We start from the raw sequence: 57671 nt of genomic DNA, 5'->3' as shown, positions 1-57671 counted from the left end.
TACAGACGCCATCCTGCGCGCGTGCACTCATACGCGCAGTGCCGAGATTGTGCGTCGACGGATAAGGCGGCACACGGTATACCGTCTTTGCGCCTGCCGCCTCATAGACTGCAGTACCCTGCCTGAACCCGTGCTCGCGCATCGCCTGGTCGTTGCGATGATCATCGAAATGCACGTTGGCAACGGGCAAACCGAACTTGTCCTTGACGTGATGGTTGAGTGTCACACGATTGTTCGCACGCGGCATGTCCTCGCCAACGATCCACATACCCGCCGTGTATGGATACGCGTCCATCGCGCTCGTAAAGTCGGCTCCCCACGCGCCGGGATTCAGAAAGGCAGCGTAGAACGGTAAGCCGAGCGAAATCGTCTCCATGTGGTAGCCCCCAGCGAAACCGCGCTTCGGATCGAAGCGCGCTTCGTCTTCGATGATGCCCGCCATCGTCGTACCCTTGTACATTTCGACCTTTTTGTCGAAGACAGCGTACACCGAGCCGGTCGTGTGGCGCATGTAGTTGCGCCCCATCTGGTCTGAAGAGTTGGCGAGGCCGTTCGGATAGCGGCTCGATGCGGATGCAAGCAGCAACCGCGGTGTTTCGATCGAATTCCCGGCGACGGCGACTACACGCGCCTTTTGCCGCTGCAGCCTTCCTTTCGCATCGAAATACAGGACCGCGTTGACCTTGCCGTGCGCGTCGTGCTCGATGTGCGCGACATGGGAGTTCGGACGTAGCTCCATACGGCCAGTGGACTGCGCTCTCGGTATCTCGGTATAGAGCGTCGACCATTTCGCACTGAATCGACATCCCTGAAAGCAGAAGCCGCGTTGATAACAGTGACTGCGGTCGTCGCGATTTACACTGTTGATTGCCATGCGCCCCGTACTGCATTCGCGATAGCCGACCTTCGATGCCCCCGCAAACATCACTTTGAAGTTGTTGTTGCCAGGAAGTCCCGGCAAGCCGTTGGTACGTGTCACGCCCATCTTCTTCTCCGCGCGGTCGTAGTATGGATCGAGATCCGCGCGGGTGACGGGCCAGTCGAGCAGCGTTGCACCGTCGATCGCACCATAGGTCGTTCTCGCCTTGAATTCGTGCGGCTGAATGCGCAAGCTTGCGCCGGCCCAGTGTGTCGTCGTGCCGCCGACAGTCTTGCAGATCCATGCCGGCAGCGCCGGAAAGTCCCTGGCAACTCGCCATGTCCCGGATGTCGTGCGCGGGTCCAGCCATGAAAGGAGCTTGAACGCGTCCCATTCCTCGGTCTTGAAGTCGGCCTGCGTATTATGGGCACCTGCCTCTAGCACGACGACGTCGATGCCCTTCTGTGCGAGTTCGTTCGCAAGCGTGCCGCCACCCGCGCCCGAGCCAATGACGACGACGACATGACTGTCGTCGTTAGAAAAGCGCTTGCTGCCCTGAGTCGTTGCCATATTCCCTCCCCTCGTTGTCACGCCGCCGGGACAGGACCACTGTCCTGCTCCGACGGGTTGGGCAGCCACGCAAGATCGTTGAATCCCTTGAACAGATAGCCGCCGTCGCCTTCGCTAGCGCCGTACCCAAAGTGTCTATACGCGAGCGTATTGCTGTACAGCGAGACAACGGCCGTGCTGCGCACAGTCTCGAAGAACGGCGTGGTCGAAATAGCCTTGATGTCGTTGGCCTGCAACTGCGCAGGCTGCTTCGTCCAGTCACCGCCGAGCGCCTTTTTGTCGAGCACCTTTACGCCATCGGCGATTTGCTTGCGTGTGGCCTCGTCGTTTCGGACCTTCACGTCGAGATCCTTGATGACCAGCGCGTAGACGGCATCGTCCAGTGTCCTATGCGGATATATCTGTCTGACCATCGCGAGCAAGACAGCGCCTTGATGCGTGTCGAGATGCTCGAGTTCAAGCGCCCACACGCGGCTTGGCGCGAACATCGCAAGCGTGGACGACAGCGCGAGCGTACCGACGAGCACGCCACTGCCTTTCAGCAAGTCGCGGCGCGTCAGAGAAACCGGCATCCGCGTCCCGCTCGCCCCCCCAGCGCCCGGGGCGATCCATATCGTCTTACCTGTCATCATCGTCTCCTTCCATGTTGGCGCGCAGACTGTCGAGCGTCCGTACGCGCAGGCGGGTCGTGGGGCTAGCGATAGTGCCCGTGCTTTTCCAGCACTTCGATCTTGTAGCCGTCCGGATCCTCGACAAAGAAATAACGCGCGAGCAATTCACCTTCATCCGTTCTGAATTCGCGCAGCTCCTTCGGCTCGACGCCTCGTGCGCACAGCCGTTCGCGCTCCGCATGCGCGTCGGTCACTACGACAGCGATGTGTCCATAGCCGTCGCCATGGGTGTAGGGCGTGTCTCGCCCCTTGTTCCACGTAAGTTCGATCTCCGCGTCGGCCTCGTCGTTGCGCAGATAAACGAGCGAGAAGTCGTCGAAATCGAGCCGATGGCTCGGCGTCATTCCCAGCACGGTGGCGTAGAATTTCAGCGCCAGATCGAGGTCGCGCACACGGATCATCGTGTGAATGAATTTGGACATGGAACCCCGCTCAATGTGTGACGGTTGTGCCGAGCAACGTGAAAAACTGCGCGAGCCAGTTCGCGTGCGCAGTCCACGCAGGGGCCGTCACGAAGTTGCCGTCCGTGACGGCATCGGACCAGTCAAGCGGCACGTAGTGCGCCCCCGCCAGCTTGACCTCCGGTTCGCACGCCGGGTAGGCAGAAATGCGACGCCCTTCGATGACTCCGGCAGCAGCAAGCAACTGCGCGCCATGGCATACGGACGCAACCGGTTTCTTCGCCTCGGCAAAATGACGCACCCATGCAATGACGTTCGCGTTCAGCCGGAGATATTCGGGTGCGCGCCCCCCCGGAACGAGCAACGCATCGTATTGCGCGGGGTCGGTCAAATTGAAATCGGCGTTCAACGTAAAGTTGTGACCTCGCTTTTCCGTATAGGTCTGGTCACCTTCGAAATCGTGAATGGCGGTGCGGATCGTTTCTCCCGCACGCTTCTCCGGTGTGACGACATGCACCGTATGTCCAATGGCGGTCAAAGCCTGAAACGGCACCATCAGTTCATAATCCTCGACAAAATCGCCGGCGACGATAAGAATTCGCTTGGACATCTTTCATTTCCTTTCAGGTCGAGTGAAAAAAACCGAGAGAACCGTCGTCTATTTGTCGCCACCCAGGGTGGCGATATATGAGGCCAGATTATCGATATCCCGGTCGCTGAGCGGCTCGGCCATGGACTGCATGATGTGTGCAAGGCCTCCATTGCGTTGCCCGCTTTTGTATGCGTGCAACGCAGTCGCTACATAGGATGGATTCTGACCGCCAATCTTCGGAAAACCGGGCGACGTCGGAGTACGGCCATCCGCACCGTGACAGGCTATGCACAGGGCGAACTTCACCTGGCCGCCCGCGAGGTCGCCCGTCTCGGCAGCATCAGCGTGCTTCGACGTGAGCAAACCCGAATCGATCATTGCAAATATGGCGACGATGCCAACTGCACAATGCGTCGCTCGAGGGCGAGAACTGGGCTTCAATGACATAGGTGCTCTTTGTGGGTGATTTTGCGCCGGCTCATTTGCAGACCGACGTCAGCAACGTTGCCACGCCGCTCGTTCCGATCGCCGCGAATCTGTTGGGCCTGCCGTCGCGAGCTGTTAAACAGGACTGTAGCGATGGCAGCCGTCCGGCAGGTAATACAAGGCTAAATGATGACCAGGGATTACACCGACATCGCCCCTGCCTGGGTGAAACGCAGCGGGAGTTAGATCGCACACGCCGGACGCTGGGGAACCGATTCAGCGCGACGAGCGGCCTCGCTGCAGGCGGGTGCGGCCCGACGTTTCACGTCGCGGCTCATCACTCGTTCTTGATGTAGACGCGCAACTGGACGAGCGGTGGAAGGAAACCGGGCAATCTTGGCGAAAGCTGGGACGGCTTTCGGGTGTGAAGGCTGCCTGTGTTCGAGAAGACCAGACGGCAGTTCCATCCGGCAAAATCGCCTCCTCGAATCGTGCCGTGTCGCCCGGTAAGCAGCTCGGGAGGCATAGCGAAATAGCCCGACAAGGCCAGATACCCGCGCGGCGAGACAGATGGCCCGCCACTCCATGTATCAAGCCGGGCCCGCGAAGCAGTGGCAAATTCGGATCTTGCGGATCGTCTATGCCACGCCCCTGTCATTTTCCGATCGAAAATCAGATTTCCGTCACGAGTTTCTTTGCGCGCAGTATCGAGTTGGGACTCATGCTCAGTTCGTCGACCCCTAGATTCACGAACACAGGAATCATGTTTGGCCGAGACGCAGCCTCACCGCACACGCCGACACTAATATTCGCCCGCTTCGCCGCGTCGCACACCATCCTGATCGCCTGAATGACAGCTGGATGCTCCGTCCTGTAGAGCGACGCAAGGCTGGGATTCATGCGATCGACGGCCATGATGTATTGCGTAAGGTCGTTGGTCCCGATCGAGAAGAACTCGACCTCCTGCGCCAGCAAATCGGCGGTGAGAACCGCAGCCGGTGTCTCGATCATGATGCCGAGCTTTGGAACTGCAAACGGCACCCCCGCTTCGGTGAGTTCCGTGGCGATGCGCTCGATGATCGCCTTCGTACGGCGAACCTCGTCGACATCGTCGACCATCGGCAGCATCACGCAGATGTTCCCGTGCGCGGTGGCACGCAGTAGCGCTCGCAGTTGCGGCTCGAAGACTTCAGGGCTGTCGAGACACATCCGAATGCCTCGCCACCCCAGAAATGGATTCTCCTCCTTCGGGAAGCGAATGCCCGGCAACGGCTTGTCGCCGCCGGCATCGAGCGTCCGAATGATGACGGGCCACGGGTGAAAGCGCTGTGCGAGCGTGGCATAAACTTCGTATTGCTCGTCCTCCGTGGGCACTCGCTGATGGTCCATGAACAAAAGCTCGGTACGGAATAGCCCCACGCCCATCGCGCCGGCTTGCAGGGCCGAGTCGAGCTCCGACAGAGAACCCATGTTCGCGGCGATCTGTATCGTGCGTCCGTCGCGAGTGCGGGGCTCGACGTCCCGATAAGCAAGGAGCGCCGATTGCTGTTCGCGCTGCGCCTCGATGCGGCGCGATAACGCCTTTTCATGCTCGTCGGAATGGTCGAGCCAGACTTCCCCGGTCGTGCCGTCAATCGATACACGCACGACCGATCGCAGCCTTTCCTTGTCGATCGGGAGGCCCAGAACGGCCGGAATGCCATGCGAGCGCGCGATGATCGCAACATGAGACGTCGCACTGCCGGATGTGCAGACGATTCCAAGAATATTGGCGAGGTTCGCGCGCGCGAGATCCGGCGCGGACAGTTCCTCGGCGAGGATGATGCTCGGTACGTCGAGTTCCCGCAGCGACTTCTGCTGCTTGCCAAGGAGCACGGCCACGATCTCGCGCGTCAGGCCGCGAATGTCGTCGGCGCGGCTGCGAAGATACTCGTCCGTCATCGATTCGAACGCGAACGCCAGATCCTGCCCGCATTTCAGCGTAGCCGCCGCCGCGCTCCACCGCGTTGCGATGAGCTCGCGAATCGTGCCCGCATAGTCGTCGCTCCTTGCGACATCGGCGATCGCCTCGATGATCTCGTTTCCCATCGTCCCGTCGCCCGGCTCGAGCATTGCAGCCAAAGTGGACTCGAGCGTCGCGGTGAATCGCGCGGACTCGTCTGCTACCTCATGTTCCGACACGAACTGGCGATCGACCACGAGCTCGTCACGAACATACGCGAGCGCACTGCCAAATGCCAGGCCCTCACTCGCTGGAACACCTTTCAACGCGCCCGGAGAATCGGCATCGTCAGCGGATGGCGCTGCGGCCGTGTGCTCGAACGCTCGCGGAGCCGTCGCTGAACTGTCGGACCCGCGATGGCCGTCCGGCGCAGTGGCGCCCTGCACGATTGCGCTGACATTCGACAGAAATTGCGTCAACCTGTCGAGCGCTTCGCATTCGTCTTCGCCGTCCGCTCGGAGAAGTATCTGCTCGTCCTGCTTCACGCCTAGCAACATGAGCTTTACGGCGCTCTTCGCGTCCGCCCATGCATCGCCTCTCCCGATTTTCAGCGCGCTATTGAACTCCTTCGCAAGCTTGGCGAATTGCGTCGCGGGGCGTGCGTGCAGACCCTCGTGTACCTTGACAATAACCTGAGTTTCCAACATGACGATGCCTTTTCGTATTCCGTGGGTGACGACGATTGACGTCGGCGCGATTCAGGCGTCAACGATCTCGATGACGGTCCCTTTCTGCATGCTCTTGAAGAGCCGTTCATAATCGATCGTCGACGCGCAGATCTCGCCGGGGCGCTCCGCCGAATGGGCTCCATTGAACGTGATGACGACATGGCCCAGTTCGCTCACCTTGTTCCAGGCCGTCGGCCCCACGGCGGTCACGACCGCGGAAATTTCGCCGATGCGCAGCACGGAACCGATACGCGGCGCGTGGCTGTGCGCCTGCTCTACGCGGTGAAGAACCGACACCTCTGCCAGTTCGGGAGGCGCGCCATCCGAATACAAAATCAGCACGCCACCTTCGAGAAGGGACTCCACCTCTTCGCCGATACTGGAAATGATTGTCTTGTAGTAATGCATGCGTGACCTCAAGATGTTTTTAGAGAGCAAAACTGACCACCCAGGCGATCAACACCGAGATCGGCCCCATGATCTGGCGACTGATCAGTACGGCCGGCACGCCGACGCGAATCGTCTCCGGTTTCGCTTCGCCGAGTGCCATCCCGACCGGCACGAAATCACAACCGACCTGGGTGTCATACGCGAACAGCGCCGGCAGCGCCATATGCGGCGGAATCGTGCCATTGCCGATGGCCGGCCCGATGATTGCCGCGCCGATGACCTGCGCGATCACGGCGCCCGGTCCGAGTACGGGCGACAGGAACGGAAGACCGCAGATTGCAGACAGGATCACGAGTCCGACAATATTACCGGCCAGCGGCGAAAGCAGATGAGCGAGCCCGGTCCCCACCCCGGTCGAATTGATCACGCCGATCAGCATCGTCACGAACGCCATGAACGGCAGCACGTTGCGAATGACGGTATCGATCGACTTTCGCCCGCTCGTGAACAGCACGTTCACGACGCCGCCCATGCCGCGGCCAACCGACGTGATCATCCCGACGAAGCCGCCATGGCTTGCCCCGGTTCGCGGTTGCGCCGGCGACGATGTTGCGGCGGGTGAGGTGTCGCCGTTCGTCAAGGCGGCGCGATGCGCGTCGATGTTCGACGCGTCGTCGTCGACGGACCGCAAGCTGTTCAATTCGACCCCGGACACGTAGATATCTTCGGTAATGAACTGCGCAAGCGGGCCCGACTGCCCGACCGGACTCAGATTGATGGTCGGGATGCGCTTTCGCGGATATACGCCGCACCGCGCGGTTCCCCCACAATCGATGACGACAGCCGCGATTTCCGATTCGAGCGGCGGATTGCGGAAGCCGTCCACGACCGTTGCTCCGGTCAGATCGGCCAACCGCTGTGCCACCTTCGGAATATCTCCTCCGGTCACGGCTACGATCTTGTTGCGCTCCACCGTCGGTGCGATGACGAGTGGACCGCCCCAGCCGTTGGCCCCCTTTCGAACCTCAACTGCCTTGTACGTACGCGCGTCCATTTCCTTCTCCTCCAGATGATTTATCGTGTTTTATTGTGTCGAGTTCAGAGCGTCAGGCCTTCGCGCTTCGCGATCATGCGGGTGATCGCTTCGGTCAGTACTCCTTTCAGGAGATTGACGAAAAGGCCGACACCCAGGTAGAAGAGCGCGAGTTTCGGCAATGAAAACGGTGCGGCATGCGTTTCAGCGAGCTTAGTGATCCCTGCTGCCACACCAAGCCAGACGAAAAGCTCGCCGGGATTGCAGTGCGGAAACAAGCCAGTGATCGGGTGACACAAGGACACCGCGGAGTCGTAGAATGCGGGTTTGTGACGCTCTTCAAGGAAGACACCGAACGTGTAGGCCATCGGATTGGTCAGAAAGAACATCGCGAGCAATGGCAACAGCGAGTATCGCGTCACGATATTCTTCGAAAGGAAACGAGCCAATCCCTGAATCCGCTGCTCCCCCACCAGTGCGATGATCGTGTAGACCGCGGTGAGCAGCACGATCAGTGTCGGCAAAATACCCGTAACAAAGCCGACGAACGTCTTTCCGCCTGCGTTGAATACACCGATAAATGCCTCGGCGGCATGAGTAAGAAAATCCAGCGGATTCATGGTTGTCTCCTGATGAAGTTGTGATGTGCGACAGATGCGTCAATCAAAACAGTGCTGCGACCTGCGTTCTATACGGCGTTCGCCTACTCAATCACGGCACCGATAGGACGGTTAGCGTTCGCCGTTCTGCAAGCCATGTCGAGTGCGTTGTGAAGTGCGTGCCTAAGACGGGGTGCAAGCGCCAAGGTCTCCAAATGGTGTTGAAACTCGCCGATCGACCCGCCATTGAATCCGGAAAGCGCCTCGAAACGAGCGAACACAGTCAGTCCGGACATGGCCAATACTTGTCTGACAATGCAATCGTCACCGATGACGACGATCGCAACTGCGCCGCGCCCGATCCGCGGCTTGAACGTCCCCACGCCGAGAAAGCCGTCGCCCCACGTTCGCGCAGTCTTTCTGAGCGTGTCCCGGTAATAGCGCATATGGGCCCACCCGGCGATGAGCTGCAGCGCCCACGTAATCGCCAATGCCAGTAAACCGAACCGAACGAGTTCCATTGCATGTCTCCTGCCTCGCACGAACTGCGTTAACAAACGAGACGAATCCGGCAGTTATTTCACGCCGCCATTTTGAACAAATGTTTATTGAAATAATACAATTGTACATTTTTAGGTAAATACGGGAAAACGCGACACGAAACCCGCAGCAAAGATTCTTCTAACAAAAACCCGAATTGACCTCGATCGGGAACACGAGACCCGAAATGTAGTGTGACGCCTCCGAAGCCAGGAATAGAGCGGCACGCACTGCGGCGGACATGCCGTCATCTCGCCTCGGGATCGACGGCAGCGGGGTCGGCTGCAGCAGCACACCATGTGAGGTGCGGCGAAACTCGTCATATGAAGGTACCGTTGGACAGACGGCATTGACACGGATTCCGTCACCTTTCAATCGTTGCCCCATTGCTTGGGATAGCTGACAGAGTGCCGCGGCACAGGCGCTCTGCCACGGCACACACCAGGAATCCGCCTCGGCAGTTGGCGCGATATTGACGATCACACCTCGCTTGACTCGCCGATACTGCAAAGCTGCGGCATGGGCGATGTAAAACGCAGCCTTGACGCACTCGGCGTACGCGTGATCGATCTCTCGTTCGTGAATCTCGAGATCGTTTCCCGCATCCAGGCGCGCGCAGCCGTTATGGACGACGATATCGAGTCTCCCGAATTCAAGCACGGTCCGTTCAACCAGATCGACCGCACGCCGCGCCGTGAAGATTTCCGCCGGCGTACTGTCGACATTCGCTTGACCGTCTCCCGTTTCATCCACCAGTTCGAGAACGCGTGCCCGCTGCGTAAGCACCGTTGCGCCGGCGGTACGCAACGCACGGACCACCTCGTCGCCGATGGGGGATGATAGCCCCGTTACCAGCGCGATCTTGCCGTCAAGCTCCAGGTTCATGTATGGCCCCGCCTACCGTGACAGTTGCTCGCCGACGATACCGACCACATCAGCCAGCGCTTCGACGTGCGGCAAATGACCGACGTCTGCGAAGCGGTGCTGCGCAATCCGGCCAGGCAGGCCGTTCGCGTGCGTAATCGGAATGATCTTATCCGACGCCCCCCAGACGACGCGAACAGGCATCGTCAGCGACGCGATGGCTTCTCGCAGATCGATCTTCTGCCGGCCGCCTGGAAAGAACGTCTCCGCGATTGACGCAAGCGTCACACGTTTTGCCTCACTCGACAATTGCTGCTCCGCCGTCGCGATGAACGCTTCGTCGATCACATCGGGACGCGCGACCAATTCCCGCAGCCATGGCGTAAGACTGGTTCGATCAGCAGCTTGCGTCAGCCCGCGCAAGAACGCACCGTTGCATTCGGTGCCCAGCCCGGCTGGTGCGGCCAGCGTCAACGACTGCACATGCACCTGGCGCGACGCACTCAACGCGATCGCGACAGCCGCGCCGAAAGAATGCCCGACGAGATGGCAATTCGCGACATCTTCGGCCGCCAGCGTAGCGCCGATCGCGTCGACGATTTTCTCCAGCGATGCGGCAGCGGCGGCCGGCGATTTTCCATGTCCGGGCAAATCGATCGACAGGACACCGAGATTCTTCGCAAGGCCGGCGTCGCGCAATGCATTGAAGAACGGGCGCCAGCTATTCGCCTCGGCCCCGAATCCATGCAGAAACACCAGCGTCGCGGGGCCGCCTCGCTGCAGCCAGACCCGATTGAGCGCGCCTTGCTGGCTCGCGCCGGCCGGCACTTCACGTGAACCACCTTTGCCGACGGCGACGGCGCGCACGTCATTTTCGACGATCCGGCCATGCGGACCGGATCCTTGCAGGCTGCCCAGGTCGATTTCGCTTTCGCGAGCAGCCCGACGAGCGGCGGGTGTTGCGCGAATCCGGCTATCACCGATATCGCCCGACGATGCCGCGGCTGCGACGTCCGCGCGACGATGGACCGAGGGTTCAGCCGCGGCGTCAAGCTCGGCAACGCCTGATGCTGTTGCGCCGGCGTCCTGCTCGATGACGGTCTCGCCATTGGCATAGATCCATGCGATCACGGTTCCGACGGGGACCGTATCGCCGACGCTGGCGGTAATCTGCCGAACCGTGCCACTCGCCGGAGCCTCCACTTCCATCGTGGCCTTGCTGGTCTCGATGTCGAAGATCGGCTCACCCTGTTTGATCGTGTCGCCGTCCTTGACATACCAGGCGGTAATCGTGCCCTCGGTCATGTCCATATCGACGCGGGGAAGGATCACTTCGGTCGCCATCTCAGCCCCTCCGACCGACGATATGCCGAACCGCCTCGACGATGTCGGGCACCTGCGGCACGGCAGCCTTCTCGAGCTGCGGGTTGTAAGGCAGCGGACAATCCGCGCCGCCCAACCGGACGATCGGTGCGTCCAGATAATCGAAGGCGTCGCTTTCGCATACGATCGACGCGATCTCGGCACCTATGCCCAGTTGCTGAACACCTTCGTACACACATACCAGACGTGAAGTCTTGCGTACGCTGGCGATGATCGCCTCGCGGTCGATCGGCCGGATGCTGCGCAGATCGATCACTTCCACGTCGATGCCTTCCTGCTGCAGCGCGTCTGCCGCTTCCAGCGAACGCACGGTCATGATCGAAGTCGCGACGATCGTGACATCCCGCCCCTCGCGGCGAACGACGGCCTTGCCGATCGGCTCGACATAGTAGCCCTCCGGCACGATGCCCTTGCTCTTGTACAGGAGCTTGTGTTCGAAGATCATCACCGGATCGGGATCCTCGAGCGCAGCAAGCAGTAATCCCTTCGCGTCATGGGGCGTACTGGGTTGCACCACCTTCAACCCAGGAACGTGCGCGAACCAAGCCTCGAGGCTCTGGCTGTGCTGGGCTGCGGCACCTGTCCCCGAACCGGCCGGAAAGCGCATCACGACCGGCACCGAGACTTCTCCGCCCAGCATGTAACGCATCTTCGCGGCCTGGTTCACGATTTGTTCCATCGCAAGCGTTGCGAAGTCCGAAAACTGGAATTCGTAGATCGGCCGGCAGCCGGTCATGGCCGCGCCGACCGCAATGCCGGCGCCTGCCAGCTCCGCGATGGGCGTGTCCATGACACGTTCCGCACCAAAGCGCTGAAACAGGTCACCGGTCACCTGGAACGCACCGCCGTAGACTCCGATATCCTCGCCCATCAGGAACACGCGCTCGTCTCGCTCCATTGCGATGCCCATTGCCTCATGAATCGCCTGAGCGTAAGTCAGTTCGCGCTGGTCACTCATGGTCATTTCCCCCGTTCTTCGTATATACGTAGCGCGTCAACTCGGCGATGTCCGGTGCCGGGCTGTTCTGCGCGTAGTCCAGACCCGCCTTGATTTCTTCCTCGACTTCCGCGTGGATTGCTTGCACCGCTGCGGCGTCGATCAGTCCAAGTTCCACCAACTGCCTCTCGAATTTCGCAATGGGATCCCTTGCACCCCAGGACTCGATCTCTTCGCGGGTGCGATAGCGGTTCCGGTCGCTCTTGGAGTGGCCGCGAATGCGGTATGTCTCGCACTCGATGAGTGTCGGCCCCTCGCCTTTTCGCGCACGCTCGATCGCGCCTTCAGCCGCCGTCAGCACGTCGCCGAAGCTGTTGCCGTCGACAGTTACGCCGGGCATGTCATACGCAGCCGCGCGCTGCGAGATCCGACTGACGGCCGTCGAACGTTCGACCGACATCGACATGCCGTACCGGTTATTTTCACAGACGAAAATCACCGGCAGCTTCCAGATCGCGGCAAAATTCAGCGATTCATGGAACGCACCTTCATTGTTCGCGCCATCGCCGAAAAAACACACGACAACCGAGTCCTTGCGCCGCTTCTTGATCGACAGCGCCGCGCCGACCGCGATAGGCAAGCCTCCGCCCACGATACCGTTGGCGCCGAGATTTCCACGGCTCACATCCGCGATGTGCATCGAACCGCCCCGCCCCCGGCAATACCCTGTCTCCTTACCAAAGAACTCGGCGAACATGCGTTTCGGATCCGCACCTTTGCCGATACAGTGGCCGTGTCCCCGATGCGTCGACGTGATGTAGTCCTCATCGGTGAGGAGCATCGTCATCGCGATCGCGGAGGCTTCCTGCCCGATGGACAGGTGCATCGTGCCGTGAATCAGGCCGCGCATGTACGCCTGTTCCGCACTCTCCTCGAATCGACGCACAAGTTGCATCTTCTTCAGCGCGTCACGCAACGCTTGCGCGGAGACGTGCCTATAGACTTCGGGCATTCCTTCGATCTTCTCTGCAACGAATCCCATCATCCTCTCCTCAAGCGGCGGCACGCGCGCCACGGACCATCTCGTCCTGACGCTGGCGCAGTTTGACAATCGGTGCGTTCGCGTCGACCGCGGCGTTCTGGTACGTCAGCAATTCGCCCTTTCGGATTGCTTGGGTGACGACGCCGCCTTCCAGCAAGCCGCACGGAACCGCGCGCTGCGCAAGCGCGTCGTCCGCCGCGATGGCCCACGCGCGGTACGTGAATTCGCCGATCGCGTCGAGGCGGTCACCGACTTTCAGGTCTCGCTTCGCCACCGCGCAAACCTCGACCACCGGCACGGGGAGCGGCCGCATGTCGGCTTTGCCGTACAGGACGGCGCGCGCGCAGCTGAGCGGTACTTCGAGGCTCGTCAGGTGATACGGGCGATAGAACGTGTAATACGGCCCCTTGCCGAGCTTGAGGTCTGCCATGCGCTCGCGCAGGCGAGGATGGGCAAGTTCGGCAACGACGAACACCCCGGGCGCGACGCCCTTTCCGATGGTGTAATCGACTACGCCCTTTCGGTTGAGGATCCCGCCGTCCGCCACCGGACAAAGCACTTCATGCAGTTGGTCGAGCGTGGCCGCGGGACCGTGCATGCCTGCCACATCCGGAATCAGCCCGGTCGCATTTCCGATCGCCGCCATTTCGACCGCGGTCTTCGAACCGTCGACAAACTCCACCAGCATGCGCGGATTCATGTTGCGCGCCTTGGCTTCCGCCATGTAGTCGTCCGGTGTCGCGTCGATATTCAGCGGGTTGTTCTTGCCCTTACCCGCGGCGACGATCGGATAACCGAGCGCGCTGACGAAATCGATCAACTCGATCGTCGAGCTCGGCTCGTCGCCGGCGCCGAGCGTGTACACCACGCCCAGCCGCTCCGCTTCACGACGCAGGTATGCGCCAATGGTCACATCGGCTTCGACGTTCATCATCACGAGATGCTTGCCATGCTCCATGGCCAGCAGCCCGATCTGCGCGCCCACCGCCGGTTTGCCGGTCGCATCGATAACCACGTCGATTTGATCGTTGGTACAGATCGCATTCGAGTCTTGCGTGATGGCGATCGATCCGGCCTCGATCGCCTGCGAAATTCCCGAGCCAGTCTCGACGACGCGATAACCGTCGTCCGCCTGATTGGCGACTCGAACCGCTTCGCATGCGGCGTCGACACGGAGGTCCGCGATCGCGCCGATCTCGAGACCTTCCATTTGCCGGACCTGGGTCACGATGTCCGTGCCCATTTCGCCGGAGCCGATCAAGCCGATTCGGATAGGTCTGCCCGATTGGGCGCGAGCTTTGAGGTCGGCCGCCAGGCCGCTGGGAATGATGTTGAGCATCGACGATGTCTCCTGGGTAGTGACGCGCGCTTGCGCAGGCATGTGCCCTTAACCCGCGTCTGCGATCCGGATCGCCGCGACGTTCAGTGCACATTTGTTTTTTACAATAGCACTTTGTTCACAAAAGGTACAAGCAACCGAGCGGCAAAAAGAGCGCATCTAGGGTTATTCCTAGCGCATGGAAATTTGGGGACGGAAAGAGGAGGAGCCGCGCCAACGACTCGTTGACGCGAGCGACAACCCAGCGGCGGGCACTGATACAGAAATTGATGCGGCGCAGCATTACTGTCGTCGCTGCGAATGGGGGAGGTGCGAGAGCGCGCTTCTCTCGGCAGTGGGGACGAGCGCGAAGCACGGAAAGGTGGCGGGGACCTTTCCGCGCGAAGGTCAGTCCGCTAGTTTCAGCAAGTCCGCTGCGGCGTATTGATCGGTGATCAATACGGACGGTCGCAATAACCTCAGAGCGCCCCCAAGCGCCGGCACCTTGCTGACGCCGCCCGCTGCAAGCACGCGCACCGGTACTTGCTTGACGATGTCGAGCGGCACGGACATCACACGCTCGTTGATGGGATGGTCAACCAGTTGTCCGTTGGCGTCGAAAAAGTTGAAGAGCAGATCGCCCACGGCACCCGCCTTGATCACTGATTCGCGATCAGCATCGCTGATGAACCGCGATCGGTGCGCCGTTGCCTCCGGGCCAGTGCCCGCAGCGCCGAGCACGACCGCATCCAGGGATCTCGCCAGATCGAAAATATCCCGGAGGCCGCAGCGCTCGATGAGCGTGCGCCGGGTCTCCGGGCTGTCGACCACCAACGGCGCGGTCATGAGGTAGCAGTCCGCCTGATACAACGTCGCGAAACGCCAAGCGAACTCCGCCGGGTTGAAATGTCGGGCTTTCATGATGCCGCCCAGCAGTGAAACCACCGAGACGTTTTCGACGGGACGCTCACCCATGTACGACAGCGAACTGACAAGGGTGCGCCCCCAACCGACGCCGATTTTCATGTTCGACCGCACCATCGACGACACATATTCGCCAGCGGCGGCGCTCACTGGCGCGGTGGCATCCGCATCTCGCTCTGACAGCGGTACGACGATCGCTTCCGCGATCCCGAATCGCTCCTCGAGTTGCCGTTCGAGATCCACGCATTCGACCAGACGATCCCCAATCGAAATTTTTACCTCGTTTCGCTCGCGCGCAGCGGCCAGCAGGCGCACGACCGTCACCCGACCGATGCCGAGTTTCTGTGCGATCTCGTGTTGCGTCATCTCCTCCACGAAGTACATCCACGCCGCGCGTAGCCGCAGTCTGCGCGCTGGGCTTTGTTCGTCGATGGCCTCTTCTCGGTGCTTGGTTCGGGCTCTCGGCACGCTTCCTCCCCTAAATTAACGTGATCAATGACACTGAACAAATGTGCTATCTTAACTTCAAATGTTTCAATTTCGAGTCAGCCATGGAACCCAAGTCATTGACGCCATCGCACATCGTCCAGGATCTCAGTCAGGTTCGCCTTGCATTGATGGATTGTGCGCGGCAACTTCGATACGCGGCGCGAAACGTCCCTGGCTCTGGGCCCGATTCTCAGCGAACCGCAGCCCACCGCGCGAACTTGCCGCCGTTGCCGCAATTTCTTGGCTCCGTCGGCCATTTCGCGGACACACTGCTCGAAACGGCCGAAACGTATGCAGGTCATGCGATTCCCCCACTGCAGGATCATTGGAAAGCGCCCGTCAGCTTCGACGGCGGCCTGGAACGCATCATTCGCGAATCCGCGGATACAAAGCTGATCCGCCACTGCTCGGCACTTTATTACGCAGCCGCGAAGCGATTCATCCTGCACGCGGGTGCGACGGACGTCCTTATCTTCGAACACCGCATCAATGACGCATTCAGCAGCCTGCGCGGCGCGCACAACGTGTTGAAAGGCATATCGGAAATCCAGGTCGAGGCATCGCCGGATGAATTTTCCGACGATATCTGTCGCGCGTATTCCCGGCTCACGTTATCGCTTATCGACCGCCATCCGATTCGAAGCGCACGATTCGATGAATTGCCTGATGTCGTCGCGCCGTGGTGGCTGGTATCCGAGCCGAACGTATATGTTTTTCTATTACTCGGCATCACCGGGTGCGCAAGAATTGTTCAGCCTGCGGCGCTTCCGTCCGATCCCGACACGCTGCTTCGCTTCGCGGCGGATCTCGTAGGCGCGTCCGAATCGCGAATTCGAGCGGCATTGCGATCGAAAAATCCGGACGACGCGATGCAGCGCGAGTTTTCCAGAATTGTGAGCTACCTGTGAAGTCAATGCACCGGAGAAGCATCTTGGTAGACGAACACGAACCGATCGCAAGGTCCATACATCGCGTATGGTCGGCTCTCGCCAAACTGTCATCTTGCAGACTGCTTCTTCAGCAGTATTGCGACGACTACTCAAAAAATTCCGGCGTGTTGCTCGAGCTCGATGATCGACAGTTCACACAAGCGTTCGTCGCGTGGACTCAAATCCTTGAAGACAGCGAGTTTTACCTACACAAGAACGCGGCTGACTATTTTCAGTTCTGCATCGGCGCGCTGCTCGCCGAACTATTGAAATTCAAAGCCGTCCGAGACACATCGGTAACCGTCATTCCACATAAGAAACCGAGCAGCGAAATTGCAGACTGGTGGCCGACCGGATTCGCACTGACTCATTTTTGCGTTGAGCTCGTCAAAAAAGTATTACGGCAGGAATGTGGAAAAATCGTCGAACCGTCCGAAAAAATCGGACAGGTCAAGATCTGGCAATCGTATCGCGAGAATTTGCTCGAAGAGCCGATGCTGGCCATTGCATATTTCGACGACTTCATGGGCATAACGCCAAACTGGCGCACCCCGTACTATGCGGGTCACCGCACGGCGGGGATCGATTGATTCTTATGTGAATCGTGCAGTGCGCGCATGTCTACGGCGCACTGCACGGCTACGTTCGGTGGTGCCAACAACGAACGATTGCGGCACGCCGCCGCAAAGGTCGATCCTGACAATCGTCGATCGCCGTATTCCATTCGCGACGGTCGGTAGTTCTGTCGAATTTCGGCAATATCACTCGGCTCAGCCACCGATCGGCATATCGATCCGGCGTATCGTTGCCAAACTCGCTGCCGCGAGTTCGCAGTAGCGGTTCGTCGCTTCGACCTTCTCACGCAGTTCCGCTTCGGTCAGTACGCGGACGGTCCGTGCCGGCACGCCCATGACCAGCGTTCGTGCCGGCACCTCCATCCCCGACTTGACGAACGCGCACGCCGCCACAATGGCGGAATCTCCGACTATCGCGTCGTCCATCACGATGGCGTTCATCCCGATCAGCGCGTTGCGCTCCAGACGTGCGCCATGTACCACCGCGCCGTGGCCGACATGAGACCGTTCGCCAAGCAAACATGTCATTCCGTGCCCGACATGCAACGTACAGTTGTCCTGTACGTTGCTGTCCTCCCCGACACGAATGGCGCCAAAATCCCCACGTAGCGAAGCTCCGGGACCGATATAGCAACCGGCGCCGACGATCACGTCGCCGATGATGCTCGCACTCGCGTGTACGTAAGCGGACGCATGAACGCGCGGGGCCACGCCTCGATATTCGTATAACGCCATGATCCGCTCGACTCCGTATCGATATGTTGTCTGGTCAGTTTGCGCAGATATCGGTGCCGCGCGTCTCTCGCACGCACAAGATCCCGACGATCAGCGAAGCGGTCGCAATGACGATCGGATACCAGAGGCCGGAATAGATGTTCCCGTTTTCCGCGACGATCGCGAATGCGGAAGCCGGCAGGAATCCACCGAACCATCCGTTGCCGATGTGATATGGCAACGACATCGACGTGTAGCGGATCCGTGTCGGAAAATACTCGACGAGCATGGCCGCGATCGGCCCGTAGACCATCGTGCCGTAGATCATCAGGATCGCCAGCAGAAGGATCGCCATCGGCCAATTGATCTTGCCCGGATCGGCCTTCGCCGGATAGCCGTTATCATGCAGCGCACGCTGCAGCGCCCGATCGAAATCACGCCCTTGCGTGGCTGCGTCGGCGGATTTTCCATCGTATGACGAAATGACGCTGCCGCCGACGACGATCGCTGCCCGCTCTCCCGGCGCCGCCGGTTCGTTACGGTAGCTCAGCCCGGCTTTCGATAGCGCACTCTTGGCGATATCGCATGAACTGGTAAAGGTCGCCGTACCGACCGGATTAAACTGGAACGAACACTCGCGAGGAAATGCCTTCACCACAATCGGCGCATTCCGTTGTGCCGTCTCCAGCGCGGGATTGATAAAGTGCGTGAGCCCCTTGAACAGTGGAAAATACGTGGCGGCCGCCAGCGCGAAACCGATCAGGATGATCGGCTTGCGTCCGACTCGGTCGGACAATGAACCGAACGCGACATAGAACGGCGCCGAGATCACGAGTGCGATGGCAAGGATCACATTCGACGTCGAACCCTCGAGCTTGAGCGTCTGCGTCAGAAAGAACAGCGTGTAGAACTGCCCCGTATACCAGACCACTGCCTGCCCCGCCGTCAGCCCGAACAACACGACCAACACCAGCTTGAGGTTCTTCCATCGCCCGAATGCCTCGGCTACGGGTGCCTTCGAGCGACTGCCCTCGGCCTTCATGCGCTCGAATGCCGGCGACTCATGCAACTGAAGGCGGATCCACACCGATATCCCGAGCAGGACGATGGACATCAGGAATGGCACCCGCCATCCCCACGATGCGAACGGACCTTCGCCTGTCGTGGTTCGCACACCCAGAATGACCACCAGCGACAGGAACAGCCCGAGCGTCGCGGTCATCTGGATCCAGGCGGTCCACGCACCGCGCCGGTCATTCGGCGCATGCTCCGCGACATAGGTCGCGGCGCCGCCATATTCGCCGCCAAGCGCGAGCCCTTGAATCATCCGCATCGCGACAAACAGGATCGGCGAAGCGATCCCGATAGTGGCAAAGCCCGGCAGCAACCCGATGAGAAACGTCGAGCCGCCCATCAGGACGATCGTCACGAGAAACGTGTACTTGCGGCCTACCAGGTCGCCCAGACGTCCAAATACGATCGCCCCGAGAGGTCGCACCGCGAAACCCGCAGCAAAGCTCAGCAGCGTAAAGATGAATCCCGCGGTCGGGTTGACACCGGAGAAAATGTGCCTGCCAATGAACGTCGCCAGCGAGCCAGCGAGAAAGAAGTCGTACCACTCGAACACCGTACCTAACGAAGATGCGAAAACCACCCGTTTTTCGTCACGGGACATCCGCAACGCAGGCACTGCCACATTGACCGTTGACATGTCTAGCTCCTCCAAACCATTGGATTCATCGTTGTTGTTTAACTTTCATTACTGGACTTTATTGCGCGAGATTCCTCCATCGAAGCATTCACGATGAACCGGCACCGAAGCGTCGATGCACCCAGGTGCCGCCCGAGCGTCAGGCGATTCCGCCCACGCACAGATACTTGAGCTCGAGGTAGTCCTCGATGCCGTACTTCGATCCCTCGCGTCCGAGCCCGCTCTCCTTGACACCGCCGAACGGTGCGACTTCGGTCGAGATCAGGCCTTCGTTGATGCCTACGATGCCGTACTCGAGCGCCTCGGCCACTTTGAGCACGCGGCCAATATCTCGGCTGTAGAAATAAGAAGCGAGACCAAATTCGGTGTCGTTCGCGAGCGCGATTGCCTCGTCATCGGTACTGAACCGGAAAATGGGGGCGACGGGACCGAATGTCTCCTCGCGAAAGATCCGCATCGACGGAGTCACATCGGCAAGAATCGTCGGCTCGTAGTAGTTGCCGCCCTTCTGATGCCGCTTTCCGCCGACTACGACTCGCGCGCCCTTCGATATCGCGTCGTCGACGTGCTCCACAACCTTCGCGACGGCATGCTCATCGATCAGAGGACCGATCGCGACACCTTCCTCGAATCCGTCGCCGACACGCATGGATTGCACGGTCGCCGACAGTTTTTCGATGAACGTGTCATACACGCTGTCCTGAACCAGCAGCCGGTTCGCACATACGCAGGTCTGTCCGGCATTGCGATACTTCGATGCGATGGCACCTTTCACCGCCGCGTCGAGATCGGCATCGTCGAATACGATGAACGGCGCGTTGCCGCCCAGTTCCATCGATGCCTTCTTGACGGTCGACGCGCATTGCGCCAGCAGAACCTTGCCGATTTCCGTCGATCCAGTGAACGAGACCTTGCGGACGATCGGGCTGGCCGCCAACGTTTCGCCAATCTCCGCCGCCGCGCCAGTCACGCACGAGATCACCCCCTTTGGTACGCCGGCACGCTCCGCCAGCACGCAGAGCGCAAGCGCGGAGAATGGCGTCTGGCTCGCCGGTTTCAATACCATCGTGCAACCAGCGGCGAGCGCCGGCCCGATCTTGCGCGTCAGCATCGCCGCCGGGAAATTCCACGGCGTGATCGCAGCGCACACGCCGATGGGTTGCTTCAGCACGACGATGCGCTTGTCGCGCGCATGCCCCGGAATCGTATCGCCATAGACGCGCTTGGCTTCCTCGCCGAACCATTCCAGAAACGACGCGGCATAGCCGATCTCCCCGCGGCTTTCCGCAAGCGGCTTGCCCTGCTCAGCCGTCATGATCGCCGCCAGATCATCCTGATTCTCGATCATCAATTCATACCAGCGACGCAAAACCACCGCACGTTCCTTCCCAGTACGCGCGCGCCATTCGGCCAGCGCGGCATTGGCGCCGTCGATCGCGCGCAATGTTTCATCTCGCCCCATGCGCGGCACGGTCCCAAGCGACTGCCCCGTCGACGGATTGCGCACGTCGATAGTGCCCCCTTGGTCAGCGTGAATCCATTCACCTGCGATGAGGCATACATGCCTTAGCAATTCAGGATTCCGAATCGTTACCTGCCCGTTCAATGAAATTGTCGACATCAATATTTCTCCAGTCAGAGGATAGGCGTAACGTGTCAGACGTCGCCGTGCTCGGCCGGTTGTACGGCTTCGCGCAATTTGAACCGCATGACCTTCCCAGATCCGGTCCGCGGAATTTCCGTCGTCACATGAATCGCGGACGGCACCTTGTAAGCCGACAGATGGAGACTGCAGTGCGCGAGCAGCGCCGCGACATCCACAGCGCCCTCGGCTCGCTCGACGACGAACACCACCGGCACCTCGCCGAGATGCGCATGCGGCATGCCGACGACCGCGCAATCGTGAACGCCGTCGTACTCGCAGACCACCTCTTCGATCTCGGCCGGTGAGATGTTCTGGCCGCCCCGAATGATTACTTCCTTGAGGCGCCCCGTGATGGTGATATAGCCGTTCGCATCAAAGCGTGCCAAGTCGCCCGTGCGATACCAGCCGTTGCTCAATGCCGCATCGGTTTCCGTTGGCTTGTTCAGGTATCCCTTCATCACATTGGGGCCGCGGACGAGTAACTCGCCTTCTTCCCCGACACGGACATCGCGCAACGCAACAGGATCGACGACGCGCGCCGCTACGCCCGGCAGCGGCAGGCCGCACGAGCCGAATACGCGCGCACCGGTCGGCCAGTTCATCGTGACCATCGTCGAGGTTTCGGTAATGCCGTAGCCATCGAGCAGCTTCAGGCCGAACATGTTTTCGAATTCGCGATTCGTCGTGCCCGGCAGTATCGCGCCGGCCGACACGCACAATCGCAGCCCGGGCAGCGAGCCGCGCCCGTTCGCCCGCGCGGATTCGAGCAGGTAGTGGAACATCGTCGGCACGCCCGGCATGACCGTGAAGCGCCCGTCCGACAGCAGCCGCGGGATTTCGCTCGACGAATACTTCTCCATCAGATACGCGGTCGCACCGACTGCGAGCACGCTCAGCACGGAGAAGTTCAGCGCATACGAGTGATACAGCGGAAGTGCGCTCAGCACGCGATCGCTGCCCGTCAGGCCGGCAATCGGGGCCCAGCATGCGGCGGCGACCCACAGCATGCCGTGCGTCGACAGTAGCACGCCTTTGGGCTTGCCGGTCGTTCCCGACGTGTAGATCACGAATGCGGGATCGTCGATCGCGTCCGGATCCAACGGCTCGCTCGGGGCACCGCGCGCCGTCGCGACCGCAAACGGCGTCCCGACAACGGGCTGCGACGACCACGACACGGTCACGTATTCCCTGACCGTGCCGACAGAAGCACCGACCGCATGCAATTCCCGCTCGCGCGCGGCGCTCGTCACGAGTGCCGTGCAGCTTGCATCGTCCAGCCGATACTCGATCTCCGGTGAGGTCGCCTCGTGGCTGATCGGCACGGCGATCGCGCCCGCGCGAACACAGGCTAGGCAGCTCACCGCCCACTCGATCGAATTCGGCAGCACGACGGCGACGCAATCGCCGACTTGTACGCCAGCCCGCTGGAAGTGCGTCGCCAGGCGCGCCGTCATCGCCTCCAGTTCCGCATAGGTGATGGACGTCCGTGCGTCCTCGAATGCCGCCTTGTCCGGATTGCGCTCCTTATGGCGCTTGAGCAATTCGTGGACAGGCACAATAAGCTCGGTATGAATCACGTTTGTCTCCTGGAGCGCTGCCGTCGGATTCGGTCGGCGGCGCTGATATGTCAGTTGTCGGAAGGAAGCCGTGGGTTGCGCCGTCAGACCATACTGAAGCCGCCGCTGATGCTGATCACCTGACCGGTAATCCAGCTTCCCTTTTCCGATGCAAGCAGGACCGCCATGGGCGCAACATCATGCGGCTGACCGAGGCGTCGAAGCGGATAGAGCTTGACCAGCCGTTCCAGATTCGCCTCGAGAAATTCCGGATCGTGTGCAGTCTCGATCAGCCCGAGCGCGAGCGCATTTGCTGTCGTGCCCGAGCGGGTTTCCCGTGCGATCGACTTCATCAGCGCAATATTGGCCGCGCGCGCGGCCGCGCCGATCGCCAGGCCGGATTCTCCTACCCGCGACGAATCTCCTGTGATCGTGATGATTCGGCCGCTGCCTTTCTGTCGTTCGAGATGAGGCAGCGCCGCATGCGTGCAGTTCAGCGTGCCGTAGAGGCAGACGTCGATCTGCTTGCGCCATTCGTCCGGCTGGGAATCGAGAAAGCGCTTGCGGATGACGAGCCCGGCGTTGTTGACAAGGATGTTGAGACCGCCAAAGACCTCGACGGTCTCGTCAATCATCTGATCCACGGCCCGACGGTCCGAGATGTCACAGCCGATCGCCATCCCTCGCCCGCCTTGCGCGCGGATCTCGTCCACGACCGCTTCGGCTGCGGCCTTCGATCCGTGATAGTTGACGACGACGCTCGCGCCCTCGGCAGCCAGGCCCAGTGCGATTTCACGGCCCACGTCCCGGGCGCCGCCTGTGACGAGCGCGACCTTTCCGTCAAGTCTGAATTCCATCTTGTTGCTCCTTGATTGATTCAATGAGGGATGAATGAATGAGGCGGTACAGACGTTCGGGCGTCACCGGCAGCTCCGATATGTCGACGTTCAACGGCGACAGGGCATCGGCAATCGCATTCGCGATGGCCGCGGGCGAGCCGATCGTCCCGCCCTCGCCCATGCCGCGAAAGCCGCCCAGCGTGTTGGGTGCCAGTTTCTCGAGGTGCACGAGATCCAACGTCGGGACCTCCGGTGCCGAAGGCAGCAGGTAATCGACCAGGCTCGCGGTCAGCAGTTGGCCGTCGGCGTCGTACACGACTTCTTCGAGCAGTGCCGCACCGATGCCCTGTGCCACGGCGCCACGCGTCTGCCCCGCGACGATCAACGGATTGATCACCCGTCCGCAGTCCTCCGCGATCACGTATCGCTGAACGTGAACGCCATACGTGTCGGGATCGATTTCCACCTGAACGAGATGCGTCGACGAACTGGTCGTGCCTACCACCGGGTCGTACACTCGACTGACGCAAAGGTCCTCCCGGAACTCCAGCGGCACGCGTCCCATTTGCGAATAGAGCGCCTTTGCCAGCTCAGCGAACGTGAGACGGGCGTCGCGCCAGCGCACGCGAATGACGCTCTCGACCACGTCGAGATCCTCCGGCGACACGTCGAGCAGGTGGCCTGCGACGCGCAGCATCCGTGCACGAAGCTCGCGCGCTGCCAGCATTCCCGCCCCGCTGCTGATGACGGCCGTCCGGCTGGCATAACTGCCGGTACCGTGCGGTACTGCGGCACTATTGCCAGTGATCACGCGCAGATCTTCGATGCGCGCGCCGAGTTCGTCGGCCAGCACCTGAGCGAGTGTCGTCTCGTGCCCCTGACCATGCGATGCGCAGCCGAACGATGCCGTGACCGCTCCGGTCGAATCGAGCTGGATCACGCATGTATCGGTGCCGGTGTTGATCGGCATGCCTGGCGATGCCGAAATGCGCGAGCCGATGCCGGACAGTTCCGCATAGCAGGCGACGCCGATACCAACCCAGCGCCCTTCGGCACGCGCCTGCGCCTGTGCCTGCCTCGCGGCGGAGTAGTCGAACCGCTCCTTGGCCGCCTCGAGTCCTTCGATGAACGCCGATTGATCCCACACGATGCCGACCGGCGTCCGATACGGGAACTCCTCGGGACGCACAAGGTTGCGCAACCGCAACTCCGTCGGGTCCACTCCGAGACGCTTTGCCGCCAGATCCATCAGGCGCTCCATCGCGAATGTCGAGGTCGGGCGTCCGACGCCGCGATAGGGTCCGGTCGGCGCCTTGGGTGTCGTCACCCCGCGAACGTGTCCTTGATACGCGGGGACCCGGTACGGCCCGGGCAGAAAACTGATGACCTGTACCGGCTCGATGCCGGCGGTCCATGGATAGATCGAATACGCGCCCACATCGCCGATCACTTCGGCACGCAGCCCCAGAATCCGGCCATCGCTATCCAGTGCGAGTTCGGCATCAACCCGTTCGTCGAAGGCCTGGCTCGTCGACAGCATGTCCTCGAGCCGATCACCGCTCCAGCGCACCGGGCGCCCGACCTTTCGCGCGAGCACGCATACGAGCATCTCCTCCTGATAGACCGAGGTCTTGCCGCCGAATCCGCCCCCGACATCGGGCGCGATGACCGTCAGCCGGTTGCCCGGCATGTCAAGCAGATCCGCCATCGCGTCGCGCACAATGCCCGGTATCTGGCTCGACGTGTAGAGCGTCAGGGCGTCCCGGCCCGGATCCACTTCCGCGATATAGGTGCGCGGCTCCATCGCGGTCGGCATCTTCCGGTGAAACCGGAACCGGCCGCCAACGGTGACGGGCGCGTTCTCGAATGCTTCGTCGATCTCACCGCGCACGAACCGTCGTTCGACCAGCACGTTGCTCGTCAACCCGTCGTGCAGCAGTGGCGCACCGGGCTGTGCCGCCGCCTCGGCATCGGTCTCGACCGGCAGCGGTTCGTATTCGATCTCGATCTCATCCCGCGCATCCTCGGCAAGATAGCGGCTATCAGCGAGCACCGCGATGACCGGTTCGCCAACGAAGTGCACGACACCGTCCGCCAGCGCATGAATCGGCGTGGGTTGATAATCCGCCATGCGAGATACCGCGACAGCCGGCTTGACGAGGCCGGCCAGATCGGCCCACGCATAGATGCCGAATACACCTTCCATGCCGCGTGCAGCGTCGGCACGCACGGCGCGGATGCGCGCATGCGCCTGGTCGCTGCGCACGATCGCGAGATGAAGTGCATTTCCGGCCGGCCGATCATCGACATAACGTCCGAGTCCGGTGAGCAGTCTCGCGTCCTCGAATCGGCGCACCGGCTGCCCGACAAAACCGCCGCGCGGCTGTTCGTCGATGCCGACATCGGCGTCCGGCGGCGCGCCAGGATCACGACGCGGCTTACTCATACGCGTGAGCCCCCTTGCGAAGCGTCTCCCACTGTTGCGGATCGTGGCCGAAGATCACGCTCGCGCCATCTCGTTCGAGCCTCCGGACTTCATTGAGAGACGACAACGCGGCATCCGGGTCCCACGTGTTGCGCGGCATCACTTCGCGCGTCAGATTCTCGCGCAGCGCAACGGCGTCGGCAGCAAGCAGGAAGGCGCCGTCACGCTCCAGCGTCGCGAGCATGCCCATGCTCCCTGGCGTATGCCCCGGCAACGGGACCAGCAGCATCTTTCCATCGCCGAAGACGTCGCGCTCCCCGTCGATGAGTTCGGTCGGCATCGGATGCTCCCAGTCGGCGGGAATGTAGCCGCGTTGCAGTGCCTCCTCTCCCTGGGCGGCCGCCATCTCCTTTGCATGACAGAAGAACGTCGCTCTCTTGAAGAACGCATTGCAGCCGCAATGATCGGAGTGCAGATGGGAGTTGACGACTACATCGACATCGTCCGGCCCGAGCCCGAGCGTTTTCAACTCCGAGATGACGTTGTCTTCCGGTCCTGCGATCGGCGTCATGGCCTTCGCCATCGCCCCCCAGCGAGCGGCGGCATCGTCGACGACCTGCGGGTGGCATCCGGTGTCGAACAATACGTTTCCCTGACCATGCCGAAACAGCATGCATGCCACCGGCAGATCGATCGTTTCGCTTCGCTCGGCTTCCGGCAGATAGACACTCTTGCGCATCCGGAGCCGGCCGCCATTCAGAACATGCATTTTCATCGTTGGTTATCCTCGGTTGGCTCGGATCCGGCGGCCTGCCGCAATGCGTCGCGCGCCGTTACGCAAACACGGACGGCTTCGACGATGCCCTGGTAGCCGGTACAGCGGCAAAGATTTCCGGACAGCGCGTCGCGAATCTCGTCATCGCTATCGAGAGGGTATTTCTGCAACGCATCGGTGCAGGTCGCCAGCATGCCGGGCGTACAGAACCCGCACTGAAGGCCGTGATGTTCACGGAAAGCCTCCTGCAGCGGGCTTAGCGAATCGGGCGTGCCCATGCTCTCCACGGTACGCAGGTCGCAACCGTCGGCCGAGATCGCCAGCATCAGGCAGGACCGCACGCTATCGCCGTCGACGATCACCGTGCAAGCCCCGCATACGCCGTGCTCGCAACCGACGTGCGTGCCGGTCAGCGACAGGTCGTGTCGCAAGAAATCGGACAGAAGCAGGCGCGGTTCGACGCTGCGCTCGACGACCGTGCCATTGACGATCATCCAGACGGGCTTGCGGGCAATGTCATGTTCGGTCATTGCGCGACTCCTGAAGCACGGCACCATGCGCTGCGTATCGCGCGCCGCGCCAGCACGCCCGCGAGATGGCGGCGGTACGCCGGCGAAGCATGCAGATCCATGGCGGGAGACAGTCCGTCACACGCGATTTCCGCCGCCTCCTCCACGAGCGCGTCGGACAACGGCTTGCCGCGCAGGATCGCTTCCGAGTCACTGCGCCGCAACGGCGTGTCACCTACTCCCATCATCGCGACGCGCGCATCGTGAATCACGCCGTCGCGGACATCCAGCAGCACGCCCACGGCGGCCAGCGCAAAGTCGCCTGCGCGACGCGAGAATTCCTCGAAACACCAGCCGGTCCCGGGCTTCACGCCCGGAAAATCGACGCGAACGACCATCTCGTCATCGTCGAGCATCGTCGTGAGTGGCGCGACGAAGAAATCGGCCGCCGCAATCCTGCGCTCGCCGCGGGGCGAACGCGTGACGATCGTCGCATCCAGCAATCGCGCCAGCATCGGCAACTCCGCTGCCGGATCGGCATGCGACAGGCTTCCACCGATCGTGCCGCGATTCCGGATCGCGAGGTGGGCGACATGGCGCATCGTGTCAGGAATGATCGGAAAACGTCGGGCGACCTGGCGCGACGTCTCCAGCACGCGGTGACGCGTCAGCGCACCCACCGCGAGTCCGCCGTCATCACGCTCGCGCACGTAGTCGAGTTCAACCAATTTGCGGATGTCGACGATCATCGCGGGACGAACGACCCGAAAATTCAGCATCGGCATCAGGCTTTGGCCGCCGGCCATCAATTTCGCATCGCCGCGGCAGGCCACCAGCACGGCGATCGCCTCGTCGACGGAGTCCGGGCAACAATAGTCAAACGGTGCCGGTTTCATCGTTTCCTCCGTCAACGTCCCTGGAATTTCGCCGAGCGCTTTTCCGCGAATGCGGCCCGGCCTTCCCGATAGTCGTCGCTACTGGCTGCCGCCGCGATCATTGCTTCGGCTCTATCGAGATCCAACGCGCCGGTGCCCATTGCCATCCCGTTCAGCTGGTATTTCGCTCCCGCCAGGCTCAGCGGCGCGTTGGCCGCCATCGTTCTCGCGAACGCGCGCGCATCGGCCATCGGATCGCTCGTCCTTGCGCGCGGCTTGCCGCCGGTCACACGCTGCCACCATGAGAGCGGCGCAACCTGCGCGTCGTCTCCCGCGATCCGGTCCACGAATCCGATGTCGCGTGCCGCACGCGCGTCGAATCGCTCTGCGCCGCAGAGGATCTTCTTCGCTTGCGACACCCCCACCAACGACAACAGCTTTCGCGTTCCACGCACGCCGTAGATGATGGACAGGCGCGCCGCAGGAATGCCGAACGTGGCGTCGGGTGCCGCGAAGCGGAAGTCGCACGACATCGCCAGATGCGCGCCTCCGCCCAGGCAGTAGCCCCGCAATACGGCGATGGTCGGCTTCGAGATGTTCGCTATCGCATCGCAGCACGCATCCACCGCAATCTCGTACGCGCTCGCCTGGCCGGCGTCGGCGCGCACCTTCTCGAACTCGGAGATGTCGGCGCCGGCGCAAAAGTCGTCGCCCGCGCCTGCCAGCAACACGGCACGCACCTCGGGATTTCGTTCGAGAGCGGTCATGATCGACGGCATCGCAAGCCACATCCCGTATGTCATCGCGTTGCGACTGCGCGGCCGGTTCAAGGTGACGACCGCGATCTGATCGGAGATCCACACCTTGATCTTCTCGGTCATCAACGCATCCGTCACCTCCGCCTGAAGATCGGCCAGCGGGGCCGCAGGGATGCCGTCCGCTCCGGAGGAGCGAGCCTGCGGCGCAGCGCTGCCGACGGATTCCACGCGTTGCCGCGCCGCCGCGGGTTCGGCGGCGACGGCCAATTCCGCGTGAGCCGGCGCAACGAGCGGACGCTCGATCGACACGGCCGCCATCAGTGCATCGATGCCGATCGTCGATGACGACGTCTCCTGTTCGCCATTGGCCACTTTCGTGCCGACCTGCCTCGCGAACAGATCGAAGAAATCGTCCGCCGACTTGCGCGCCGCCGCATCGATCATTCGCGAGCCCAACTGCGCCAGCTTGCCGCCGACGTTTGCCTTGACGCCGTATCGAAGCAGCGTGACATCCGGCTCCAGCGCTTCGAGCGCCACGTCGATGTCGGCACGCGCGAAGCCTGCCGCGCCGCCGGACCCTTCACCCGTCAGCGTGTAACTGACGGGCGCAGTGATGTTGGACAACGTCACCTTGCCGGCGAACCGCGCCTTGATCGGCCCGACCTTCGACACCACCGTCGCGGTAAATTCGTTGTCCGCGCTCTTCTCGAGCACTTCGCACCCTGGAATGCTGGCCTGCAGCACCGCCGGATCGTTGAGCGCGTTCCACACGGTCTCGCGGGATGCCTGCAACCGTGCCTCTCCTGCCATTTCCATTTTTTTTCTCCTCCAGGACAACTGTCGTGACCGGCGCGTCAGGCCATCAACGACTGCAAGACTTGCCGAACATCGTGCGGAACCGGCACCGGGCCGTTCGTTGCCCGATCGACATAGACGTGTACGAACTCGCCGATCGCCGAAGCCGTATCAGCATCGTTGCGAAACAGCGCGACCTCGTAGCGCACGCTACTGTTACCGAGGTGCACGACCTTCATGCCGACGTGGACGACGTCGGGAAAGCCGATCGACGAGAAGTACGTGCAACACGTGTCGACCACGAGCCCGATGATCGGGCTGGTTGCAATATCGAGCACGCCACGTTCGATCAAATGCCGATTGACCGCCGTATCGAAGTACGCGTAATAGACGACGTTGTTCACGTGCCCGTAGGAATCGTTGTCGGACCAGCGCGTCGGGATAGCGCTGAAGTGCGGATATTGGGTGCGACGCGACGGCATTTTTTTCTGGGTCACAGAACCTCCTCGTAGAGCGCAGCCGCATCCTGAAGGGAAATCTCGCGCGGGTTGTTCACGAGCAGACGGGTTTGACGCATCGCGTCTTCCGCCAGTGTCGCGATATCGCCGCGGCTGATACCGACGTCCGACAGCCGCGTCGGCAAGCCGAGCGCCTTCGGCAGTGCAGTCAGCCGCTCGACCAGTGCATTCGCACGCGCACCGGTATTTCCCGTGACGTCGGGCATCAGAACGGCGGCAAGCTCCGCATACCGGTCGGCCGCCGCATCGAGGTTGAAACGCATGACCGCCGGCAGAACGAGCGAGTTCGACAGCCCGTGCGGAACATGAAAGCGTGCGCCCACCGGATAGGCCAGCGCGTGCACCCCTGCTACGGGCGCATTGGCGAACGCCAGGCCGGCCAGCATTGCGCCGAGCAGCATTGCCTGGCGTGCGTCGCGATTGGTGCCGTTGGCACAAGCCTCGCCGATGTTGGCGCCGAGCAAGCGAAGCGCTTCCTTCGCGAGGCAATCGGAGACCGGATTCTTCAGGCGCTTGCTGGTGTACGCCTCGATCGCATGAACCATCGCGTCGATGCCCGTCGCCGCCGTGGCGGCGGGCGGCAGGCTCAACGTCAGATCCGCATCGAGCACGGCGACGTCCGGCAGCAGAACGGGCGAGACAACGCCCTTCTTTTCTCCGTCTCCGGTCGTCACGATAGAAATCGGCGTGACCTCGGATCCCGTTCCCGCAGTCGTAGGCAGCAATACCAGCGGGAGCCGCGGCCCCTTCGCGACGCCCACGCCGTAGACGTCGTCGAGCTTTTCCGTCCGGTGCGCGAGAAGCGCCACCAGTTTCGCGACGTCGAGTGAGCTGCCGCCGCCGATACCGACCACGCAGTCGGCCCGGGCGGACACCGCCGCATCGGCCGCACTGTTCACAACGTGAGCCGGCGGATCGGCCTGCACGTCCGCATGCACCGTAACGGCCGTGCCGGCTGCCTCGAGGCTTTCAAGAGCCGGTTTCAGCAGACCGTTATCGACGATGCCGCGATCGGTCACGAGAAAGACCGCGCGACAACCCAGCCGGCCGACGATTTCCCCAAGTCGGGCCGAGGCGCCAGCCTCGACGATCGTAGACCTGTTCGACTGAAACTCAAATGCGTTCAATTTTGCTCCTCCACCCGATCACGGAATCACTGAATCGACGACGATGTCGTGACGACAAACTAACTTGCATAAATGGACTATAGTGAGTGAAATTCTGATTTGCAAGTCCCTTGTTCGACAACTTGTCATGTAGACGCCGCGCGGCTATCTAGCTGTGATTTACCGATTTATTGAAGCATTCCGCGCGGATTCGACCGTCGCTTTCGTGGGGAGCGCAACCGTTCCAATATGAAATCGCGAACGGAGAGATCGCTTGCATTTCCGATACGTTCCCAGTTGTTGTGTACTGGACATGCCTACACGGTTAACGTCCGCTGAGAGGTCGAATCGGGATGCGGCAAGTCCGCGCGGGCGACTGGATGCACGTGGCGACACGTGCAGTCGATCCGGCGCACCAAACCATGAGGAAGGGGAAAAAGGAGATGACGAGGCAAATCGGCACGCGCGCGGTCCGCCGGCGCGATTTGAACGAGACACCCAGCCGGCCGCCAGGCCCACCCGGCGAGAAGACAGCCGCCGCCATCCTGATGAATCGAACTGCCGCCGTACGCGCGCTCGGGCGCCAGGCGGCATCAAGAAGCGCGAGTCAGGCGACGTCGAGCTCTACCGGCAACGCATACCGCAGCACGTATGACATTTCACGCGGATCGAGTTCGGTGCCGCATTTGTCGCATACGACGATTGCATGAAAATCGTGGTCACACTCTCGGTGCCGGAGTTTCAACGGTGCTTTTCCCCCAGACAGCCACTTGTCACCCCAGGCCATCATCACCAGCAGCGGCCCATACAAGTCGCGGCCCATTTCGGTCAGCCGGTACTCGTAACGCTTCGGCTTCTCCTGATACAGCCGCTTCTCCGCGATACCCTGCTCGACGAGTCGCTGCAGTCGGTCCGACAGGATGTTGGTGGCGATACCCAAGCGCGACTGAAATTCGTCGAAGCGTCGAACACCGTAAAAGAATTCCCGGATCACGAGGAAACTCCAGCGGTCACCGATGATCTGCAACGTTCGCGCGACCGAGCATGGGCGAATGCGCTCGAGAACGCTCACGTCCGAATTCCGGCGCGAGCGCTTGCGTTCGGCGCTACGCTCCTCGCCGCCCGCCCCCGGCCCGTCGCGATAGTGGACGGACCTCGGGTCAATGCCGGCGTGGCAGTGCGAGCACACGACGCGCGGTGCGCAATCGCATTTGCAAGTCTTGTGAATGAGCTTCAACGGAGGCTGCGCGCCCCCCGCAAGCCAACGGTCGCCGAAGTCGAGCAGCGCGATCATCGTCGCGTAGAGGTCGCGGCCTTGCTCCGTGAAACGGTACTCGTGGCGGGCACCGCCCGTCGACGGAAGCTGTTTCTTCAGTATGCCCAGGGTCGTGAATTTCTTGAGCCGCTCCATCAGCGTGGTACGTGGCACCTGCAGGATGCTTTGGAACTGCTCGAATCGCCTGACGCCGAAAAAGCACTCCCGCAGCACCAGAAATCCCCACGCATCCGACAGTATCTCGACGGTTCTCGCAACCGACGAATAGCGCTCGATCGATGCAAAACGTGCATCCGACGCGCTGTGGCTCGACGATTCGAGCATGGCGGGTTTAACCATAAGTTAATCGAATAAATTTCATCTGACATTCGCGCAACGCTACACAGGTGCGCCTATCCCTATTCGATCCGTTGCAGCACCGATGGCGCATCGCGAAGCGTGTGCGACTGCACGACCGGCACGCCGTAACGGTGCGAAGTCATCTCTGCCATGATCGCCACCGCAATCTCCGGCGGCGTCCTGGCTCCGATGTGAAGCCCGATCGGACCATGAAGCGCTGCAACCTGCGTATCGGTCAAGTCAAACAGCTTGAGCCGTTCCCGACGCTTCGCGTTATTCGCACGCGAGCCGACCGCTCCCACGTAGAACGCCGGAGATTTGAGCGCCTCGATCAACGCAAGGTCGTCGATCTTCGGATCGTGCGTCAACGCCACCACGGCCGTGTTCGGATCCAGGCCGACTCGCTCGATCAGGTCGTCGGGCATTTCGCGAAATACTTCGGTATGAGCCACGGACCATTCCCCGAGATACTCTTCACGCGGGTCGCAAACGATGACGTGATAGCCCAGCGCCACTGCCATGCGCGCAACATATTCGGACAGTTGCCCCGCACCGATGATCAGGAGGCGATGGCTGGGCCCGTAACATGCGCGCAACGACACGCCGTCGAACGAGGTCGGGGCTGCCGAATCGGTCGGCGTGACGTCGGCTTCGCCGGTATTGGCGTTCACGTTGCGGATCACCGCCCGGCCACGCCTGACCCATTCCAGCGCCTCGTCCAGGCGCGACGATATCCGGACCGGTTCCACGAGAATCATCAGCGTGCCGCCGCACGGAAGACCGAAGCGATGCGCGTCGCCTGCCGAGAGGCCATAGGTTACAACGGTCGGCGTCGAGCCCGAAAATCCGACGCGCCACACGCGCTCGATCAGATCGTCCTCGAGACACCCGCCCGATACGGAACCCTTCACGGCACCATCATCACGCAGCGCGACCATCGCGCCGATCGGGCGAGGCGCCGAGCCCCACGTCTTCAGAACCGTGCCGAGCATCACCGCGCGCCCAGCGCGATGCCACACGACGGCAGTTTCCAGTACGTCTCGATCCATGTTGTCCAACGCAGTTTCCCTCCACGGCCCTTCCACAGTACGCCAATCAGTTCATTTATGCAAGTAACAAACGCCTGACACACGCGAGAAAGTTTGCCGCTGATTTCGACTTTGATAGCACTTGGCACGGAGGGACAGGCTTCGAGTTGCTGCGACAGTTCGGGCAACCGTAGACCAAAATAAAGTCGTCGCCGTTTATGAAGTAAAGATGTCACTTCGCCAGTCTCGGTCGACCGAGAGATGCGAAACCCTTGTGAATCAAGGGATCGCACGCCGCGAACTAAAGTTCTAACCGAGCCCGGCTTCGCGAAGACCAGTGTCAATTCCCCTGGAGCGGTGCCAGCCGCCGGCCACGCGTTGCACGGAACCTCCGTTTGAACGGACGATTGTGGGATAGTGACAAGGTTCCCTATCTCGCTGCCGCGTCGGTCCTGACGACTGGAACGGCACGCAACCGCGAATCGCGGTTCTGGGGCGACGCGAGCGGCTCTGAACAACCCGAAGCGGATAGTTGCCGATAATTCTCAGACGGCCGCTTTAGCTCCGGATTGTGTCATCGCGAGGAAAAGCGAACCGTCCAATCAATGTGAATAGTGATATCAAACGCTGCATCCTGCGAGAACATCGACTTGACCACAAATATGTAGAACCGATGCGCTCTTCGCCCAAAATCGATGCTACAGACCGCCGCGCTTGAGCGGGATCCCCTGCGGATGCGGATTCACGTCATCAGAATCTTCGGGAAGCAGGTTGCCATCGTCGAGCTTCGCATCGGCACGCGCTGTTGCGGGATAGCGTTCGGGGTAAAGGTGGCGTCGGGCGACCGTCTCGTCGAACGTACCAGACCATTTCGCAACGACGACCGTGGCCAGACTGTTGCCGATCGTATTGCACGTTGCGATCGCCATCGACATGAAGCGGTAGACGCCAAAGATCAGCGCGAGCCCTTCCACCGGCAGCAACCCCGTCGATGTCACCGTCGCCGCGAACACGACGAACGATCCGCCCGATACCGTCGCGGCGCCTTTCGACGTTAACAGCATCAGCAGCAGGATCCCCATCTCATGCTCGAACGTGAGCGGCACGTTGTACGCGTGCGCGATGAACATCACGCCCATCGCCATGAAGATCGACGTCCCGTCGAGATTGAACGCATAGCCGGTCGGCAGCACGAGACCGACCGTCTGCTTCGCGCAGCCAAGTCGCTCGAGCTTGATCAGCAGGCGCGGCAACGCGCTTTCCGACGACGCGGTGCCGAGCACGATCAGGATCTCATCCTTGATATAGCGCATGAAGCGCCACATGCTGAAGCCGGCCAGCTTCGCGACGATGCCCATCACGACGACGATGAACAGCACCACGACCGCATAGAAGCTGAGCACGAGTTGCGCGAGCGCGACCAGCACGGCTGTCCCGTTGCTGCCAACCGCGAACGCGATCGCGCCGAAGGTGCCGAGCGGGGCAAGTTTCATCACCAGATTGATGAACGAGAACAGGACCTCCGAAATCTGCTCGAGCCCGTCGTTGATTCGCGTGCGGCGCCCGTCGGGAATCGCGAGAATGCCGATGCCGACCATCACCGCGAGCACGACCACCTGCAGCAGCTCGCCCTTCGCGAACGCGCCGATGAAGTTGTCTGGCACGAGATGCATCACGAATTCGGTGAACCCTTGCGGCGCCGCCTTTGCCGCGGCGATCGGTACCTTGCCGACCGCCACGGACGTCATACCCTGGCCGGTCTGGAGCAGGTTGCCGGCGAACAGGCCGAACGCCAGCGCGATCGTCGACACGACTTCAAAGTAGACGATCGCCCGCCAGCCGACCCGCCCCGCGCTCTTCACGTCGCCGGCGGAAGCGATGCCATGCACGATCGTCAGGAACACGAGCGGCGCGACGCCCGCCTTGATCAGCGCGAGAAAGACGTCGCCGAGAATCTTCAGCTGCGTGCCGAATTTCGGAAACAGCAGCCCGGCGACGATGCCGAGCACCAGCGACGCGAGCACCTGCATGCCGAGCTTGCGATACCACGGGCGCTTCGGCGCCGGGGCGACCGGTTCGTCGCGCGAGGTCTGTGCGTGATTCATGATGGTGTCTCCTCCACGACGTCCGCTCAGATTTCGCGGGACAGTGCGATCGCCCGATCGACCATCTGCGGCGCGAGGCCCAGGTAGTTGACCGGATCCGTCATGCGCTCGATCGCGTCGCGATCGAAGTGCCGCGTCACCTCGGGCAGTGCGGCCAGCGCTTCGGCGAGCGTGCCGCCCTTCTCGTTGACCGTGCGGCACGCGTCATACACGATGTCGTGCGCCTGCTGGCGCCCGGTAAACGGCGCCATCTGCATCATCGCGGCTTCGGCGACGATCAGCCCCTTGCTGATGCCGAGGTTCTGCTTCATCCGTTGCGCATCGACGATCAGCCCGCCGAGCGCGAACTTGGCCTGATGCAGCGCGCCGGATGTCAGGATGAAGCTCTCGGGAATCGCGATCCATTCCGCATGCCACGGACCTGTCGCACGCTCGAAATCCTGGATCATCGCGTCGACCATCAGGCCCGCGTGCTGCCGCACCGCTTTCGCCGCCGCCAGCATCAGCTCGCTCGAGATCGGATTGCGCTTTTGCGGCATCGTGCTGCTTGCGCCGCGGCCCTTGACGAACGGTTCGTACACTTCGGCGAATTCGTTCGACGCCATGATCATGATGTCGAGCGCGATCTTGCCGAGCGAGCCCGTGACCAGCGCAAGCAGGTTCACTGCCTCGGCGAAGCCGTCGCGCGCGACGTGCCACGTCGTCGCGGGCACACCGAGCTTCAGTTCTTCTGCAAGCGCCTTCTGGACTTCGAAACCCTTGTCGCCGAGCGACGCCAGCGTGCCAGCCGCGCCCGCGAACTCGACAACCGCGACGCGAGAGCGCAGCTCCGCGAGCCGCTGCTGATGCCGGTCGAACATCGCGAGCCAAATTGCGGCCTTGTATCCGAACGTGACCGGCAGCGCCTGCTGCAGATGCGTGCGACCCGCCATCGCGGTATCGCGATGCTTGCTCGCGAGATCGGCAAGGATGCCGCGCAGCTCGCGGATGTCGCCGTCGATCGAATCGAGCGCATCGCGCACTTGCAGCGACACGGCGGTGTCCATGATGTCCTGCGTCGTTGCACCCCAATGCACATAGCGGCCCGCGTCGCCACACATCGCGACGAGCTGGTGCACGAGCGGCAGGATCGGATAGCCGACGGTGTCCGTCTCCTCGCGCATGTGATCGAAATCGATGCGCTCGATGCTCGCTTCCTGTGCAATCACGTCAGCCGCTTCGGCTGGAATCACACCGACGCGTGCTTCGGCCTTCGCGAGCGCGACTTCGACGTCGATGTAGCGCTGCACGAGCGCGTAATCGGAAAACAGCGCGCGCATCTTCGCGGTGCCGAAGGCGTCTCGAAACAGAATCGAATCGACGACGGTGCTGGAGACAGGGATGGTGCGGCTTGGCATGGCGACCTCTGAAAACGGAAAGCGGGGAAAAGGCATCGGACCTTGAAACCGAATGCGTCTATATGTCCGGACATATAGAAGGCTATTATGTCCGGACATATCGCTCAAGCGATGTTTACCCTTAAACTGTCGGCGATGACCGATACGCAGAGAAAATGAACAGACCCCATTTCGCCGAGATCGCGCGCGACCTGACCGAAGGCATCGCGTCTGGCCGCTTTCCGGTCGGCTCGTACTTGCCGACCGAGCTTGAATTGCGCGATCTGTACAAGACGAGCCGGCACACGATCCGCGCGGCGCTGCACGAACTGCAGCAACTTGGCTTCGTGTCTCGGCGCAAGAACGCGGGAACGCGTGTCGAATCGGCGCAACCGAAAAACGACTTCCGGCCGTCGCTCGCTTCGATCGAGGATCTCGTCCAGTTCGGTTCGGAGAACCTGCGCGTGGTGCAGTCGATCGAGGCGCTTGCGGCGCAGGGCAAGCTCGCGAAGGTTCTGAAGTGCGAAGAAGGCGCACGCTGGCTGCGCATTTCGAGCCTGCGCGTGGAACGCGACACGACGCGTCCGCCAATCGGCTGGACGGACGTCTATATCGATCCGGGCTATGTGGAAATCGCGGAGACGGCTCGTCACGAGCCGGATACGTTGATCAGTTCATTGATCGAGACGCGTTACGGGCGATGCGTTGCGGAGATCCAGCAGAACGTGCAGGCGGTAAACGTCTCGCCGGAAATGGCTGCGCGACTGCACATCCCGGCGGGAACGGCCGCGCTCGAAATCGTGCGGCGCTATCTCGATTCGACGGGCGTTGCGTTCGAAATCTCGATCAGCATTCACCCGGCCGAACGATTTTCCGTTTCCATGAGGCTGAAACGGTCCGAGAGTTGAACTGGCTAACGGGTTAAACTGCCGCCCACAGTGACGCGCCGAAACAGAAAGTGGATTGACTCGGTATCTGCTCCGCCCCTGACATCCCTGCCGCCTTCAATGCATCAGTCACGGTGCAGTAGCTCGACTCAATCCCTTAACGCGTCGCGTTGAAGTGGACGGCCGTTATGCCGTCGGTTTCTGCCATCTGCAGGAAACCCTCGAACGACTCTAGTTGGCCGAGAACAGTCTGACCCGATCGGCCCCGGATGTACTGCAACACTGCTTTTCCGGCATAGGTGGCTGAGCTTGAGGCAGAGAGCGCCCCGTCTGCACTCAGCGTCTCGACCGGCCGTGCGCTGCCTCGGAAATCGGTCTAGAAATCAGGACGTTACCGCCGCGACACGAGGATTCTGGAGTGACGCAACTATTTTGCTCTAAGAAACGCTAACAATCACAAATCGTTTAACTCTCCGTGAGGACTTCGACACCGGCCGCTGCCTACTCTGTGCGCATGTTTTCAGGACCTGTTTCCAGGAGCCCGCCATGCCCACCCGCAGACATCTGCTGTTCGCCGGCGCCACCGGCCTCGCCGCGCTCGCGGCGCTGTCGTCGACTGGCCGCCGTGCGCTCGTCGGCCGCGTCTTCGCCGCACCGACGGCCGCCCCGTTCGAGATCACCCGCACGGACGCCGAATGGCGCCGCCGCCTCACGCCCGCCCAATACACCGTGCTGCGCGACGCCGGCACCGAACCGCCGTACAGCAGCCCGCTGAACGACGAGCACCGCCACGGCACGTTCGCATGCGCCGGCTGCGACCTCGCGCTGTTCTCGTCCGGCACCAAGTTCGACAGTCACACCGGCTGGCCGAGCTTCTGGAAGCCGCTCGACCATGCGGTCGCGACGCAGGCCGATCCGTCGTACGGGATGGCGCGCACCGAAGTGCACTGCCGCCGCTGCGGCGGCCATCTCGGTCATGTGTTCGACGACGGCCCGCCGCCCACCGGCCTGCGCTACTGCATGAACGGGCTCGCGCTCGCCTTCCACCCGGCCGCCGCCTGACCGGCCGCCGCCTTCCTGAACGACCGGAGACTGCTCCATGCTGCTCATCGTCCTCGCCTATCTCGGCGGCGTGCTCACGATCCTGAGCCCGTGCATCCTGCCCGTGCTGCCGTTCGTGTTCGCGCGCGCCGACCAGCCGTTCGTGCGTACCGGCCTGCCGTTGCTGATCGGCATGGCGCTGACGTTCGCCGTCGTCGCGACGCTCGCCGCCGTCGGCGGCGGCTGGGTCGCGCAGGCCAACCAGGCCGGCCGCTGGCTCGCCATCGTGCTGCTCGCGGTGTTCGGCCTGACGCTGCTGCTGCCGCGCTTCGCCGAACACCTGACCCGCCCGCTCGTCGCGGCCGGCAACCGGCTCACCGGCTTCGCGCAGCGCGACGGCCGTCCGGCCGGCCCGGTGTCGTCGCTGCTGCTCGGCGTCGCGACCGGCCTGCTGTGGGCGCCGTGCGCGGGCCCGATCCTCGGGCTCGTGCTGACCGGTGCCGCGCTGCGCGGTGCCAGCGTCGGCACGACACTGCTGCTGGTCGCGTATGCGGCCGGCGCGGCGACCTCGCTCGGTGTCGCGCTCGTGATCGGCGGCAAGGTGTTCGCCGCGATGAAGCGCTCGCTCGGCGCCGGCGAATGGATCCGGCGCGGGATCGGCGTGGCGCTGCTGGCCGGCGTCGGCGCGATCGCGCTCGGCCTCGATACGGGGGCGCTCGCGCAACTGTCGACCGTCACGACCGGCAGCCTCGAGACGAAACTCGTCGACCGGTTCGGCGGACGCTCGACGGGCGCGCCGGCGGCGATGTCCGCGACGAACCATGCCGACAGCGGCAACGGCGATGCGGCAAGCGGCGCGATGATGGCCGCGGCGTCCGGCGATGCCCCCGAGGCCGGCGGCGCAATGACCGGTAGCGCGATGATGCGCGCCGCCGGCACGATGCCCGCGATGCCGGTGCCGGCACCGGCCGCGCTGCCCGTCGAAGGCACGCTGCCGTCGCTCGACGGCGCCGTGCAGTGGCTCAACTCGCCGCCGCTGACGGCCGCCGGCCTGCGCGGCAAGGTCGTGCTCGTCGACTTCTGGACGTACTCGTGCATCAACTGCCTGCGCACGCTGCCGTACACGACCGCCTGGGCGCGCAAGTACGCGCCGTACGGTCTCGTCGTGATCGGCGTGCACGCGCCGGAGTTCGCGTTCGAGCGCGACATCGGCAACGTGAAAAAGGCCGTGCGCGATCTCGGCATCGACTACCCGGTCGCGATCGACAACGGCTATGCGATCTGGCGCGCGTTCGGCAATGAATACTGGCCCGCGCACTACTTCGTCGACGCGCAAGGGCGGATCCGCCATCACCACTTCGGCGAAGGCGAATACGCGCAGTCGGAACGCGCGATCCAGGCGCTGCTCGCCGAAGCCGGCCATCCGGAAGCACTGAACGTGCCGCTCGGGCTCACCGGCGCGCCCGCGAAGGGCGCCCTCGCGGCGGCCGACAGCGCGGACGTCCGCTCGCCCGAAACCTATGTCGGCTATGCCCGCGCGGAAGACTTCACGTCGCCGGGCGGCGTGGTACGCGACACCGCACACCGCTACGATGCGCCCGCGCACCCCGGCCTGAACGACTGGGGTCTCGCCGGCACGTGGCAGGTCGGCGCCGAGCGCGCGACGCTCGCGGCGCCGGCCGGCCGGATCGTCTACCGCTTCCATGCGCGCGACCTGCACCTCGTGCTCGGCCCGGACGCGAGCGGCAAGCCGGTGCGCTTTCGCGTGACGCTCGACGGCGCGGCGCCCGGCGCGGCACACGGCGCCGACGTCGACGCGCAGGGCTACGGCACCGTCACCGGCCAACGCCTGTACCAGCTCGTCCGGCAGCCGGGCGCAATCGCGGACCGCACGTTCTCGATCGAATTCCTCGACACCGGCGTCGATGCGTATGCGTTCACGTTTGGTTGAATGGGAACGCCGCCACCCGACCGCGCTATTCCGTCCCGTATTTCAAAGGAGCAATCCATGATCCCGACATCCACTCGCGATTCCGCCTCGCGGCGGCGGGCGGCCGTGCTGCGCCGCATCGGCGCGATCGCCATCGCGGCGGCGGCCGTGTTCGGCTACCAGCGCGTCGTCAGTTCCGCGGAACCGATGCGCACCGTGCCCGCACCGACGCTCGATGAAACGCCGGGCGCGACCCACGAAGAAACGGCCGTGCTCGCCGGCGGCTGCTTCTGGGGCGTGCAGGGCGTATTCGAGCACGTGAAGGGGGTGAAGCAGGTCACGGCCGGCTATGCCGGCGGCGCGTCCGAAACCGCGCATTACGCGCTGGTCGGCACCGGGCTGACCGGCCACGCGGAATCGGTGCGCATCGTCTACGACCCGACGCAGATCACCTACGGCCGGCTGCTGCAGGTGTTCTTCTCGGTCGCGCACGACCCGACCGAACTCAACCGGCAGGGCCCCGACGAAGGTTCGCAATACCGATCGGCGATCTTCCCGACCACCGCCCAGCAGCGGGCCGTCGCGACCGCGTACATCGCCCAGCTCGGCACCGCGCACACGTTCCCGGCGCCCGTCGTCACGCGCGTCGAGGCCTACAAGGGTTTCTATCCGGCCGAGGCGTATCACCAGAACTACCTCGAACTGCATCCCGATGCGCCGTACATCGCGTTCAACGACCTGCCGAAGGTGGCCGGGCTGAAGCAGCGCTTCCCGGCGCTGTACCGTGCCGACGCGGTGCTGTGGCGCGACGCCCGGCTGTGACGGGCCGCCGGGCGGCCCGTCGGCGTTGCGGCCCGCGTGCGGCGTGACCCGGCCGGCCCGGGCCCGCGCCGCCGTCCATATTTGCGCTGCATCAACGAACCGCGGGCCGGCCCGACCGGGCAAACCCGAATCGGGTCTGCCTCGCGGACGAACTTCGCGTAGACTTCTCCAGATCGGATCCCCGCCGCCTCGCGCGGCGCGCGGAACTCTCCAGCCAGCCAGGAGGCGTCACGCATGCGCGCAGTGCCTTTGTCTGACAGCAGCACCCTCGAAGAACCGTCCACCGGTACCGTCGTGCGCGACCTGCGCCGCGTGCCCATCCATCCCGATCATTGGTATCCGCTCGCGTGGTCGCGCGAACTCAAGCGCGGCAAGACGCTCGGCGTGCGCTTCGCCGGCGATCCGATCGTGCTCGTGCGCACCGAATCCGGCGCCGTCCATGCGCTCGAAGATCGTTGCGCGCACCGCCAGGTGCCACTGCATGCGGGCGTCGTGAGCGGCGAAACGCTGCGCTGCTGCTACCACGGCTGGACCTACGCGTGCGACAGCGGCCGCTGCATCGACGTGCCGTACCTCGGCCGCGATCGGTTGCCGAACGGCGTGCGCGCGTATCCGTGCCGCGAAGCGCACGGGCTGATCTTCGTGTTCCCCGGCGACGCGACGCTCGCCGACGAACGCCCGTTCCCCGCGCTCGAATCGGCGGACGATCGCGCATACAAGACCCGCCGCTTCGGCCGCGAGGTCAAGTGCCACTACTCGTTCATGCACGAGAACCTGATGGACATGAACCATCAGTTCCTGCATCGCAAGCAGATGGGGCAGATGCGCGCGCGCAGCGTCGGCCGCCGGCGCGGCGACGACTGGGTCGAGGTCGACTACACGTTCGCGCGGATGGAAGGCAAGCAGCCGGTCGGCGAGGCGCTCGTGTTCGGCGCCAGCAAGAAGCCGGCCGACCAGGCCGACAAGAGCGTGATGACGGTGCGCACCGGCTACCCGTACCAGACCTTGCAGATCCGCTCGAGCGAAGGCACGCTCGTGATGGACCTGTGGATCGTCTACGTGCCGCTCGACGCCGAGCAGCGCACCAACCGCACGTTCGGACTGCTGTCGATCCACAAGCCGGGCATCCCGTTCGCACTCGATCTCGCGTGGCCGCTGCTGGTGTGGTTCACCGAGCGGATCTTCCGCGAGGATCGCTGGATCGTCGAGCGCGAACAGGAAGCGCACGACCGGCAGGGCGCCGACTGGAACCACGAGGTGTTTCCGGTCATCAACGAACTGCGCGACCTGCTGCGCCAGTGCGGCGCGCGCACCGTGATCCCGATCCGCGAAGCGACCGCGAACGACGCGCGCTGACCGCCGCGGCGAGCGCGCCCGCCGCGCGCTCGACCGGCCTGGGCCGATGCACTCAGCCGGTGCGCTCGACCGGATGCGGTTCGCGCAGCCGGTTCGCGATGCGCGCGGCCTCGTAGTAGCCGGCCGCGGGCGGCCGCTTCAGGTAGCGGCCCGCGCCGCGCACCGCCCGCAGCTCGCCGTCGGCCCATGCGAGCGCGCCGCGCGTGAGCGTGTGCGTCGCGACGCCCTGCACCGTCATCCCTTCGAACACGTTGAAGTCGACCTGCTGGTGATGGGTCTTCACCGAGATTGTCTTCGTCGCGGCCGGATCCCACACGACCAGATCGGCATCGGCGCCGACCTGCACGGCGCCCTTGCGCGGATACAGGTTGAAGATCTGCGCGGCGTTCGTCGACGTGATCCGCACGAACTCGTTCGGCGTGATGCGGCCGTGATTCACCCCGTGATGCCACAGTACCGACATGCGGTCCTCGACCCCGCCGCAGCCGTTCGGGATCTTCGTGAAGTCCTCGCGGCCCATCGCCTTCTGCGATGCGCAGAACACGCAGTGATCGGTTGCCGTCGTGTGCAGCTGCCCGGCCTGCAGCCCGCGCCACAGCGCCTCGCGATGCTCGGCCGAGCGGAACGGCGGGCTCATCACGTGCGCGGCCGCACGCGTCCAGTCCGGGTCGCGATACACGGCCTCGTCGATCACCAGATGGCCCGGCAGCACCTCGCCGAACACGCGCAGCCCTTCGCTGCGCGCGCGCGTGATCGCATCGACTGCGTCCTTCGACGACACGTGCACGATATACACCGGCACGCCGAGCACCTGCGCGATGCGGATCGCGCGGTTCGCGGCCTCGCCCTCCACCTCCGGCGGTCGCGACAGCGGATGCGCTTCCGGCCCGGTCATCCCGCGCGCGAGCAGCGCCTTCTGCAGCTGGAACACGAGCTCGCCGTTCTCCGCGTGCACGGTCGGCAGCGCGCCGAGTTCGAGCGCACGCGAGAAGCTGTTCACGAGCACCTCGTCGTCGGCCATGATCGCGTTCTTGTACGCCATGAAGTGCTTGAAGCTCGACACGCCGTGCTCGCGCACGAGCGTGCCCATGTCGCGATGCACGGATTCGTCCCACCACGTGACGGCCACGTGGAAACCGTAGTCGGCCGCCGCCTTCTCGGCCCAGCCGCGCCATTCGCGGAACGCGTCCATCAGCGGCTGCTTCGGGCTCGGGATCACGAAGTCGATGATGCTCGTCGTGCCGCCCGACAACCCCGCGGCCGTACCGGAATAGAAATCGTCGCTCGCCGTCGTGCCCATGAACGGCAGTTCCATGTGCGTATGCGGATCGATGCCGCCCGGCATCACGTACTGGTCGTGCGCATCGACCACCGTCGCGCCGGCCGGCGCGTCGATCGTCTCGGCGATCTGCAGGATCGTGCCGCCGTCCTGCGGGTCCGCACACAGGACGTCCGCGCGATAGGTGCGGTCCGCATCGACCACGGTGCCGCCGCGAATCAGGATTGCCATGTCGTTGCCTCCTCGTTGACTGTCCGGTGCCGCATCGCACGCGCCGCGTGCGTCATGCGCGCGCGATCTGCGCGCGCTGGGCGGCGCGCCACTTCATCCAGGTGCCGTACACGCCGGACGCCAGCACGAGGCCGACGAACCACGCATACGTGTAAAGCGTGTTGAAGAACGCCGGCACGTTCGGAAACGACGCCGGGAATGCGGTGTGCAGGAAACCGGGCAGGTTCGGCAGCACGCCGACTGCGAGCGCGACCAGCGCGGCCAGGTTCCAGCCGCGCGCATAGCTGAAGTCACCGCGCTCGTCGAACAGCGCGCGCGTATCGAGCCGCGTGCCGCGAATCAGGAAATAGTCGACCATCAGGATGCCCGCGACCGGCCCGAGCAGGGCCGAATAGCCGACGAGCCAGGTGAAGATATAGCCGTCCGTCGTCGCGAGGATCTTCCACGGCATCATCACGATCGCGATCGTCGCCGTGATCATCCCGCCGGTGCGGTACGAGATCGCCTTGGGCCACAGGCTCGAAAAGTCGTACGCGGGGCCGACGAGGTTCGCGGCGAGGTTGCAGCACATCGTGTCGAGCGTGAGGATCACGAGCGCGATGCCGACGCCGATCCCGGTCATCCGGCTCGTCAGGTCGATCGGATCCCAGATCGCGTTGCCGTAGATCACGACGGTCGCCGACGTCACCACGACCGATACCACCGACAGCAGCGCCATCGGCAGCGGCAGCCCGATCGACTGCCCGATCATCTGGTCGCGCTGCGAATGCGCGAAGCGCGTGAAGTCGGGAATGTTCAGCGCGAGCGTCGCCCAGAAGCCGACCATCGCGGTCAGGCCCGGCCAGAAGGTCGCCCAGAAGAGTCCCGCCTTCTTGCCGCCCGCGACGAACTGCGACGGCGCCGACAGCATCGAGCCGAAGCCGCCCGCCTGCGACGTCGCCCACCACACGAGCGCGACGCACATCACGACCTTGATCGGCGCGGACCAGCTTTCGAGCCAGCGGATCGAATCGGTGCCGTGCAGGATGAAGTACAGCTGCAGCGCCCAGAACACGAGAAAGCACGCGAGCTGCCCGAACGAGATGCCGACGAGCGGCAGCGCGGCGCCGTGCAATGCGTTGCCGGTCAGGATGTTCAGCAGCGTGTAGATCGCGCTGCCGCCGAGCCACGTCTGGATGCCGTACCAGCCGCACGCGACGATCGCGCGCAACAGCGCGGGCAGCTTCGCGCCCTGCGTGCCGAACGACGCGCGCACGAGCACCGCGTACGGAATCCCGTGCTTCGCGCCCGCATGGCCGATCAGCAACATCGGCACGAGCACGATCAGGTTGCCGAGCAACACCGTCAGCACCGCCTGCCACGGCGACATGCCTTCCTGGATCAGCCCGGCCGCGAGCATGTACGACGCGATGTTCATCACCATCCCGACCCACAGCGCCGCGAAGTGATACCAGCGCCAGGTGCGCTGTGCCGCGGTCGTGGGCGCGAGGTCGTCGTTGTACAGGCTGCCGGCCGCCGCCTCGGCGCGGTCGGGATCGGCGGGAATCGCTGCTGGTTTCATCGAACGCTGCTCCAGGTAAACGTCGGCGCCGGCATCGTGCGATGCCGGCAGAACAGGACACAAGCAGCAGCGCGAGCGAGACCGCGCCGCCGGCCGCCGGTCAGGCCGCCTTCGCGTGCTTCGCGGGCTCCGCCGGGCTCGCACCTGCGTCGGCGCGCGCCGGGTTGTTCGGATGCGTGGTCCAGTTCGCGTAGTCGCCCGCGTCGACCCGCTCCATCGTGATGCATTGCTCGACCGGACACACATGCATGCAAAGATTGCACCCGACGCACGCCGCGTCCACCACGTCGAAATGCCGCACGCCGTCCTTCTCGGCCGTGATCGCCTGGTGCGACGTGTCCTCGCACGCGATATGGCACAGCCCGCACTGGATGCAGCGGTCCTGGTCGATGCGCGCCTTGATGTCGTACTTCAGGTTCAGGTATTTCCAGTCGGTGACGTTCGGCACCGCGCGGCCGCGCACGTCGTCGAGCGTCGCGTAGCCCTTCTCGTCCATCCAGTTCGACAACCCGTCGACGAAATCCGACACGATCCGGAAGCCGTAATGCATCGCGGCGGTGCACACCTGCACGCTGCCGGCGCCGAGCACCATGAACTCCGCTGCGTCGCGCCACGACGAAATCCCGCCGATGCCGGAGATCGGCAGGTTCGGCGTTTCCGGATCGCGCGCGATTTCCGCGACCATGTTCAGCGCGATCGGCTTGACCGCGGGGCCGCAATAGCCGCCGTGCGTGCCCTTGCCGTCGACGGTCGGCATCGGCGCCATCTGGTCGAGATCCACCGCGACGATCGAGTTGATCGTGTTGATCAGCGACACGCCGTCCGCGCCGCCCTTGTAGGCGGCACGCGAACCCATCCGGATGTCGCTGATGTTCGGCGTGAGCTTCACCAGGCACGGCAGCTTCGTGCCCTCCTTCACCCAGCGCGTGACCATCTCGACGTATTCCGGCACCTGGCCGACCGCCGCGCCCATCCCGCGCTCGCTCATCCCGTGCGGGCAGCCGAAGTTCAGCTCGACCGCATCGGCGCCCGTATCCTCGACGAGCGGCAGGATCCCTTTCCAGTCGCGCTCGTTGCACGGCACCATCAGCGACACGATCAGCGCGCGGTCGGGCCAGTCGCGCTTCACCTGCGCGATCTCTCTCAGGTTCACGTCGAGCGGACGGTCGGTGATCAACTCGATGTTGTTCAGCCCGGCGATGCGCTGGCCGTTCCACTGCACCGCGCCGTAGCGCGAGCTGACGTTGACGACGTGCGGATCGAGCCCGAGCGTCTTCCACACGACGCCGCCCCAACCCGCCTCGAACGCGCGATTGACGTTGTACGCCTTGTCGGTCGGCGGCGCGGAAGCGAGCCAGAACGGGTTCGGCGAAGTGATGCCTGCGATGGTGCAGCGAAGGTCGGCCATGGTCGGCTCCGTGAAGATGGGGCGCTGATCGCGATTTGCGTGATTTGCGTGGCGTGCGCGATGTCGTTGCGCCGGCCGCGTTCAGGCGGCCTTCGCACCGCGCTGCGCGAGCGCCGCGTCGATCGCGGCCGCCGCGCGCTTGCCGTCCTGCACGGCCTGCACCGTCAGGTCGATGCCCTCCGTCGCCGCGCAATCGCCGCCGGCCCACACGTCGGGCAACGCGGTGCGTCCGTGCCCATCGACCGCGATGCGCGTCCCGTCCGCGGTCAGCAACGCGGCTGCGACACCGTCCGGCCCCAGCGTCTGGCCGATCGCCTTCAGCACCATGTCCGCGTCGACGGTGAAGCGCTCGCCCGACGCGGCCTCGAATTCGACGCCCGTCACATGCCCGCCCGCGCCCGCGATGCGCACCGGCGTCGCGTGCGTGACGAGCGTGACGCCGCTCTTTTGCGCGAACTCGCGTTCGGCCCAGGTCGCGCTCATTGCGTCCACGCCGCGCCGGTACACCATCGTCACGCGCTGCGCGCCGAGCTTGCGGCTCTGCACGGACGCGTCGATCGCCGTGTTGCCGCCGCCGATCACGACCACGCGCCGCCCGACCGGCACGTTCTCCAGCTCGGCCGCCTGCCGCACCTGCTCGATGAAGTCGACCGCGTTCATCACGCCGGTCAAGTGCTCGCCGTCGATCGCGAGCGTGCGCACGCCGCCGAGGCCCATCGCGAGAAACACCGCGTCGTGCCGCTCGCGCAGCGCGTCCAGCGTCACGTCGCGGCCGAGCGCGATGCCCGTCTGCAGCGCGATGCCGCCGACCGACAGCAGCCACTCGACTTCGCGCTGCGCGAAATCGTCGACGGTCTTGTACGCGGCGATCCCGTATTCGTTCAGGCCGCCGGCCTTCGGCCGCGCGTCGAACAGCGTGACGCGATGCCCGGCCAGCGCGAGCCGGTGCGCGCACGCGAGTCCGGCCGGCCCCGCGCCGACCACCGCGACATGCCGCCCCGTGTCCGGCGCACGCGTGAAGCGCACCGCGCCGCTCGCCATCGCCCAGTCGGTCGCGTGCCGCTGCAGCGCGCCGATCGCGACCGGCTGTGCATCCTGGTGATTGCGCACGCATGCGCCTTCGCACAGGATTTCGGTCGGACACACGCGTGCGCACATCCCGCCGAGCGGATTCGCGGACAGGATGTCGGTCGCCGCCCCCTTCAGGTTGCCGTTGCCGATCTTGCGGATGAAGCTCGGGATGTCGATCTGCGTCGGGCACGCCTGCACGCACGGCGCGTCGTAGCAGTAGTGGCAGCGGCTCGCGGCGGCCGCGGCGGCAGTCGGATCGAGCAGCGGCGCGATATCGGCGAATTCGCACGAGAGTTGCGTGGACGACAGGCGATGCGCGGCGATGTCGCCGGTTGGCTTGGTGGTCATACGCGTTCCTTCGACTGGGTGGAGACAAAACCGTCCCCGCCGGCCGCGGTTGCGCAGTCGGGGCGGCCGTGCATTGCGTTCAGGAATGCTACGGTCAGGCGATGGGCAGCCTGCCGGGCTCTGCCGCTATATCCGATTCGTCATGAAGCCGGCTCGCACGCGCGCGACAGCATCGCGTGCAGCAGCACGTTCGCGCCGGCCTCGATCCACGCAGGCGTCGCGTCCTCGATCTCGTTGTGGCTGATGCCGTCGACGCACGGTACGAACACCATCGACGTCGGCGCGACCTGCGCCAGATAGCACGCGTCGTGGCCCGCACCCGACACGATGTCGCGATGCGCATAGCCGAAGCGATCGGCCGCGCCACGCACGGCCGCCACACAGGCCGGATCGAATGCGACGGGCTCGTAGTAGAAAATCTGCTCGAGTTCGGTTTCGAGACCGATCTCGCCCGCGATGCGCGCCACGCCGTCGCGCAACGCGGCATCCATCTTCGCGAGCACGGCGTCGTCCGGATGACGGAAATCGACGGTGAAGAACACGCGCCCCGGAATCACGTTGCGCGAGTTCGGATGAACCTGCATCATCCCGACCGTCGCGCAGCCGAACGGCGCGTGATCGAGGCCGATCCGGTTCACGAGATCGACGACGCGCGACGCGCCGAGCAGCGCATCTCGGCGGCGCGGCATCGGCGTCGGCCCCGCGTGCGCTTCCTGGCCGGTGAACGTGATCTCGTACCAGCGCTGCCCCTGCGCATCGGTCACGACGCCGATCGTCTTGCACTCCGCTTCGAGAATCGGCCCCTGCTCGATATGCAGCTCGAACGCCGCGTGCAGCTTGCGGCCACCGCACGGCACGTCGCCCGCATAGCCGATCCGCGCGAGCTCCTCGCCGATCGTCTTGCCGTCGACGTCCTTGCGCGACAGCCCGTATTCGAGCGGGAACACGCCCGCGAACACGCCGGACGCAACCATCGCCGGCGCGAAGCGCGAACCTTCCTCGTTGGTCCAGATCACGACCTCGACCGGATGCTCGGTCTCGATACCGCGATCGTTCAGACTACGAATCACTTCGAGACCGCCCAGCACACCGTAGATACCGTCGAAGCGGCCGCCCGTCGGCTGGGAATCCGCATGCGAACCGGTGACGACCGGCGCCGCGTCGGCCACGCGGCCCGCGCGGCGCATGAACACGTTGCCCATCGTATCGATCGTCACCGTGCAGCCCGCCGCCTTCGCCCAACTGACGATCAGATCACGCCCGGCCTTGTCGAGATCGGTCAGCGCGAGACGGCAGACGCCGCCCTTCGGCGTCGCGCCGATCTTCGCCACCTCCATCAGGCTGTCCCACAACCGCCTGCCGTCGACCTTGATCGACGTGTCGAATGCTGCCCGTTTCACTGTTTCCGATACCGCGTCCATACGTATCGCTCCTGTGGGGTCGGTCATGTCGTCATCCCGGTCGGTGCCGGTGCGCGCATTGCTGCTGTCGGGGCAAACCCGCACCGGCAAGGTGCGGGTGCGCATCGTTCGCGCGGTTCGTCCGATCAATCGGCGGACGGGTTGGCACGCCATTCCGCCGCTTGTCGAATCCTGTCCGATTGGACAGGTTTTAGACGATCAAAATGCCTAGCGCAATGTCTTTCTTGCGCGAATCGAGCGAGCGAGAAACGTGCCATCGCATCGCAGCATCGCGCCTGCGCCGATGGTTGCAAGCGCGTGCGTTCGATGCGAACCAGCGGCTAGAATGAAGCCCAACGCGGCCTGCATGCCGCGCGAGGGCAACGATGAGACATGACGATGCCGCCGCCGAGGTCACCGGCGACGAAGAAACGGACACGCCTTTGCGGCGACGCAAGGCACACATACGCGAGTCCAACGAAGCGCATCTGCTGGCCTGTGCGGAAGCCGTATTCGCGGAACGCGGGCTCGACGGCGCGAGCACCGCGATGATCGCGGAACGTGCCGGCCTGCCGAAGGCGAACCTGCACTACTACTTCCCGACCAAGCTCGCGCTGTACCGCCGCGTGCTCGACGACCTGTTCGAAGACTGGCATCGCGCGGCCGGATCGTTCGAGGCCGGCGACGATCCGGTCGAAGCGATCGGCAGCTACGTGCGCGCGAAGATGGACCTGTCGCGGCGGCGCCCGCTCGGTTCAAAGGTGTGGGCCAACGAGATGATCCACGGTGCCGCGCACATGCAGGACATCCTGTCGGAACGCGTGAAACCGTGGTTCGACACGCGCGTGAAGGTGATCGAAGGCTGGATCGCGCGCGGGCTGCTCGCGCCGATCGATGCGCACGCGCTGATGTACCTGATCTGGGCGACCACCCAGCACTATGCGGACTTCGATGCGCAGATTCGCGCGCTGAGCGGCAAGCGTGCGTTCACGCAGAAGGCGTTCGCCGAAAAGACCGAGCAGGTCGTGCAGCTCGTGATCCGCGCCTGCGGCGCGGTATCGCCGAACGCGCACGCGTAGCGCTGCCGCGCATCTCCGGAAAACAAGACGGGCGACGGACACGATGCCCGTCGCCCGCGTCGCGAGACGGCGTGCGTGCCGTCTCGCGCGTGATGCGTCGCTACGTTCGCGTTACGCGACGCGCTCGATCGCGATCGCCGTCGCCTCGCCGCCGCCGATGCACAGCGACGCGACGCCGCGCTTCAGTCCATACGCTTCGAGTGCGGCCAGCAGCGTCACCATCACGCGTGCGCCCGACGCGCCGATCGGATGGCCGAGCGCGCACGCGCCGCCGTGCACGTTGACCTTCTCGTGCGGGAGGTCGAGATCGCGCATCGCGGCCATCGCCACCACCGCGAACGCCTCGTTGATCTCGAACAGGTCGACGTCGCGCAGGTTCCAGCCGGTCTTCTCCGACAGCTTGCGAATCGCGCCGATCGGCGCCGTCGCGAACAGGCCCGGCTTGTTCGCGTAGGTCGAATGCCCGACGATCACCGCCTTCGGGGTGAGGCCGAGCCGCTCCGCTTCCGAGCGGCGCATCATCACGAGCGCGGCCGCGCCGTCGGAAATCGACGATGCGTTGGCCGCCGTCACCGTGCCGCCTTCGCGAAACGCCGGCTTGAGCGTCGGAATCTTGTCGAGCTTCGCGTTGCCCGGTTGCTCGTCGATCGACACGACGGTTTCCGTCTTGCCGGCCTTCACGGTCACCGGTGCGATCTCCGCCACGAAGCGTCCTTCGGCGATCGCGCGTTGCGCGCGCGTCAGTGACGCGATCGCGAACGCATCCTGTTCCTCGCGTGTGAACGAGTAGGCCTGCGCGCAATCTTCCGCGAAGGTACCCATCAGCCGGCCCTTGTCATACGCATCCTCGAGCCCGTCGAGGAACATGTGGTCGAGCACCTGGCCGTGGCCCATGCGCATCCCGGCACGTGCCTTCGGCAGCAGGTACGGCGCATTCGACATGCTCTCCATCCCGCCCGCCACCGCCACGTCCGCCGATCCCGCCAGCAGCAGGTCGTGCGCGAACATCGCGGCTTTCATCCCGGAACCGCACATCTTGTTGACCGTGGTCGCACCCGCGCCCAGCGGCAAGCCGGCCTTCAGCGCGGCCTGCCGCGCCGGCGCCTGACCCTGGCCGGCCGGCAGCACGCAGCCGAACACGATTTCATCGATGCGCTCGGCCGGCACGCGTGCGCGTTCGAGCGCCGCGCGAATCGCCACCGCGCCGAGCTCGCTCGCGCTGGCCGCGGCCAGGTCGCCCTGAAAACCACCCATCGGCGTGCGCGCCGCGCCGACGATTACGATCGGATCCTGTGTCGTCATGATTGCATTCCTCCAGTGTCAGCGCGGTGCCATGCGCAGCGCGCCATCGAGACGGATGACCTCGCCGTTCAGCATCGTATTCTCGGCGATGTGGCGCACCAGCGCCGCGAATTCGTCGGGGCGGCCGAGCCGCGGCGGGAACGGCACGCTCTTGCCGAGCGCGTCCTGCACGTCCTGCGGCATGCCGGCCATCATCGGCGTCGCGAAGATGCCCGGCGCGACCGTCACCACGCGAATGCCGAACCGCGCGAGNTCGCGCGCGATCGGCAGCGTCATGCCCACCACGCCGCTCTTCGACGCCGCATACGCGGCCTGCCCGATCTGTCCGTCGAACGCCGCCACCGACGCGGTGTTGACGATCACGCCGCGCTCGCCGTCCGCATCGGCGTCCTGCTTCGACATCGCATCGGCGGCCAGCCGGATCATGTTGAACGTGCCGATCAGGTTGATCGACACCGCGCGCGCGAAGCGGTCGAGCGAATGCGGACCTTCGCGTCCGACGACCTTCTCGCCCGGCGCGACGCCCGCACAGTTCACGAGCGCGTCGATGCGACCGAACGCGTCGCGCGCGGCCGCAACCGCCGCCTGCCCGTCGGCTTCGCTCGTCACGTCGGTCTTCACGAAGCGCGTGGCCGCGCCGAGTTCGTGCGCGAGGCTCGCACCGGCATCTTCATTGACGTCCAGCAACACCGCCTTGCCGCCTTCGGCGACCACCATGCGCGCCACCGCGGCACCGAGGCCCGAACCGGCGCCCGTAATCAGAAAAACGCGATCCTTGATGTTCATTCGCAGTCCGTATTCAGTATTCGACGTTCAGGATTGAGTGACCTTCTCGGCTTCCATCTTGCGCAGCACGAAGCGCTGGATCTTGCCGCTCGGGGTTTTCGGCAACGCGTCGACGAAGTCGATCGCGCGGGGATAGGCGTGCGCCGAGAGCCGCCGCTTCACGTGCTGGCTCAGCTCGTCAGCCAGCGCGGGGGTGCCGTCAAAACCCTTCGACAGCACGACGAACGCCTTGACGATCTCCGTGCGCTCCGGGTCCGGCACGCCGATCACGGCGGCTTCGCTGACGGCCGGATGCTCGATCAGCGCGCTTTCCACGTCGAACGGGCCGATCCGGTAGCCGGACGATGTGATCACGTCGTCCGCGCGGCCGATGAAGCTCACGGTGCCGTCCGGCTCGAGCTCGACGTTGTCGCCGGTCCGGTAGTAGCCGCCCGCGATCGCCGGCGTGTCCTGCTGCCAGTAGCCGTTGAACCACAGCAGCGGCGAACGCGCGATATCGATCGCGAGGTTGCCGGGCTCGCCGGGCCCGAGTTCGCGACCGGCTTCGTCGAGCACCGCGACGCGATAGCCGGGCATCGCGAAGCCGGCCGAACCGGCATGGACGACGTGCGTGAGCCCGTGATGATTGTTCACGACCATCCCGAGTTCGGTCTGGCCATAGTGATCGTAGATCGGCGCACCGAGCGCCGCGTGGAACCAGCGCACGACTTCCGGATTCAGCGGTTCGCCGGCGCTGCTGACCACACGCAGCTGCCCTTTCAGTCGCGCGGCCGCTTCCGTGCCGGCCGCCATCAGCATCCGGTACGCGGTCGGCGAACCGGCGAGGCTCGTGATGCCGAGCCGTTCGATCACGTCGTAGGTGCTGTCGACCGTGAAACCGCCCTCGTACAGCGTCGTGGCATGGCCGAGCAGCAGCGGGCCGGTGATCGCGTAATAGAGGCCGTACGCCCAGCCCGGATCGGCGATGTTCCAGAAGCGGTCGCTCGCGCGCAGGTCCACCGCGTCGCGCATGTAGGCGCCGAACGCGAGCAGCGCGTAGAGCGGCACCGGCACGCCCTTCGGCAAGCCCGTGGTGCCCGACGTCGACATCATCATGAACAGGTCGGTGCCCTTGCGCGGCACGGGTTCGAACACGTTGGACCGGGCGTCGAGCGCCGCGCGAAAATCGATGTCGCGGGCCGGCAGCGCATCGCCCGATTCGCGCACCGTCGCGACTCGCGGGCAATCCACGATCTCGTCCAGCTTCGCGCGATTCGCGATATTGGTGACGACCAGCCGCGCATCGCTCATGCGCAGCCGGTGCTCGATCGCCTTCGGTCCGAACGCGGTGAAGAGCGGTTGATAGACGGCGCCCGCGCGCCACGTGCCGAGGATCGTCGCGACGAGTTCGGGCGTGCGCGGCAACAGGCCGGCCACCACGTCGCCCGGTTTCACGCCCTGCTCGACCAGCAGGTTCGCGACACGCGCCGACAGCGCCTGCATCTGCGCGAACGTGAAGCTGCGGTGCTGGCCGCCGACGTCGATCCAGTCGAGCGCGACCGCATTCGCGTCCGCCGCCGCATGCCGGTCGCAGCATTCGACGCAGGCGTTCAGACCCTGCGCCAGGTCGCCGTGCAGGTAGGCCGCGGCGGTCTCGATACGAAAGCCGGCCACGGCGTCGGCGTAGGCCGGCACCACCCGGGCGGTTGCTCCATCACGCATGCGTGTCTCCTGTCTGTTATGACCGCCGGCGAACCGGGGTATATCGATGATGGTAGACAGCCGTCACATTGCAATCAATGACAAACAGAATCTAGAATCGTGATCGCTTTTGCCATGTCTGGAGGGCATGAAAAAATGGGGCCGCAGATGATCTCGCCGGATTTCGTCGAAGATGCGCTCGAGAGCCTGCGCCGGCAACGGATCCCGACCGAACCCGTGCTGCGCGCGGCAGGGCTGTCGGCCGCCGTGCACGAGCCCGTCACGCCGCAGCAGTACGGCCGGCTGTGGCTGGCGATCGCCGGCGCGATCGACGACGAATTCTTCGGGCTCGCGGCCCGCCCGATGCGGCGCGGCAGCTTCACGCTGCTATGCCATGCCGTGCTGCATGCGGGCACGCTCGAGAAGGCGCTGCGGCGCGCGCTGCTGTTCCTGCGCGTGGTACTCGACGAGCCGCACGGCGAGCTCGTGGTCGCCGAAGGCCAGGCGCAGATCATCCTGACGCAATCGGGGGTGCCGTATTCGGCGTTCGCTTACCGGACGTTCTGGCTGATCCTGCTCGGCGTCGCCTGCTGGCTGATCGGCCGGCGCATCCCGTTGCAGCGCATCGATTTCGCATGCCCGAGCCCGGACCAGCGCAGCGACTATCACCAGTTCTTCGGCGTGCCGGTGCATTTCGACCGCGCCGACAGCCGGCTCGCCTTCAACGCCGCCTACCTCGCGTTGCCGACGATCCGCTCCGCGCAGGCGCTGAAGACCTTCCTGCGCGGCGCGCCAGGCAACCTGCTGGTCCGCTACCGGCACGACACCGGCTGGGTCGCGAAGACGCGGGCGCATCTGAAAGCGCTGCCGGCCGCCGAATGGCCAGACTTCGACACGCTGGCCGTGCGCCTCGGCACGACGCCCGCGACGCTGCGACGACGCTTGCGCAGCGAGGGGCAGAGTTTCGCGTCGGTCAAGGACGAGCTGCGCGGCGCGCTCGCCCAGTCGCTGCTGCGCGCGGACACGCTCAGCGTCGCGGAAATCGCGATCGAACTCGGCTTCACCGAGCCCAGCGCGTTTCATCGCGCATTCCGGAAATGGACGGGCACGAGTCCGGGCGCGTTTCGGCGCGATGTCAATGCGGCGCAGACGGAGCAATGACCGACGGGCTCGCCTGGCGGTCCGTGATCGCGGTGCGTTCGATTGATGAGGCTTGCGGGCGCTGCCTGCTCGGGTAACGACGCAGCGCGGAGCCGGCTGCGCCGGGGTCTGCGTGACGTTGCGTGTCGCCCTGCGGGGTCACATACTGACCGGCCCGGACAAACAAGGACACCGTGACCCGTTTGCCGGTCATGCGTGGAATCCGGATTCTTCGGACCAGTGTGAGGCCCCGACATGGACGCAGTTCGTGCAGTGATCGAACCGTATGAAGCCGCACTTCGAGCGGCGATGCTCGCCAACGACGTCGACGCGCTCGACGCGTTGCTGGACGATGATCTGATCTTCACCATTCCGAGCGGGCAGGTCATTTCGAAACACGACGATCTGTCCACGCATCGCGCGAAGCTGCTGCGTCTGCAAGTGCTGGACTGTCAGGAGACGCTGGCGAATGCGATCGGCGAGATGATCCTCACGACGACGAAAGCGGCGCTTGCCGGTCATTTCGACGGCATCGCGTTCAATGGCAAGTTCGCCTATACGCGCCTGTGGCGCCGATCGGGGAGCATCTGGCGTGTCGTTGCCGGACATGCGTCGCAGATCGGTTGAGTCCGAAGCGCTCGCACGTCGAATGGAGGAAGTCGGGTGCTCGCCGAGGCGCACCCGGAGTCCAGCAAGCGAGTTGCGTTGAGATTCGACCTGGCTGGCTTCTGTCGTGGCTACCGAGATGACGGTCGCTGCGGGATTCGGGTACTCGGCTGATCGTGGAC

50 protein-coding genes (1 of these 50 only partly in view) are annotated in these 57671 nt (G+C 63.8%); 10 read left to right on the top strand and 40 right to left on the bottom strand.

Annotation, left to right across the window (positions count from 1 at the left end; all coding sequences use genetic code 11):
• From ACTJKF_RS08235 to ACTJKF_RS08160, 16 genes are all read right to left on the bottom strand, one after another.
• Positions 1–1429, bottom strand: partial view of a GMC family oxidoreductase gene (locus ACTJKF_RS08235; protein ID WP_440623066.1) — the 5' portion only. Its footprint begins 158 nt before the window's first position; only the first 1429 of its 1587 coding nucleotides appear in the window; the start codon lies at positions 1427–1429; its stop codon lies off the left edge, out of view.
• A gap of 17 nt (positions 1430–1446) precedes the next feature.
• Positions 1447–2058, bottom strand: a complete 612-nt coding sequence (locus ACTJKF_RS08230) for a twin-arginine translocation signal domain-containing protein (protein WP_440623065.1) — start codon at positions 2056–2058, stop codon at positions 1447–1449.
• A gap of 65 nt (positions 2059–2123) precedes the next feature.
• Positions 2124–2522 carry a VOC family protein gene (locus ACTJKF_RS08225; protein WP_440623064.1) on the bottom strand — a complete coding sequence of 133 codons (399 nt, stop codon included), beginning with the start codon at positions 2520–2522 and terminating at the stop codon, positions 2124–2126.
• Between the two features lie 10 nt (positions 2523–2532).
• Positions 2533–3111, bottom strand: a complete 579-nt coding sequence (locus ACTJKF_RS08220) for a DJ-1/PfpI family protein (RefSeq protein ID WP_440623063.1) — start codon at positions 3109–3111, stop codon at positions 2533–2535.
• Between the two features lie 48 nt (positions 3112–3159).
• Positions 3160–3540 (bottom strand): c-type cytochrome, encoded by a 381-nt coding sequence (locus ACTJKF_RS08215; protein ID WP_440623062.1) that lies wholly within the window; start codon positions 3538–3540, stop codon positions 3160–3162.
• A 651-nt stretch (positions 3541–4191) separates the two neighbouring features.
• The gene (gene ptsP / locus ACTJKF_RS08210) at positions 4192–6168 is read right to left on the bottom strand and encodes a phosphoenolpyruvate--protein phosphotransferase (protein ID WP_440623061.1); all 1977 of its coding nucleotides are present in this window, start codon (positions 6166–6168) and stop codon (positions 4192–4194) included.
• 51 nt (positions 6169–6219) lie between these two features.
• On the bottom strand, positions 6220–6597 hold the full coding sequence (locus ACTJKF_RS08205; protein ID WP_048985735.1) for a PTS glucitol/sorbitol transporter subunit IIA: 378 nt from the start codon (positions 6595–6597) through the stop codon (positions 6220–6222).
• 19 nt (positions 6598–6616) lie between these two features.
• The gene (gene srlE, locus ACTJKF_RS08200) at positions 6617–7633 is read right to left on the bottom strand and encodes a PTS glucitol/sorbitol transporter subunit IIB (protein WP_440623060.1); all 1017 of its coding nucleotides are present in this window, start codon (positions 7631–7633) and stop codon (positions 6617–6619) included.
• 44 nt (positions 7634–7677) lie between these two features.
• Complete coding sequence (gene srlA / locus ACTJKF_RS08195; RefSeq protein WP_062885851.1) at positions 7678–8232, bottom strand: PTS glucitol/sorbitol transporter subunit IIC; 555 nt, start codon at positions 8230–8232, stop codon at positions 7678–7680.
• Between the two features lie 83 nt (positions 8233–8315).
• A complete protein-coding gene (locus ACTJKF_RS08190; RefSeq protein ID WP_440623059.1) occupies positions 8316–8732 on the bottom strand; it encodes a transcriptional regulator GutM in 417 nt (138 codons plus the stop codon).
• A gap of 160 nt (positions 8733–8892) precedes the next feature.
• On the bottom strand, positions 8893–9636 hold the full coding sequence (locus ACTJKF_RS08185; RefSeq protein WP_440623058.1) for an SDR family NAD(P)-dependent oxidoreductase: 744 nt from the start codon (positions 9634–9636) through the stop codon (positions 8893–8895).
• A gap of 12 nt (positions 9637–9648) precedes the next feature.
• Complete coding sequence (locus ACTJKF_RS08180) at positions 9649–10959, bottom strand: acetoin dehydrogenase dihydrolipoyllysine-residue acetyltransferase subunit (protein ID WP_440623057.1); 1311 nt, start codon at positions 10957–10959, stop codon at positions 9649–9651.
• 1 nt (position 10960) lies between these two features.
• Positions 10961–11956: an alpha-ketoacid dehydrogenase subunit beta gene (locus ACTJKF_RS08175; protein WP_440623056.1), complete on the bottom strand. Its 996-nt coding sequence runs from the start codon at positions 11954–11956 to the stop codon at positions 10961–10963.
• Entirely contained in the window at positions 11949–12977 is a 1029-nt protein-coding gene (locus ACTJKF_RS08170) for a thiamine pyrophosphate-dependent dehydrogenase E1 component subunit alpha (RefSeq protein ID WP_440623055.1), read from the bottom strand. The genes ACTJKF_RS08175 and ACTJKF_RS08170 overlap by 8 nt, the downstream gene beginning before the upstream one ends.
• A 10-nt stretch (positions 12978–12987) precedes the next feature.
• Positions 12988–14316: an NAD(P)H-dependent oxidoreductase gene (locus ACTJKF_RS08165; RefSeq protein WP_440623054.1), complete on the bottom strand. Its 1329-nt coding sequence runs from the start codon at positions 14314–14316 to the stop codon at positions 12988–12990.
• Positions 14317–14703: 387 nt separating this feature from the next.
• Complete coding sequence (locus ACTJKF_RS08160; protein WP_440623053.1) at positions 14704–15603, bottom strand: sugar-binding transcriptional regulator; 900 nt, start codon at positions 15601–15603, stop codon at positions 14704–14706.
• Positions 15604–15770: 167 nt separating this feature from the next.
• Here ACTJKF_RS08160 and ACTJKF_RS08155 point away from each other — a divergent pair, with 167 nt between their 5' ends.
• Together ACTJKF_RS08155 and ACTJKF_RS08150 are read left to right on the top strand one after the other, a co-directional pair.
• Complete coding sequence (locus tag ACTJKF_RS08155; RefSeq protein WP_440623052.1) at positions 15771–16616, top strand: hypothetical protein; 846 nt, start codon at positions 15771–15773, stop codon at positions 16614–16616.
• 23 nt (positions 16617–16639) lie between these two features.
• Positions 16640–17227 carry a hypothetical protein gene (locus ACTJKF_RS08150; protein ID WP_440623051.1) on the top strand — a complete coding sequence of 196 codons (588 nt, stop codon included), beginning with the start codon at positions 16640–16642 and terminating at the stop codon, positions 17225–17227.
• A gap of 180 nt (positions 17228–17407) precedes the next feature.
• Here ACTJKF_RS08150 and ACTJKF_RS08145 read toward each other — a convergent pair whose 3' ends face one another.
• The 16 genes from ACTJKF_RS08145 to ACTJKF_RS08070 form a co-directional block, all read right to left on the bottom strand.
• On the bottom strand, positions 17408–17947 hold the full coding sequence (locus ACTJKF_RS08145) for a gamma carbonic anhydrase family protein (protein WP_109342682.1): 540 nt from the start codon (positions 17945–17947) through the stop codon (positions 17408–17410).
• 34 nt (positions 17948–17981) lie between these two features.
• The gene (locus ACTJKF_RS08140; protein ID WP_440623050.1) at positions 17982–19637 is read right to left on the bottom strand and encodes an MFS transporter; all 1656 of its coding nucleotides are present in this window, start codon (positions 19635–19637) and stop codon (positions 17982–17984) included.
• Positions 19638–19776: 139 nt separating this feature from the next.
• Complete coding sequence (gene gabD, locus ACTJKF_RS08135) at positions 19777–21258, bottom strand: NADP-dependent succinate-semialdehyde dehydrogenase (RefSeq protein ID WP_440623049.1); 1482 nt, start codon at positions 21256–21258, stop codon at positions 19777–19779.
• 35 nt (positions 21259–21293) lie between these two features.
• A complete protein-coding gene (locus ACTJKF_RS08130) occupies positions 21294–22859 on the bottom strand; it encodes a class I adenylate-forming enzyme family protein (protein WP_440623048.1) in 1566 nt (521 codons plus the stop codon).
• An 83-nt stretch (positions 22860–22942) separates the two neighbouring features.
• Positions 22943–23695 carry an SDR family NAD(P)-dependent oxidoreductase gene (locus ACTJKF_RS08125; protein ID WP_124638255.1) on the bottom strand — a complete coding sequence of 251 codons (753 nt, stop codon included), beginning with the start codon at positions 23693–23695 and terminating at the stop codon, positions 22943–22945.
• A complete protein-coding gene (locus ACTJKF_RS08120) occupies positions 23679–26123 on the bottom strand; it encodes a xanthine dehydrogenase family protein molybdopterin-binding subunit (RefSeq protein WP_440623047.1) in 2445 nt (814 codons plus the stop codon). Before ACTJKF_RS08120 ends, ACTJKF_RS08125 begins: the two co-directional genes overlap by 17 nt.
• Positions 26116–26877, bottom strand: coding sequence for an N-acyl homoserine lactonase family protein (locus ACTJKF_RS08115; RefSeq protein ID WP_440623046.1), 762 nt, complete (start codon positions 26875–26877; stop codon positions 26116–26118). Before ACTJKF_RS08115 ends, ACTJKF_RS08120 begins: the two co-directional genes overlap by 8 nt.
• The gene (locus ACTJKF_RS08110; protein ID WP_440623045.1) at positions 26874–27407 is read right to left on the bottom strand and encodes a (2Fe-2S)-binding protein; all 534 of its coding nucleotides are present in this window, start codon (positions 27405–27407) and stop codon (positions 26874–26876) included. The genes ACTJKF_RS08115 and ACTJKF_RS08110 overlap by 4 nt, the downstream gene beginning before the upstream one ends.
• A complete protein-coding gene (locus ACTJKF_RS08105; RefSeq protein WP_440623044.1) occupies positions 27404–28282 on the bottom strand; it encodes an FAD binding domain-containing protein in 879 nt (292 codons plus the stop codon). The genes ACTJKF_RS08110 and ACTJKF_RS08105 overlap by 4 nt, the downstream gene beginning before the upstream one ends.
• Before the next feature lie 11 nt (positions 28283–28293).
• Positions 28294–29835: an enoyl-CoA hydratase-related protein gene (locus tag ACTJKF_RS08100; RefSeq protein ID WP_440623043.1), complete on the bottom strand. Its 1542-nt coding sequence runs from the start codon at positions 29833–29835 to the stop codon at positions 28294–28296.
• Positions 29836–29873: 38 nt separating this feature from the next.
• On the bottom strand, positions 29874–30296 hold the full coding sequence (locus ACTJKF_RS08095; protein ID WP_440623152.1) for an acyl-CoA thioesterase: 423 nt from the start codon (positions 30294–30296) through the stop codon (positions 29874–29876).
• A gap of 11 nt (positions 30297–30307) precedes the next feature.
• On the bottom strand, positions 30308–31459 hold the full coding sequence (locus tag ACTJKF_RS08090) for an iron-containing alcohol dehydrogenase (protein ID WP_440623042.1): 1152 nt from the start codon (positions 31457–31459) through the stop codon (positions 30308–30310).
• Between the two features lie 586 nt (positions 31460–32045).
• Positions 32046–33053 carry a winged helix-turn-helix transcriptional regulator gene (locus tag ACTJKF_RS08085; RefSeq protein WP_440623041.1) on the bottom strand — a complete coding sequence of 336 codons (1008 nt, stop codon included), beginning with the start codon at positions 33051–33053 and terminating at the stop codon, positions 32046–32048.
• Positions 33054–33112: 59 nt separating this feature from the next.
• The gene (locus ACTJKF_RS08080) at positions 33113–34102 is read right to left on the bottom strand and encodes an XdhC family protein (RefSeq protein WP_440623151.1); all 990 of its coding nucleotides are present in this window, start codon (positions 34100–34102) and stop codon (positions 33113–33115) included.
• Between the two features lie 677 nt (positions 34103–34779).
• The gene (locus ACTJKF_RS08075; protein WP_440623040.1) at positions 34780–36186 is read right to left on the bottom strand and encodes a cation:dicarboxylate symporter family transporter; all 1407 of its coding nucleotides are present in this window, start codon (positions 36184–36186) and stop codon (positions 34780–34782) included.
• Between the two features lie 26 nt (positions 36187–36212).
• Entirely contained in the window at positions 36213–37583 is a 1371-nt protein-coding gene (locus ACTJKF_RS08070; protein ID WP_440623039.1) for a class-II fumarase/aspartase family protein, read from the bottom strand.
• Positions 37584–37738: 155 nt separating this feature from the next.
• Between ACTJKF_RS08070 and ACTJKF_RS08065 the strand changes: the two genes are divergently transcribed.
• The 5 genes from ACTJKF_RS08065 (at position 37739) to ACTJKF_RS08045 (ending at position 43598) form a co-directional block, all read left to right on the top strand.
• Positions 37739–38470 (top strand): GntR family transcriptional regulator, encoded by a 732-nt coding sequence (locus ACTJKF_RS08065; RefSeq protein WP_440623038.1) that lies wholly within the window; start codon positions 37739–37741, stop codon positions 38468–38470.
• Between the two features lie 525 nt (positions 38471–38995).
• Complete coding sequence (gene msrB / locus ACTJKF_RS08060; protein WP_440623037.1) at positions 38996–39511, top strand: peptide-methionine (R)-S-oxide reductase MsrB; 516 nt, start codon at positions 38996–38998, stop codon at positions 39509–39511.
• Between the two features lie 37 nt (positions 39512–39548).
• On the top strand, positions 39549–41441 hold the full coding sequence (locus ACTJKF_RS08055; RefSeq protein WP_440623036.1) for a cytochrome c biogenesis protein DipZ: 1893 nt from the start codon (positions 39549–39551) through the stop codon (positions 41439–41441).
• A gap of 57 nt (positions 41442–41498) precedes the next feature.
• Positions 41499–42242, top strand: coding sequence for a peptide-methionine (S)-S-oxide reductase MsrA (msrA, locus tag ACTJKF_RS08050; protein ID WP_440623035.1), 744 nt, complete (start codon positions 41499–41501; stop codon positions 42240–42242).
• A 234-nt stretch (positions 42243–42476) separates the two neighbouring features.
• Positions 42477–43598, top strand: a complete 1122-nt coding sequence (locus ACTJKF_RS08045; protein WP_440623034.1) for a Rieske 2Fe-2S domain-containing protein — start codon at positions 42477–42479, stop codon at positions 43596–43598.
• Positions 43599–43650: 52 nt separating this feature from the next.
• On the opposite strand, the gene hydA is transcribed toward ACTJKF_RS08045, so the two are convergent.
• The 5 genes from hydA to ACTJKF_RS08020 form a co-directional block, all read right to left on the bottom strand.
• Positions 43651–45108: a dihydropyrimidinase gene (gene hydA / locus ACTJKF_RS08040; protein WP_440623033.1), complete on the bottom strand. Its 1458-nt coding sequence runs from the start codon at positions 45106–45108 to the stop codon at positions 43651–43653.
• A 52-nt stretch (positions 45109–45160) separates the two neighbouring features.
• Positions 45161–46669: an NCS1 family nucleobase:cation symporter-1 gene (locus ACTJKF_RS08035; protein ID WP_440623032.1), complete on the bottom strand. Its 1509-nt coding sequence runs from the start codon at positions 46667–46669 to the stop codon at positions 45161–45163.
• 100 nt (positions 46670–46769) lie between these two features.
• On the bottom strand, positions 46770–48077 hold the full coding sequence (preA, locus tag ACTJKF_RS08030) for an NAD-dependent dihydropyrimidine dehydrogenase subunit PreA (protein WP_440623031.1): 1308 nt from the start codon (positions 48075–48077) through the stop codon (positions 46770–46772).
• 81 nt (positions 48078–48158) lie between these two features.
• Positions 48159–49496: an NAD(P)-dependent oxidoreductase gene (locus ACTJKF_RS08025; RefSeq protein ID WP_440623030.1), complete on the bottom strand. Its 1338-nt coding sequence runs from the start codon at positions 49494–49496 to the stop codon at positions 48159–48161.
• Between the two features lie 140 nt (positions 49497–49636).
• Positions 49637–50917 (bottom strand): Zn-dependent hydrolase, encoded by a 1281-nt coding sequence (locus ACTJKF_RS08020; protein WP_440623029.1) that lies wholly within the window; start codon positions 50915–50917, stop codon positions 49637–49639.
• A gap of 365 nt (positions 50918–51282) precedes the next feature.
• On the opposite strand from ACTJKF_RS08020, the gene ACTJKF_RS08015 reads away from it, so the two are divergent.
• The gene (locus ACTJKF_RS08015; RefSeq protein ID WP_440623028.1) at positions 51283–51975 is read left to right on the top strand and encodes a TetR/AcrR family transcriptional regulator; all 693 of its coding nucleotides are present in this window, start codon (positions 51283–51285) and stop codon (positions 51973–51975) included.
• A 111-nt stretch (positions 51976–52086) separates the two neighbouring features.
• Here the strand turns inward: ACTJKF_RS08015 and ACTJKF_RS08010 are convergent, their stop codons facing one another.
• The 3 genes from ACTJKF_RS08010 to ACTJKF_RS08000 all read right to left on the bottom strand — a co-directional run bounded on the left by ACTJKF_RS08010 (position 52087) and on the right by ACTJKF_RS08000 (position 55764).
• The gene (locus tag ACTJKF_RS08010; protein ID WP_440623027.1) at positions 52087–53277 is read right to left on the bottom strand and encodes an acetyl-CoA C-acetyltransferase; all 1191 of its coding nucleotides are present in this window, start codon (positions 53275–53277) and stop codon (positions 52087–52089) included.
• 18 nt (positions 53278–53295) lie between these two features.
• Positions 53296–54063, bottom strand: coding sequence for a 3-hydroxyacyl-CoA dehydrogenase (locus tag ACTJKF_RS08005; RefSeq protein ID WP_440623026.1), 768 nt, complete (start codon positions 54061–54063; stop codon positions 53296–53298).
• Between the two features lie 27 nt (positions 54064–54090).
• The gene (locus ACTJKF_RS08000) at positions 54091–55764 is read right to left on the bottom strand and encodes an acyl-CoA synthetase (RefSeq protein ID WP_440623025.1); all 1674 of its coding nucleotides are present in this window, start codon (positions 55762–55764) and stop codon (positions 54091–54093) included.
• Positions 55765–55899: 135 nt separating this feature from the next.
• Here ACTJKF_RS08000 and ACTJKF_RS07995 point away from each other — a divergent pair, with 135 nt between their 5' ends.
• Positions 55900–56904 carry an AraC family transcriptional regulator gene (locus tag ACTJKF_RS07995; protein WP_440623024.1) on the top strand — a complete coding sequence of 335 codons (1005 nt, stop codon included), beginning with the start codon at positions 55900–55902 and terminating at the stop codon, positions 56902–56904.
• Positions 56905–57138: 234 nt separating this feature from the next.
• Entirely contained in the window at positions 57139–57510 is a 372-nt protein-coding gene (locus tag ACTJKF_RS07990; RefSeq protein WP_440623023.1) for a nuclear transport factor 2 family protein, read from the top strand.
• Positions 57511–57671: the final 161 nt, after the last annotated feature.

This window comes from Burkholderia sp. 22313 (genome assembly GCF_052045245.1).
In the GTDB taxonomy this organism is placed as follows: Bacteria; Pseudomonadota; Gammaproteobacteria; order Burkholderiales; family Burkholderiaceae; genus Burkholderia.
The sequence above is the reverse complement of the archived record's forward strand: the minus strand, read 5'-3'. Positions and strand labels throughout refer to the sequence as shown.

Excerpts from the sequence above, each read along its gene's own strand:
- ACTJKF_RS08190 (WP_440623059.1), bottom strand. The coding sequence starts at position 8,732 with ATGGAACTCGTTCGGTTCGGTTTACTGGCATTGGCGATTACGTGGGCG.
- ACTJKF_RS08230 (WP_440623065.1), bottom strand. The coding sequence starts at position 2,058 with ATGACAGGTAAGACGATATGGATCGCCCCGGGCGCTGGGGGGGCGAGC.
- ACTJKF_RS08125 (WP_124638255.1), bottom strand. The coding sequence starts at position 23,695 with ATGGAATTCAGACTTGACGGAAAGGTCGCGCTCGTCACAGGCGGCGCC.
- ACTJKF_RS08140 (WP_440623050.1), bottom strand. The coding sequence starts at position 19,637 with ATGTCAACGGTCAATGTGGCAGTGCCTGCGTTGCGGATGTCCCGTGAC.
- ACTJKF_RS08145 (WP_109342682.1), bottom strand. The coding sequence starts at position 17,947 with ATGGCGTTATACGAATATCGAGGCGTGGCCCCGCGCGTTCATGCGTCC.
- ACTJKF_RS07990 (WP_440623023.1), top strand. The coding sequence starts at position 57,139 with ATGGACGCAGTTCGTGCAGTGATCGAACCGTATGAAGCCGCACTTCGA.
- ACTJKF_RS08080 (WP_440623151.1), bottom strand. The coding sequence starts at position 34,102 with ATGGATCGAGACGTACTGGAAACTGCCGTCGTGTGGCATCGCGCTGGG.
- ACTJKF_RS08170 (WP_440623055.1), bottom strand. The coding sequence starts at position 12,977 with ATGGGATTCGTTGCAGAGAAGATCGAAGGAATGCCCGAAGTCTATAGG.
- msrA (WP_440623035.1), top strand. The coding sequence starts at position 41,499 with ATGATCCCGACATCCACTCGCGATTCCGCCTCGCGGCGGCGGGCGGCC.
- srlA (WP_062885851.1), bottom strand. The coding sequence starts at position 8,232 with ATGAATCCGCTGGATTTTCTTACTCATGCCGCCGAGGCATTTATCGGT.
- ACTJKF_RS07995 (WP_440623024.1), top strand. The coding sequence starts at position 55,900 with ATGGGGCCGCAGATGATCTCGCCGGATTTCGTCGAAGATGCGCTCGAG.
- ACTJKF_RS08220 (WP_440623063.1), bottom strand. The coding sequence starts at position 3,111 with ATGTCCAAGCGAATTCTTATCGTCGCCGGCGATTTTGTCGAGGATTAT.
- ACTJKF_RS08020 (WP_440623029.1), bottom strand. The coding sequence starts at position 50,917 with ATGGACGCGGTATCGGAAACAGTGAAACGGGCAGCATTCGACACGTCG.
- hydA (WP_440623033.1), bottom strand. The coding sequence starts at position 45,108 with ATGGCAATCCTGATTCGCGGCGGCACCGTGGTCGATGCGGACCGCACC.
- ACTJKF_RS08095 (WP_440623152.1), bottom strand. The coding sequence starts at position 30,296 with ATGCCGTCGCGTCGCACCCAATATCCGCACTTCAGCGCTATCCCGACG.
- ACTJKF_RS08205 (WP_048985735.1), bottom strand. The coding sequence starts at position 6,597 with ATGCATTACTACAAGACAATCATTTCCAGTATCGGCGAAGAGGTGGAG.
- ACTJKF_RS08215 (WP_440623062.1), bottom strand. The coding sequence starts at position 3,540 with ATGTCATTGAAGCCCAGTTCTCGCCCTCGAGCGACGCATTGTGCAGTT.
- ptsP (WP_440623061.1), bottom strand. The coding sequence starts at position 6,168 with ATGTTGGAAACTCAGGTTATTGTCAAGGTACACGAGGGTCTGCACGCA.
- ACTJKF_RS08055 (WP_440623036.1), top strand. The coding sequence starts at position 39,549 with ATGCTGCTCATCGTCCTCGCCTATCTCGGCGGCGTGCTCACGATCCTG.
- preA (WP_440623031.1), bottom strand. The coding sequence starts at position 48,077 with ATGGCCGACCTTCGCTGCACCATCGCAGGCATCACTTCGCCGAACCCG.
- ACTJKF_RS08165 (WP_440623054.1), bottom strand. The coding sequence starts at position 14,316 with ATGCTCAACATCATTCCCAGCGGCCTGGCGGCCGACCTCAAAGCTCGC.
- ACTJKF_RS08180 (WP_440623057.1), bottom strand. The coding sequence starts at position 10,959 with ATGGCGACCGAAGTGATCCTTCCCCGCGTCGATATGGACATGACCGAG.
- ACTJKF_RS08045 (WP_440623034.1), top strand. The coding sequence starts at position 42,477 with ATGCGCGCAGTGCCTTTGTCTGACAGCAGCACCCTCGAAGAACCGTCC.
- ACTJKF_RS08100 (WP_440623043.1), bottom strand. The coding sequence starts at position 29,835 with ATGGAAATGGCAGGAGAGGCACGGTTGCAGGCATCCCGCGAGACCGTG.
- ACTJKF_RS08185 (WP_440623058.1), bottom strand. The coding sequence starts at position 9,636 with ATGAACCTGGAGCTTGACGGCAAGATCGCGCTGGTAACGGGGCTATCA.
- ACTJKF_RS08115 (WP_440623046.1), bottom strand. The coding sequence starts at position 26,877 with ATGAAAATGCATGTTCTGAATGGCGGCCGGCTCCGGATGCGCAAGAGT.
- ACTJKF_RS08160 (WP_440623053.1), bottom strand. The coding sequence starts at position 15,603 with ATGTACTTCGTGGAGGAGATGACGCAACACGAGATCGCACAGAAACTC.
- ACTJKF_RS08075 (WP_440623040.1), bottom strand. The coding sequence starts at position 36,186 with ATGAATCACGCACAGACCTCGCGCGACGAACCGGTCGCCCCGGCGCCG.
- ACTJKF_RS08025 (WP_440623030.1), bottom strand. The coding sequence starts at position 49,496 with ATGACCACCAAGCCAACCGGCGACATCGCCGCGCATCGCCTGTCGTCC.
- ACTJKF_RS08105 (WP_440623044.1), bottom strand. The coding sequence starts at position 28,282 with ATGAAACCGGCACCGTTTGACTATTGTTGCCCGGACTCCGTCGACGAG.
- ACTJKF_RS08110 (WP_440623045.1), bottom strand. The coding sequence starts at position 27,407 with ATGACCGAACATGACATTGCCCGCAAGCCCGTCTGGATGATCGTCAAT.
- ACTJKF_RS08035 (WP_440623032.1), bottom strand. The coding sequence starts at position 46,669 with ATGAAACCAGCAGCGATTCCCGCCGATCCCGACCGCGCCGAGGCGGCG.
- ACTJKF_RS08015 (WP_440623028.1), top strand. The coding sequence starts at position 51,283 with ATGAGACATGACGATGCCGCCGCCGAGGTCACCGGCGACGAAGAAACG.
- msrB (WP_440623037.1), top strand. The coding sequence starts at position 38,996 with ATGCCCACCCGCAGACATCTGCTGTTCGCCGGCGCCACCGGCCTCGCC.
- ACTJKF_RS08225 (WP_440623064.1), bottom strand. The coding sequence starts at position 2,522 with ATGTCCAAATTCATTCACACGATGATCCGTGTGCGCGACCTCGATCTG.
- ACTJKF_RS08120 (WP_440623047.1), bottom strand. The coding sequence starts at position 26,123 with ATGAGTAAGCCGCGTCGTGATCCTGGCGCGCCGCCGGACGCCGATGTC.
- ACTJKF_RS08175 (WP_440623056.1), bottom strand. The coding sequence starts at position 11,956 with ATGAGTGACCAGCGCGAACTGACTTACGCTCAGGCGATTCATGAGGCA.
- srlE (WP_440623060.1), bottom strand. The coding sequence starts at position 7,633 with ATGGACGCGCGTACGTACAAGGCAGTTGAGGTTCGAAAGGGGGCCAAC.
- ACTJKF_RS08000 (WP_440623025.1), bottom strand. The coding sequence starts at position 55,764 with ATGCGTGATGGAGCAACCGCCCGGGTGGTGCCGGCCTACGCCGACGCC.
- ACTJKF_RS08155 (WP_440623052.1), top strand. The coding sequence starts at position 15,771 with ATGGAACCCAAGTCATTGACGCCATCGCACATCGTCCAGGATCTCAGT.
- ACTJKF_RS08085 (WP_440623041.1), bottom strand. The coding sequence starts at position 33,053 with ATGGTTAAACCCGCCATGCTCGAATCGTCGAGCCACAGCGCGTCGGAT.
- gabD (WP_440623049.1), bottom strand. The coding sequence starts at position 21,258 with ATGTCGACAATTTCATTGAACGGGCAGGTAACGATTCGGAATCCTGAA.
- ACTJKF_RS08070 (WP_440623039.1), bottom strand. The coding sequence starts at position 37,583 with ATGCCAAGCCGCACCATCCCTGTCTCCAGCACCGTCGTCGATTCGATT.
- ACTJKF_RS08010 (WP_440623027.1), bottom strand. The coding sequence starts at position 53,277 with ATGACGACACAGGATCCGATCGTAATCGTCGGCGCGGCGCGCACGCCG.
- ACTJKF_RS08065 (WP_440623038.1), top strand. The coding sequence starts at position 37,739 with ATGAACAGACCCCATTTCGCCGAGATCGCGCGCGACCTGACCGAAGGC.